At 36.5% G+C, this 55,351-nt stretch carries 52 protein-coding genes, 1 tRNA gene and 1 pseudogene (1 of these 54 running past the window's edge); 33 read left to right on the top strand and 21 right to left on the bottom strand.

Annotation, left to right across the window (positions count from 1 at the left end; all coding sequences use genetic code 11):
* Nucleotides 1-374 precede the first annotated feature (374 nt).
* Nucleotides 375-1,766 (top strand): dihydrolipoyl dehydrogenase, encoded by a 1,392-nt coding sequence (gene lpdA / locus FKR84_RS10925; RefSeq protein ID WP_141422343.1) that lies wholly within the window; start codon nt 375-377, stop codon nt 1,764-1,766.
* 80 nt (nt 1,767-1,846) lie between these two features.
* On the opposite strand, the gene FKR84_RS10920 is transcribed toward lpdA, so the two are convergent.
* The 6 genes from FKR84_RS10920 to FKR84_RS10895 form a co-directional block, all read right to left on the bottom strand.
* The gene (locus FKR84_RS10920; RefSeq protein WP_141422342.1) at nt 1,847-2,395 is read right to left on the bottom strand and encodes a hypothetical protein; all 549 of its coding nucleotides are present in this window, start codon (nt 2,393-2,395) and stop codon (nt 1,847-1,849) included.
* A gap of 124 nt (nt 2,396-2,519) precedes the next feature.
* Nucleotides 2,520-3,236 carry an adenine nucleotide alpha hydrolase gene (locus FKR84_RS10915; protein ID WP_141422341.1) on the bottom strand — a complete coding sequence of 239 codons (717 nt, stop codon included), beginning with the start codon at nt 3,234-3,236 and terminating at the stop codon, nt 2,520-2,522.
* A gap of 10 nt (nt 3,237-3,246) precedes the next feature.
* Entirely contained in the window at nt 3,247-3,666 is a 420-nt protein-coding gene (gene aroQ, locus FKR84_RS10910) for a type II 3-dehydroquinate dehydratase (RefSeq protein WP_141422340.1), read from the bottom strand.
* Between the two features lie 10 nt (nt 3,667-3,676).
* Nucleotides 3,677-4,174, bottom strand: coding sequence for an outer membrane beta-barrel protein (locus FKR84_RS10905; RefSeq protein WP_141422339.1), 498 nt, complete (start codon nt 4,172-4,174; stop codon nt 3,677-3,679).
* A 120-nt stretch (nt 4,175-4,294) separates the two neighbouring features.
* Nucleotides 4,295-4,942 carry a porin family protein gene (locus FKR84_RS10900; RefSeq protein ID WP_141422338.1) on the bottom strand — a complete coding sequence of 216 codons (648 nt, stop codon included), beginning with the start codon at nt 4,940-4,942 and terminating at the stop codon, nt 4,295-4,297.
* Nucleotides 4,943-5,077: 135 nt separating this feature from the next.
* A complete protein-coding gene (locus FKR84_RS10895; RefSeq protein ID WP_141422337.1) occupies nt 5,078-5,575 on the bottom strand; it encodes an outer membrane beta-barrel protein in 498 nt (165 codons plus the stop codon).
* A gap of 135 nt (nt 5,576-5,710) precedes the next feature.
* Here FKR84_RS10895 and FKR84_RS10890 point away from each other — a divergent pair, with 135 nt between their 5' ends.
* Entirely contained in the window at nt 5,711-6,319 is a 609-nt protein-coding gene (locus FKR84_RS10890) for a porin family protein (RefSeq protein WP_141422336.1), read from the top strand.
* Nucleotides 6,320-6,393: 74 nt separating this feature from the next.
* Here FKR84_RS10890 and FKR84_RS10885 read toward each other — a convergent pair whose 3' ends face one another.
* On the bottom strand, nt 6,394-7,011 hold the full coding sequence (locus FKR84_RS10885; protein ID WP_141422335.1) for a porin family protein: 618 nt from the start codon (nt 7,009-7,011) through the stop codon (nt 6,394-6,396).
* A gap of 116 nt (nt 7,012-7,127) precedes the next feature.
* Here FKR84_RS10885 and xerD point away from each other — a divergent pair, with 116 nt between their 5' ends.
* Both xerD and FKR84_RS10875 read left to right on the top strand, forming a co-directional pair.
* Nucleotides 7,128-8,024: a site-specific tyrosine recombinase XerD gene (gene xerD, locus FKR84_RS10880; RefSeq protein ID WP_141422334.1), complete on the top strand. Its 897-nt coding sequence runs from the start codon at nt 7,128-7,130 to the stop codon at nt 8,022-8,024.
* Between the two features lie 209 nt (nt 8,025-8,233).
* Nucleotides 8,234-9,184, top strand: coding sequence for an aldo/keto reductase (locus FKR84_RS10875; protein ID WP_141422333.1), 951 nt, complete (start codon nt 8,234-8,236; stop codon nt 9,182-9,184).
* Between the two features lie 79 nt (nt 9,185-9,263).
* Here FKR84_RS10875 and FKR84_RS10870 read toward each other — a convergent pair whose 3' ends face one another.
* Nucleotides 9,264-10,724, bottom strand: a complete 1,461-nt coding sequence (locus tag FKR84_RS10870; RefSeq protein WP_141422351.1) for an aminoacyl-histidine dipeptidase — start codon at nt 10,722-10,724, stop codon at nt 9,264-9,266.
* Nucleotides 10,725-10,815: 91 nt separating this feature from the next.
* On the opposite strand from FKR84_RS10870, the gene FKR84_RS10865 reads away from it, so the two are divergent.
* The 16 genes from FKR84_RS10865 to FKR84_RS10790 all read left to right on the top strand — a co-directional run bounded on the left by FKR84_RS10865 (nt 10,816) and on the right by FKR84_RS10790 (nt 30,531).
* Nucleotides 10,816-11,883: a DUF3810 domain-containing protein gene (locus tag FKR84_RS10865; RefSeq protein WP_141422332.1), complete on the top strand. Its 1,068-nt coding sequence runs from the start codon at nt 10,816-10,818 to the stop codon at nt 11,881-11,883.
* A 54-nt stretch (nt 11,884-11,937) separates the two neighbouring features.
* Nucleotides 11,938-12,732: a TrmH family RNA methyltransferase gene (locus tag FKR84_RS10860; protein WP_141422331.1), complete on the top strand. Its 795-nt coding sequence runs from the start codon at nt 11,938-11,940 to the stop codon at nt 12,730-12,732.
* A gap of 34 nt (nt 12,733-12,766) precedes the next feature.
* Nucleotides 12,767-14,020, top strand: a complete 1,254-nt coding sequence (locus FKR84_RS10855; protein WP_141422330.1) for a M48 family metallopeptidase — start codon at nt 12,767-12,769, stop codon at nt 14,018-14,020.
* Between the two features lie 18 nt (nt 14,021-14,038).
* Entirely contained in the window at nt 14,039-16,246 is a 2,208-nt protein-coding gene (locus FKR84_RS10850) for a RelA/SpoT family protein (RefSeq protein ID WP_141422350.1), read from the top strand.
* A 23-nt stretch (nt 16,247-16,269) separates the two neighbouring features.
* Nucleotides 16,270-16,725, top strand: a complete 456-nt coding sequence (locus FKR84_RS10845; RefSeq protein WP_141422329.1) for a Fur family transcriptional regulator — start codon at nt 16,270-16,272, stop codon at nt 16,723-16,725.
* Nucleotides 16,726-16,732: 7 nt separating this feature from the next.
* Nucleotides 16,733-18,004 carry an adenylosuccinate synthase gene (locus tag FKR84_RS10840; protein WP_141422328.1) on the top strand — a complete coding sequence of 424 codons (1,272 nt, stop codon included), beginning with the start codon at nt 16,733-16,735 and terminating at the stop codon, nt 18,002-18,004.
* A gap of 124 nt (nt 18,005-18,128) precedes the next feature.
* Nucleotides 18,129-19,880: an OstA-like protein gene (locus FKR84_RS10835; protein ID WP_141422327.1), complete on the top strand. Its 1,752-nt coding sequence runs from the start codon at nt 18,129-18,131 to the stop codon at nt 19,878-19,880.
* Nucleotides 19,877-21,073, top strand: coding sequence for an aspartate aminotransferase family protein (locus FKR84_RS10830; RefSeq protein WP_141422326.1), 1,197 nt, complete (start codon nt 19,877-19,879; stop codon nt 21,071-21,073). Before FKR84_RS10835 ends, FKR84_RS10830 begins: the two co-directional genes overlap by 4 nt.
* 91 nt (nt 21,074-21,164) lie before the next feature.
* The gene (locus FKR84_RS10825; protein ID WP_141422325.1) at nt 21,165-22,556 is read left to right on the top strand and encodes a tetratricopeptide repeat protein; all 1,392 of its coding nucleotides are present in this window, start codon (nt 21,165-21,167) and stop codon (nt 22,554-22,556) included.
* Between the two features lie 75 nt (nt 22,557-22,631).
* Nucleotides 22,632-23,573: a DUF368 domain-containing protein gene (locus FKR84_RS10820; RefSeq protein WP_233357751.1), complete on the top strand. Its 942-nt coding sequence runs from the start codon at nt 22,632-22,634 to the stop codon at nt 23,571-23,573.
* Nucleotides 23,551-24,561: a DUF368 domain-containing protein gene (locus FKR84_RS10815; RefSeq protein ID WP_141422324.1), complete on the top strand. Its 1,011-nt coding sequence runs from the start codon at nt 23,551-23,553 to the stop codon at nt 24,559-24,561. The genes FKR84_RS10820 and FKR84_RS10815 overlap by 23 nt, the downstream gene beginning before the upstream one ends.
* A 3-nt stretch (nt 24,562-24,564) precedes the next feature.
* Nucleotides 24,565-25,293 carry a shikimate dehydrogenase family protein gene (locus tag FKR84_RS10810; protein ID WP_141422323.1) on the top strand — a complete coding sequence of 243 codons (729 nt, stop codon included), beginning with the start codon at nt 24,565-24,567 and terminating at the stop codon, nt 25,291-25,293.
* Nucleotides 25,294-25,521: 228 nt separating this feature from the next.
* Nucleotides 25,522-27,666 carry a DUF349 domain-containing protein gene (locus FKR84_RS10805; protein WP_141422322.1) on the top strand — a complete coding sequence of 715 codons (2,145 nt, stop codon included), beginning with the start codon at nt 25,522-25,524 and terminating at the stop codon, nt 27,664-27,666.
* Complete coding sequence (locus FKR84_RS10800) at nt 27,666-29,168, top strand: S10 family peptidase (protein ID WP_141422321.1); 1,503 nt, start codon at nt 27,666-27,668, stop codon at nt 29,166-29,168. The genes FKR84_RS10805 and FKR84_RS10800 overlap by 1 nt, the downstream gene beginning before the upstream one ends.
* Before the next feature lie 204 nt (nt 29,169-29,372).
* Nucleotides 29,373-29,999: a DUF4403 family protein gene (locus tag FKR84_RS10795; RefSeq protein ID WP_141422320.1), complete on the top strand. Its 627-nt coding sequence runs from the start codon at nt 29,373-29,375 to the stop codon at nt 29,997-29,999.
* A gap of 82 nt (nt 30,000-30,081) precedes the next feature.
* Nucleotides 30,082-30,531, top strand: a complete 450-nt coding sequence (locus FKR84_RS10790) for a DUF7738 domain-containing protein (RefSeq protein WP_141422319.1) — start codon at nt 30,082-30,084, stop codon at nt 30,529-30,531.
* Between the two features lie 137 nt (nt 30,532-30,668).
* On the opposite strand, the gene moaA is transcribed toward FKR84_RS10790, so the two are convergent.
* The 6 genes and pseudogenes from moaA to FKR84_RS10760 all read right to left on the bottom strand — a co-directional run bounded on the left by moaA (nt 30,669) and on the right by FKR84_RS10760 (nt 34,783).
* Nucleotides 30,669-31,673, bottom strand: coding sequence for a GTP 3',8-cyclase MoaA (gene moaA / locus FKR84_RS10785; RefSeq protein ID WP_141422318.1), 1,005 nt, complete (start codon nt 31,671-31,673; stop codon nt 30,669-30,671).
* Nucleotides 31,674-31,686: 13 nt separating this feature from the next.
* Nucleotides 31,687-32,596: pseudogene (moaCB, locus tag FKR84_RS10780) on the bottom strand (bifunctional molybdenum cofactor biosynthesis protein MoaC/MoaB).
* A gap of 75 nt (nt 32,597-32,671) precedes the next feature.
* Nucleotides 32,672-33,019, bottom strand: coding sequence for a four helix bundle protein (locus tag FKR84_RS10775; RefSeq protein ID WP_141422317.1), 348 nt, complete (start codon nt 33,017-33,019; stop codon nt 32,672-32,674).
* A 51-nt stretch (nt 33,020-33,070) separates the two neighbouring features.
* A complete protein-coding gene (locus FKR84_RS10770; RefSeq protein WP_141422316.1) occupies nt 33,071-33,511 on the bottom strand; it encodes a molybdenum cofactor biosynthesis protein MoaE in 441 nt (146 codons plus the stop codon).
* Between the two features lie 13 nt (nt 33,512-33,524).
* On the bottom strand, nt 33,525-34,628 hold the full coding sequence (gene moeB / locus FKR84_RS10765; RefSeq protein ID WP_233357750.1) for a HesA/MoeB/ThiF family protein: 1,104 nt from the start codon (nt 34,626-34,628) through the stop codon (nt 33,525-33,527).
* Nucleotides 34,629-34,642: 14 nt separating this feature from the next.
* A complete protein-coding gene (locus FKR84_RS10760) occupies nt 34,643-34,783 on the bottom strand; it encodes a MoaD/ThiS family protein (RefSeq protein ID WP_233357749.1) in 141 nt (46 codons plus the stop codon).
* A gap of 63 nt (nt 34,784-34,846) precedes the next feature.
* On the opposite strand from FKR84_RS10760, the gene FKR84_RS10755 reads away from it, so the two are divergent.
* From FKR84_RS10755 to FKR84_RS10725, 7 genes are all read left to right on the top strand, one after another.
* Entirely contained in the window at nt 34,847-35,566 is a 720-nt protein-coding gene (locus FKR84_RS10755; protein ID WP_141422313.1) for a cytochrome c3 family protein, read from the top strand.
* The gene (locus tag FKR84_RS10750; RefSeq protein WP_141422312.1) at nt 35,556-36,191 is read left to right on the top strand and encodes a cytochrome c3 family protein; all 636 of its coding nucleotides are present in this window, start codon (nt 35,556-35,558) and stop codon (nt 36,189-36,191) included. The genes FKR84_RS10755 and FKR84_RS10750 overlap by 11 nt, the downstream gene beginning before the upstream one ends.
* Nucleotides 36,192-36,201: 10 nt before the next feature.
* On the top strand, nt 36,202-37,323 hold the full coding sequence (locus FKR84_RS10745; protein ID WP_141422311.1) for a 4Fe-4S dicluster domain-containing protein: 1,122 nt from the start codon (nt 36,202-36,204) through the stop codon (nt 37,321-37,323).
* A gap of 71 nt (nt 37,324-37,394) precedes the next feature.
* The gene (gene dsrP, locus FKR84_RS10740) at nt 37,395-38,642 is read left to right on the top strand and encodes a sulfate reduction electron transfer complex DsrMKJOP subunit DsrP (RefSeq protein WP_141422310.1); all 1,248 of its coding nucleotides are present in this window, start codon (nt 37,395-37,397) and stop codon (nt 38,640-38,642) included.
* Nucleotides 38,643-38,842: 200 nt separating this feature from the next.
* Nucleotides 38,843-39,436: a Crp/Fnr family transcriptional regulator gene (locus tag FKR84_RS10735; protein WP_141422309.1), complete on the top strand. Its 594-nt coding sequence runs from the start codon at nt 38,843-38,845 to the stop codon at nt 39,434-39,436.
* 135 nt (nt 39,437-39,571) lie between these two features.
* Nucleotides 39,572-40,096, top strand: coding sequence for a YceI family protein (locus tag FKR84_RS10730; RefSeq protein ID WP_141422308.1), 525 nt, complete (start codon nt 39,572-39,574; stop codon nt 40,094-40,096).
* Between the two features lie 187 nt (nt 40,097-40,283).
* A complete protein-coding gene (locus tag FKR84_RS10725) occupies nt 40,284-41,162 on the top strand; it encodes a pirin family protein (RefSeq protein ID WP_141422307.1) in 879 nt (292 codons plus the stop codon).
* Nucleotides 41,163-41,309: 147 nt separating this feature from the next.
* Here FKR84_RS10725 and FKR84_RS10720 read toward each other — a convergent pair.
* Nucleotides 41,310-41,391 (bottom strand) — tRNA-Leu (locus FKR84_RS10720).
* Between the two features lie 224 nt (nt 41,392-41,615).
* Between FKR84_RS10720 and FKR84_RS10715 the strand changes: the two genes are divergently transcribed.
* The 3 genes from FKR84_RS10715 (at nt 41,616) to FKR84_RS10705 (ending at nt 44,430) form a co-directional block, all read left to right on the top strand.
* Nucleotides 41,616-43,010: a dipeptidase gene (locus tag FKR84_RS10715; protein ID WP_141422306.1), complete on the top strand. Its 1,395-nt coding sequence runs from the start codon at nt 41,616-41,618 to the stop codon at nt 43,008-43,010.
* A gap of 447 nt (nt 43,011-43,457) precedes the next feature.
* A complete protein-coding gene (locus tag FKR84_RS10710) occupies nt 43,458-43,988 on the top strand; it encodes a sigma-70 family RNA polymerase sigma factor (protein WP_141422305.1) in 531 nt (176 codons plus the stop codon).
* Nucleotides 43,989-44,058: 70 nt separating this feature from the next.
* Complete coding sequence (locus FKR84_RS10705; RefSeq protein WP_141422304.1) at nt 44,059-44,430, top strand: methylglyoxal synthase; 372 nt, start codon at nt 44,059-44,061, stop codon at nt 44,428-44,430.
* Nucleotides 44,431-44,448: 18 nt separating this feature from the next.
* On the opposite strand, the gene FKR84_RS10700 is transcribed toward FKR84_RS10705, so the two are convergent.
* The 5 genes from FKR84_RS10700 to FKR84_RS10680 form a co-directional block, all read right to left on the bottom strand.
* Complete coding sequence (locus FKR84_RS10700) at nt 44,449-44,898, bottom strand: VOC family protein (protein ID WP_141422303.1); 450 nt, start codon at nt 44,896-44,898, stop codon at nt 44,449-44,451.
* 121 nt (nt 44,899-45,019) lie between these two features.
* A complete protein-coding gene (locus tag FKR84_RS10695) occupies nt 45,020-46,462 on the bottom strand; it encodes an SLC13 family permease (RefSeq protein WP_141422302.1) in 1,443 nt (480 codons plus the stop codon).
* Nucleotides 46,463-46,662: 200 nt separating this feature from the next.
* Nucleotides 46,663-46,986 (bottom strand): hypothetical protein, encoded by a 324-nt coding sequence (locus FKR84_RS10690; protein ID WP_141422301.1) that lies wholly within the window; start codon nt 46,984-46,986, stop codon nt 46,663-46,665.
* 211 nt (nt 46,987-47,197) lie between these two features.
* Nucleotides 47,198-48,097 (bottom strand): endonuclease/exonuclease/phosphatase family protein, encoded by a 900-nt coding sequence (locus FKR84_RS10685; RefSeq protein ID WP_141422300.1) that lies wholly within the window; start codon nt 48,095-48,097, stop codon nt 47,198-47,200.
* A gap of 5 nt (nt 48,098-48,102) precedes the next feature.
* Nucleotides 48,103-48,756, bottom strand: coding sequence for a transposase (locus tag FKR84_RS10680; protein WP_141422299.1), 654 nt, complete (start codon nt 48,754-48,756; stop codon nt 48,103-48,105).
* Nucleotides 48,757-49,087: 331 nt separating this feature from the next.
* On the opposite strand from FKR84_RS10680, the gene FKR84_RS10675 reads away from it, so the two are divergent.
* Nucleotides 49,088-49,618 (top strand): DUF4494 domain-containing protein, encoded by a 531-nt coding sequence (locus FKR84_RS10675; RefSeq protein ID WP_141422298.1) that lies wholly within the window; start codon nt 49,088-49,090, stop codon nt 49,616-49,618.
* Between the two features lie 149 nt (nt 49,619-49,767).
* Here the strand turns inward: FKR84_RS10675 and FKR84_RS10670 are convergent, their stop codons facing one another.
* A complete protein-coding gene (locus tag FKR84_RS10670; RefSeq protein ID WP_141422297.1) occupies nt 49,768-50,922 on the bottom strand; it encodes a porin in 1,155 nt (384 codons plus the stop codon).
* Nucleotides 50,923-51,542: 620 nt separating this feature from the next.
* On the opposite strand from FKR84_RS10670, the gene FKR84_RS10665 reads away from it, so the two are divergent.
* A complete protein-coding gene (locus FKR84_RS10665) occupies nt 51,543-51,959 on the top strand; it encodes an HYC_CC_PP family protein (RefSeq protein WP_141422296.1) in 417 nt (138 codons plus the stop codon).
* Nucleotides 51,960-52,107: 148 nt separating this feature from the next.
* Nucleotides 52,108-55,351, top strand: the 5' portion of a protein-coding gene (locus FKR84_RS10660; RefSeq protein ID WP_141422295.1) for an efflux RND transporter permease subunit. It continues 557 nt past the right edge of the window; only the first 3,244 of its 3,801 coding nucleotides appear in the window; the start codon lies at nt 52,108-52,110; the stop codon falls past the right edge of the window.

The following is a 55,351-nucleotide window of genomic DNA, read 5'->3' as shown; positions in this document are numbered from 1 at the left end:
TTTTGTTTATCAACAAATTTAGACTTATCAACAAAGAAAAAAAGAAGCAAAAAAAGAAATTTTCATCATCATTATCATCCTTTTTAAAATAAGTAAATTTATGTATTGCAAACCTAAAGGACGCTTCGGGATTTGTCAATAAAAAAATGAACAAACAAATTTTATTGAACATAACTATTGTTAATTTTAAGAGCAAGTTTTTTAATCAAACAGTAATTATTCTATAGTTTTTTTACTGAAAAGATTTTAGGAAGAATTCAGGTTTTGTAAATACGATAAAATTTTTCAGTAAAATTTAAAAAACTCGATAGCTTTTCGTTATGCGGATTATTACTTAAATTCGCAAATCTAATTTCAGCATAAACATAACAACTATGAGTAAATACGATATTATTGTTTTAGGTAGCGGACCGGGAGGTTATGTAACCGCCATACGCGCATCGCAACTAGGTTTTAAAACCGCCGTTGTAGAAAAAGAAAATCTAGGTGGGGTTTGTCTTAACTGGGGTTGTATCCCAACAAAAGCACTTTTAAAAAGTGCTGAAGTTTTTGAATACTTAAACCACGCCGATGATTATGGGTTGAAGGTAGAGAAAGCAGATAAAGATTTTGGTGCCGTTATAAAGCGAAGCAGAAATGTAGCTGAAGGAATGAGCAAAGGCGTACAGTTCTTAATGAAAAAAAATAAAATTGACGTTATAGACGGTTTCGGAAAACTAAAAAAAGGTAAAAAAGTAAGCGTAAAAGATAAAGACGGTAATACCAAAGATTACGAAGCAGAACATATTATTGTTGCTACCGGCGCAAGATCTAGAGAATTGCCTAATCTTAAACAAGATGGCGAGAAAATAATTGGCTACCGCGAAGCAATGAATTTAAAAAAGCAACCTAAAAAAATGATAGTGGTTGGTTCTGGTGCTATTGGAGTAGAATTTGCGCATTTTTATAATGCAATGGGCACAGAAGTTACCGTTGTAGAGTATTTACCAAACTTGGTACCTTTAGAAGATAAAGACGTTTCTAAGCAATTTGAACGTTCGTTCAAAAAAGCCGGAATTAAAGTAATGACCAATTCTTCTGTAGAAAGCGTAGACACTTCCGGAAAACAAGTTAAAGCCAAGGTTAAAACCAAAAAAGGCGAAGAAACTTTAGAAGCAGACGTAGTACTTTCTGCCGTTGGTATTAAAACCAATATAGAAAATATAGGTTTAGAAGACTTAGGCATTAAAACCGCAAAAGACAAGATAGAAGTAAACGAATGGTACCAAACCAACGTGCCCGGCATTTATGCAATTGGCGATGTTGTTGCGGGACCAGCCTTGGCGCATGTCGCTTCCGCGGAAGGAATTCTATGCGTAGAAAAAATTAAAGGGATAAAGGTAGAAGCCTTAGACTATGGTAACATTCCTGGTTGTACTTACGCCACGCCAGAAATTGCGAGTGTTGGTATGACAGAAGAGCAAGCCAAAGAAGCCGGTTATGAACTTAAAATAGGAAAATTCCCATTCTCTGCTTCCGGAAAAGCAAGCGCTGCCGGTAAAAAAGATGGTTTTGTAAAAGTTATTTACGATGCCAAATACGGCGAATGGTTAGGTTGCCATATGATTGGCGCCGGCGTTACAGATATGATTGCCGAAGCAGTTTTGGGTAGAAAATTAGAAACTACCGGCCATGAAGTTTTAAAAGCCGTACACCCGCATCCAACAATGAGCGAAGCTGTTATGGAAGCTACCGCAGATGCTTACGGTGAGGTAATACATATCTAAACCTGTAGTGAGAATATAAATTCATAAAAAAATCCCGAGCGTTTTGCTCGGGATTTTTTTATGCTATCTGCAATATTTTCTTACAAAGAAGGGTCTAATTTTGCATCAAACTCCATATCCAATTGTAATTCTAAATTATTGGCATCTTCTGTGCTTTCAAATTCAATTACCAATTTTAAATCGTCAGATTTTACATATTCGTCTACATAAGCGTCTGTAGTTTCAAGATTTAAAACGGTTTCGCCAGAAGGTATAGTTTCTAATTGTCCTACTTGTAAATACTCTAAATCTGCAGTACGTACGCCTAATTTTACAGAATTTACAAAATCAAAATTAGTTTGATCGTCTGCATTTACCAAGGTAATTTTTAGATCGTCTAATTCAATTTCTTCTACTTGGTCAAGCGCTTCGTCCGTATTTAATTCGGCTTCGATAGCTTGTTTTACATTAAGATCCGTTTCTACCGGAATTTCAAACAAATTGATAGGTAAATAATCAATGTTTACGTTTTCGGTAACCGGAATATCGCTAATGGTTCTTATACGATCTATAACATCGTCATCATCGCTACAAGATGTAAAAATAAGACTTAAGATAATTGCCGGTAAAATTAAAAGTTTTTTGTTCATTTTGCTTTGTTTTTTAGTTCAGAGCAAAACTCTAAATTTTAGTTTACCTAATTTATCAAACCTTTGTTAAGACTGGTTTACGGCTTGCTAAAATTCCTTTAACGTTTACTAAAATTCCTTAAAATTAAACCGGTAACAAATCGACAAACCAAAATTTGTAATCCCAATTTTCGGTTTCTTTAAAGCAATCTGTTTTTTTTGACGGACTATAATCTTTCAATACTACTTCTCCTTTTTTAAACTTTACGGAATTTGAAAATAGCGGACCATCATAAACAAAGGTATGAAACTCGCCATTCTCGCCGCACCAATCTACATTTGGTGGCAAATCTTGAAGAAACTGTTTATCTATTGTTCTTCCGCAAAAAGATTTATCTAAATATTTGGCGTTTACCGTTACCACCACCGCTTTATAACCGGCATCTATAAAATCTAAAATTAATTTTTTGGTGTCTTTTTTCCATAAAGGGAAAACGGGTTTTATATTGAAATCAGATAATTCTGCTTCTCGATATTCGCGTAAATCTTCCAAAAGAATATCGCCATAAACCGAATGGGTAAAGCCATTTTCTTGAAAAACCAACAAATGCTTTCGCATAATTTTATTATAAGCTTCCATAGAAATTTCACCATTTAAATCTATAATATAAAGTGGTAAATGGAGTGCCTTTACTTGTTGCTCTAGCAAATTTCGGCGAAGACCATGCATAGAAACCCTATTGGTTTGCGTGTTTATGGTAGTAACCAATTTTTTTATTGGTAAATTTTCTTCTTGTAATTGGTGCAAACTCCACATAGCATCTTTACCACTACTCCAATTTAGAAAAGCTTTAAAAGACATTTATGTTGTATTATTTGGTTATAAAACTACGTATGGCCAATTCGTAACTTTGCAGGCCAAAACCTATAATTACACCTTTAGTATGCGGCGCAAAAAAAGATTTCTGTCGGAAATCTTCGCGTGCATAGGTATTAGAAATATGTACTTCTACCACCGGGGTTTTTATAGCTTTTACCGCATCTGCAATAGCAATAGAGGTATGCGTATAGGCGGCGGCATTTAAGACAATGCCATCAAAATCTTTATCTGCCTCTTGCAATCTATCTATTATCTCGCCTTCGCTGTTAGTTTGGCAATGCGAGAGTTCTACATCTTTTAAGCTAAACTGCAATTGCCCAAAATAATCGTCAAAATTCTTATAGCCATAAACATCTGGCTCGCGATTACCTAGCAAATTAAGATTTGGACCGTTAAGGATAAGAATTTTCATAAGAAAAATTTTAAAGGCCTATACCCAGACCAACTATAAAGGTATTAAAATTAGCCGACCTAAACGTATCGCTGTTTTCGGCAATTTTAAAACCGTACCGCGCTTCTATAAAGATATTATGAAAAATATCGTAACCAACGCCCACAGCCAAATCTAAGCCTAACTTATCTTTAAACTCTGCGTTACCATCGCTTTCAAAAATATAGGTTGCTTGTGGTCCGGCTTGTAAATGCAAATCTGTATTGGCTACATAATATTGCAACATTACCGGCAAATACATTAGGTTGGTGTCGCCGGCTTTTCCGTAAACTAAACCGGGTTGAAATTTAAAGGTATTGGAAAGATGAAACTCGCTATAAAAACCGGCATAAAACCCCGACTCGCCGTCAGAATCGCCATCGGGACTTACATTTAGATAGCCGCCGGTAATACCAACTTCCGTGGTTTGCGCTTGCGCGAATTGAAAAGCGGCCAAAATAATACTAAAGCTTAGAAGTAATTTTTTCATGGATAATTAGTTTTCGACGAAAATACTAAAAAGCCGGCATATTGCAGTAAGGGGTTAAAATAAAAAAAAGCGAAAATCTTCTGGGATTTTCGCTTTTACTATTGACAAGTATTTTATCAATTAAAATTTGTAGCCAACAGATACTTGGATTACCCCATTTTTAACATCTGAATCATTAAATTCATCGTCATTTATATTCGACAAACCTAAATTATATCTCGCGTCAAAAAATAAGCCCATATCTAATTGATAGCCTAGACCTAAAGCTAATCCAAAATCTAAGCTTGACAATTGATCTTTAACATCTGCTGTTGCACTCATAGTTTCTGTTACCCCGTTTTCGGTATAAGTTTGTTCATACTCCCCTTCCGCAGACACTAAAAGACCAATTTGGGGACCAGCGTGCACTGTGAATGCATCAGAAATATAAAACTTAGCCATAATAGGTAAAGAAATATAATTTAATTTTAAAGTTTCTTTTTCTTCTGCGGTGTAAGTCTGCCCCATAACAGTTACTGTTTCAGAATATTCGCTTTTAGCACCTTTCATTGAATATAACAATTCCGGCTGTAAGCTAAATCTTTCGGAAAGCATAATTTCTGCAAAACCGCCAATGTGAAGACCCGTTTTCATATCGGCTTCTTCTACATCATCTCCAACAATTGTTGCAAAGTTAGCACCTGCTTTAACACCAAATTTCACTTCTTGTGCCTGTGTGGAGGCAAAACCAACTACCGTAAAAACGGCTAATAATAATAGTTTTTTCATTATAGATATATAAATTAGTTAACGGGGGCAAATATAAACAAAATTACAAATTGGCATAAAAACCAAACTTATTTTTAAATAAAAAAGACGAAAATCTTACCAGATTTTCGTCTTTAAATGATTATAATAAAGTTTCTAGAATTTATAAGCTGCTCCAATTCCTAAAGCACCGGCACTCGCGCCATCTAAACTGATTCCTTTGTAAAAAGCAAAAATATCAAAATTCATTGTCATATAACCAACTTTTGGTTGGTAATAAAATCCAGAATCGCTCACCTCATCATCTGTGCTTAAGGCATAACCTAAATCCACACCTCCAAACCAGTTTTCAGAAAAGGCATAACGCGCAGAAGCTGCAATTGGAATATAACTTAGATCTTCAGCTTCAACAGTTCCAAGAGGGGTATCAAAATCCTCTCCTAAAAATACGGTGTATCCGGTTGCTATACCCACGTCAAAACTTTCTGCAACATTCCAATGATAGGCAGCATCTAAACCAAGATTTACTGTGGTAAAATCATCAATATCTCCCATAGGTAAACCTGCGTGAATGCCTAATTTAAAACCTTCCTGTGCTTGCATTGTTGCAAAGCTAAACGTTGCAAATACTGCAATAAGTAATAATTTTTTCATTATATATTAATTTTATAGTTTACTCAAATGTAAAAAAAATATTTAAATTATGTTAAATTTTACTAATTTATTTTTCACTCTTTAAAAGTCAATCCAACCCAAGAAGAAGAAAAACGCTACTTTTGCATAAAAAAAATGAGAGTACACAAGATTATTTTAGCTTTATTAACTGTTTTTGTATTTTCTTTTTCGCAAGCACAAGAAAGAGAAAAACAAGTTAAACGAATAGGTTTTCAAAAAACAGATAAGTTTATTTCGGGAGCAATTGGTTATAGCACCACTTCGTATCCAGACGATTCTAAGGCAAACAATTTTAATATAGCACCCAGATTTGGTTATTTTATTAATGATTTTGTGGCTTTAGGAGCAAAAATTGGTTTTTCTTCCGAAAAGCGAGAAGCTACTAATGGACAAGAGCTTTACAATAACCAATCACTTACGCTTGGCGTTTTTGGCCGCTATTATTTATTGCCGGGCAATAGGTTTTCTGTTTTTGGCGAGATAGGCGTTGGTTTTGGCACTATTAAAAATACCACGACAGATAGTCGTTTTAATGGCGTTAACGCAAGTTTTAATCCGGGGTTGAGTTATTTTATTTCAGAAAGTTTTGCTATTGAGGCAAATTTAGGTGTAATAAGCTACGATAGCGTTAAGCAAGATATAAACGGAGCAGATGCTCAGGAAGCTTTTGAAATTGGTTTAGATCTTAACAATATAAATTTGGCCTTGATTTATAAATTTTAGTAGCTGCCAAATTCCGTAAAAATTAAAAAGAGGAGCAAAACGCTCCTCTTTTTTTATTCTTTATTTTTTATGTCTTAAAACATAAAACCAACTCCGGCTTGAATTACAGAGTTATGTGCATCTACGTCTTCAAACATTTGAGTAAAGCCGTAGTTGTAGCGGCCTTGTACAAAGAAACCGTTATCAAATTTGTACTCTAAACCGGCAGCCAAAGAAATATCTATATCTTTTGGTTCTAATGCAGAAGCAATATCTATGTCTCCTCCATCGCTATTTGGTTGATAGTCGATTTCATCGTTTATCAAAAACCCAATTTGTGGTCCGGCGTGTACGTTAAGACCTTCTACCAAGTAAATTTTTGCTAAAATAGGTACTTGAATATAATCAAATTGCACCTCTATGTTATCGTCATTATCCAAGAAGTTATCCTGTCCGGAAGATTTCCAGTCATAACCCTGTCCAGAATATAAAACCTCTGCTTGTAGCGAGAAACGCTCACTGTAAGGAACTTCGGCTACAAAACCGGCGTTAAAACTGGTTCTTGCGTCCGGACTATCAAAATCATCTCCGGCAATAGTAGCAAAGTTAACACCACCTTTAACACCTAGTTGAACTAAGTCGGAATCAGCTTGTGCATTTGCTGTAAAAATTGACATTGCTGCTACGGCAGCTCCTAAAACTAACTTTTTCATCACATTTGTTTTTTGAATTCGGTACAAACATATTGGTCAATTTCAAAATAAAATACTAAGCATACATTAAATAAAGCTTAAATTTGTTCTTAACATAATTAGCCAAAAACCTGCTTATGCTGTGGAGCCAAGCCCTTGAAGATTACCAACATTACCTCCGTTTAGAACGTGGATTATCTGCAAATACGATAGACAATTATTCTTACGACATTGTTAAATTAATCGGGTTTCTAGAAGAAAATAAAAGTAATTTTAGTCCAATTTCTATAAAAGAAGAGCCTTTGCAAACTTTTATTTATCAAATTTCAAAAAGCATGCAAGCTCGTTCCCAAGCTCGGATTATTTCCGCTTTACGCGGATTTTTTAACTTCTTGGTATTTGAAGATTATCGGGAAGACAACCCTATGGAACTTATTGAAGCGCCAAAAACCGGGGCAAAATTACCAGATACACTTTCGCTCACAGAAATTGATAAACTTATAAAACATATAGATTTAAGCCATCCGCAAGGAGAACGTAACCGCGCAATTATAGAAACCTTGTACGGTTGCGGTTTGCGCGTCTCCGAATTGATTAACCTGCAATTATCAGATTTGTTTTTTAAAGAAGGTTTTATAAAAGTTACCGGAAAAGGTAACAAGCAGCGTTTTGTACCCATAAGCGCGCATACCATAAAATACATCAATTTATATAAAAATGAAATTAGGGCGCATCAAAACATTAAAAAGGAATTTGAAGATACTTTATTTTTAAACCGTCGCGGCGGAAGTTTAACCCGCGCTATGATTTTTACGATTGTAAAGCAAACTGCCAAAAAAGCAAACATTAGCAAAAAAATAAGTCCGCATACTTTTCGGCACTCTTTTGCTACCCATTTATTGGAAAACGGCGCCAATTTACGCGCCATTCAGCAAATGTTAGGACACGAAAGCATTACCACTACAGAAATTTATATGCACCTAGACAGAAGCTACCTCAAGAAAGTAGTAGATAAATTTCACCCCAGAAAATAATTGTTCGGATTTAGGTTTTAGTTTTTGAGTTCTTGAGTCTTTGCGTTTCAACTTCAGCATACATTTTATTTATTATATAATGTAAATTCAAAAAACTGTTTACTGTCAACTGATTAATGAAAACCAAACATTATTAAATTTGTGCTAAATAAAAGTAGAAGTTTTTTTGCTCGACGTCAAGTTTTTATCTTGTTACCAAAACAAAAACTATGAAAACATTAAATTTTAAAAATGGCGATAAAATGCCGGCAATTGGCTTAGGAACTTGGAAATCTGAACCGGAAAAAGTTACATACGCCGTAAAACATGCTTTAAAAAATGGTTACCACCATATAGATTGTGCTGCCGTTTACCAAAACGAAAAAGATGTAGGTAAAGCGCTTAAAGAAGTCTTTACGGAAGGTAAAGTAAAGCGCGAGGAAGTTTGGATAACTTCTAAGTTATGGAACAATGCACACAAAAAAGAAGACGTAATTCCGGCGCTAAAACAAACCTTAAGCGATTTGCAATTAGATTATTTAGATTTATATTTAATTCACTGGCCAGTAGCGTTTAAACCAGAAGTAAAAGGCGCTCCAGAAAACGATGACGAGTTTTTATCTTTAGAAGAAGTGCCAATTATAGAAACTTGGGAAGCCATGTTAGAAGCCAAAAAGCAAGGTTTGGTAAAACATGTTGGGGTTTCTAATTTTAGTATTAAGAAATTAAAAGACTTAATGCAAAAAACAGACGATAATCCAGAAATGAATCAGATTGAGTTGCATCCTTATTTGCAGCAAAAAGAAATGTTAGAGTTTTGCAAAGACAATAATATTCATTTAACGGCTTATTCTCCTTTGGGAAGTGGAGACCGCAGCGATGATATGAAAGCAGACAACGAACCTTCTTTGTTAGAAAATGACACAATAAAAAACATTGCTGAAAAACACAATGCTTCTCCTGGTCAAATTTTAATAAAATGGGCAGAAAATCGTGGCACAGCAGTTATTCCTAAATCTACAAACGAAGGTAGAATTGAAGAAAACCTGAAAAGTGCAGAAATTCAGCTGGACGAAGATGATTTAAAGCAAATAGCCAGCTTAGACAGACATTTTAGATATGTTACCGGCGAGTTTTTTGTTACCGAAGGAAATTCGTACGAAAATATCTACGACGAGTAATTTCCGTAAAGAAAGATAAAATAAAAAAGCTGCTGCAAATTAAATTTCGAGCAGCTTTTTTTAATTATTGCGTTCTCTTTTATTTCTTCGGAATGTTTTTTAAAACTTCCATAAAGAAATCCCAGAATTTTTGTGAGGAAGAAATACTCGCTCGCTCATCTGGAGAGTGCGCTCCACGAATGGTGGGTCCAAAAGAAATCATATCCATCTTTGGATAATGGCTACCAATAATACCACATTCCAAACCGGCGTGGCAAGCTGCAATATTAGCTTTTTCGTTGGTTTGTTTTTCGTAAAGCTTGTCTAAAACTTTTAAGATTTCAGAATCCGGATTAGGCGTCCATCCCGGATATTCTCCCGAAAGTTCTACATCAAAACCGCCCATTTCAAAGCCGGCGCTTAAGCTATTGGTTAAATCCCATTTATTACTTTCTACAGAAGATCGCGTTAAACAAGCTACCTCAACCTTACCGTTTTCAATTTCTACACGGGCAATATTGTTAGAGGTTTCTACTAAACCTTCAATATCCGGACTCATACGGTAAACACCATTGTGCGCGGCATAAATAGCTTTTAAAACAGCCGTTTGGTCTTCTGTTTGCATAACTTTTTCCGGCTTTTCTATTTTTTCTAAGCTAATTTCTAAGTTTTTTTCCAAACTTTTATATTCGCTTAAAATTGCCTCTTTTATATAGTTAAATTCTGTCTTTAAGGCTTCTGTCTTATAGTTGTTTACCACAATTTCTGCAACGCTTTCGCGTGGAATGGCATTGCGTAAACCGCCGCCGTTTAATTTTGCTATTTGCATTCCGCTTTCGCGCGAAAGATGAAACAGCACACGATTCATTAATTTATTGGCATTGCCCAAGCCTTTAATAATATCCATTCCGGAGTGACCGCCGTTTAAACCGGTAACACTCACTTTATAAGCGGTAGCGTCACTATCTACTTCTTTTTCTTTATAACTTCTTTTGGCAGAAAGATCTACCCCGCCAGCACAACCTATACCAATTTCATCATCTTCTTCGGTATCTAAGTTTAAAAGGATTTCTCCTTCCAAAATAGACTCGTCCAAATCTTTAGCGCCGGTCATTCCCGCTTCTTCGTCTACGGTAAACAAAGCTTCTATAGCCGGATGCTCTATATCGTTACTTTCTAAAACGGCCATCATTGCGGCAACGCCCAAACCATTATCGGCGCCCAAAGTGGTTCCTTTTGCGCGCACCCAATCGCCGTCTACGTACATATCTATTCCTTGGGTTTCAAAATCAAAATCTGTTGCATTGTTTTTTTGGTGCACCATATCTACGTGGGCTTGCAACACAATTTTCTTTTTATCTGTATGCTTGGCAGTGGCCGGTTTTTTAATAACCACGTTTCCTTTTTTATCTTGTAAAACTTCCAAACCTAGGTCTTTTCCGAATTTTTTAATAAACTCGGTAACGCGTTCTTCTTTTTTAGAAGGTCGCGGCACGGCATTTAAATCGGCAAATTTATTCCATAAAAGCTTAGGCTCTAAATTTCTAATTTCTTCGTTCATAGTTTTCATTTTTTTGCTGAATTACAAAGATAACTTTAATAGGAAAACTATAAAATTTGCGCCACACGAATTACTTTGTATTTTTAGCCTCGTGAAAAGGTATACACATTTTATTCTTGCAATTTTGCTGCCCATTCAAATTGGGTTAATTTCTTACTTGGCAGAATTTCCCGAGCTGGTAGAAACCTATTACAGTAACGGAATTTATCCTTATCTCTCTAAATTTTTGCGCTATGGTTTGGGTTGGATACCATTTTCTGTTGGCGATTTTTTATATGCTTTTTTGGTAATCTCTATTTTGCGTTGGTTGATAAAGCGTTTTAAAACCCGCTTTAAAAAACCAAAGCAATGGATTTTAGAAGCGCTTGCCACTTTATCTGTTTTGTATTTCTGTTTTCATTTATTTTGGGGATTTAATTATTACCGCTTGCCTTTACACCGCTCGTTGCAAATCCGTAAAGAATATACTAACGAGCAACTCTTTAATCTTGCAGAACGCTTGGTAGAAAAAACCAATGCTATGCACGAAGCTTTAAGCAAAAACGACAGCTTAGCGGTAAATTATACGTTTAAAAATCACGAAATTAGAAAAATGGCCGAAAATGGCTACGACACGATTGCTCTGCGTTTTCCAAAATTGGCCTATAATCCAAAAAGCGTAAAACCTTCTTTGTTTAGCATTCCGTTAAGCTATATGGGTTTCAACGGTTATTTGAATCCGCTTACCAACGAGGCGCAGGTAAACAACCAAATGCCAAAATTTAAATTACCTAGCACTACCAGTCACGAGATTGGCCACCAAATAGGTTTTGCCAAAGAAAACGAAGCCAATTTTATGGCTTGTCTTACCACGATGCATCACCCAAATCCGTATTTTAGGTATGCCGGTTACACCTTTGCTTTAAAATATTGCTTATCGGAAACCTATGTGGCAGACAAATGTAAAACAGAAAACCTCATTGCTGCTTTACATCCCGGCGTACTGGAGAATTATAAAGAAGTACAAAAATTTTGGCAAGAACACCAGAATCCGCTCGAGCCATTTTTTAAATTGTTTTATAGTGGTTATTTAAAAGCGAATAACCAGCCCGAGGGCATGCAAAGTTATAATTATGTGGTGGCTTTGTTGGTAAATTATTACGAAGGAAAATCGCTGTAAAACTTCTGCTGTTTTAGGTTAAGATTTAGTAAATTTCGGGCTTTTACAAAATCTATGTACAAACACATAAGCAGCACGCAAAACAAAGCGATTAAAAAGCTTTTGCAACTTACAGAGAAGTCTAGAAATAGACGTAAAGAAGCCTTATTTGTGGTAGAAGGCTTTCGCGAAATAAATTTGGCTTTATCTGCCGGGTACCAATTGCAGCAACTTTATTTTTCTGAGGAATTGCTTTCGGAAAATAACCTAAACGCGCTTTCTATTGAAAAGGGTAAAATAACAGAACTGAGCCTTGAAGTTTATAAAAAAATAAGCTATCGCAGCAGTACCGAAGGCGTTGTAGCAGTAATGCATACCAAAGAGCACGCTTTACGCGGAATAAAATTTGAGCGAGAGAATCCGTTGGTTTTAGTGGCAGAAGCTCCCGAAAAGCCCGGCAATATCGGCGCGCTTTTACGAACCGCAGATGCGGCCAATTTAGACGCGGTTTTTATTGCCAATCCTAAAACAGATTTATACAACCCAAATATAATCCGCTCTAGCGTAGGATGCATTTTTACCAATCAAATTGCTACAGGCAGCACCAAAGAAATTATTGATTTTTTAAAGCAGAAAAGTATAGCTATTTATTGTGCGGCTTTGCAAAATTCTAGCTTGTATACGCAGCAAAATTACACCAATGCCAGCGCAATTGTGGTTGGTACAGAAGCAGATGGCTTAGAAGAAGAATGGCTGCAAAATTCTACCAAAAATATTATCATTCCTATGCAGGGAAAAATAGACTCTATGAATGTTTCTGTTGCGGCAGGAATTTTGATTTTTGAAGCAAAACGACAACGAAAATTTTAATTTTGCGGTTTACCCGCATCCTTAACTTTAAATTATGGCTCCCGAAACTTTGTTTTATATTTTAATAGGCATTATTCTACTGGATTTTATTGTAGATTATATTTTAGGCGCTTTAAATGCCGAGCATTTTAAAGACAAGTTGCCCGAAGAACTGTCAGATGTTTACGAAGACGAAAAAGAATATTTTAAAGCCCAAGAATATAAAAAAGCCAATTACGAATTTGGCAATATTACCGGCTTGTTTAACCTTTTGGTGGTTTTATCGTTCTTTTTAGTAGGCGGTTTTGAAATTGTAGACCAGTGGGCACGAACCTTATCAGAGAATCCAATCATCATCGGATTAATTTTCTTTGGCATTATTATGTTTGGAAGCGATATTTTAAATCTGCCATTCTCATACTACCAGACTTTTATAATTGAAGAAGAATTTGGGTTTAACAAAACCACGCATAAAACTTTTTTGTTAGACAAGTTAAAATCTTGGCTGTTATTAATAGTTTTGGGTGGCGGCATTTTGGCAGTAGTAATTTGGTTCTATACCCTTACCGGCTCTTCTTTTTGGTTGTATGCCTGGGCTTTGATCACTGTTTTTTCTGTTATTATGAATATGTTTTACAGCAAATGGATTGTACCCTTATTCAATAAACAAACACCGTTAGAAGAAGGTTCTTTACGGAGAAAAATAGAGCGTTATGCTACAAAAGCCGGCTTTCAGCTGGACAATATTTTTATAATAGATGGCTCTAAACGTAGTACTAAAGCCAATGCTTATTTTTCGGGTTTCGGAAAAGAGAAACGCATTACGCTTTACGATACTTTGGTAAACGATTTAGACGAAGACGAAATTGTTGCCGTTTTAGCGCACGAAGTTGGGCATTATAAAAAGAAACACATTTTATACAACCTAGGCGCATCTATACTTACCACCGGATTAACTTTATGGCTTTTGTCTGTTTTTATTGACAATCCGTTATTATCGCAAGCGCTTGGCGTAGAACAACCCAGTTTTCACGTGGGGCTAATTGCTTTTGGGATTTTATATTCTCCTATTTCTGCCATTACCGGTTTATTAATGAATTACCTGAGCAGGAAATTTGAATACCAAGCAGACAGTTTTGCACAAAAAACCTATGGTGCGGCGCCATTAATTAGCGGCTTAAAAACTTTATCGGCTAAAAGCCTAAGCAATTTAACCCCGCATAAAGCCTATGTTTTTGTACATTACTCCCACCCCACTCTTTTGCAACGCATAAGAAATTTGGGGGTTTATAATATGACAGACTTTTAGTATATTAGTAATATGATTTTGACCGAAGAGCAAATAGAAAAAGAAAATAAGCGCATTACCAAGCAATACAAAGAATTGCTGCGCATAAGTTACCGCACGCTTACAGACGAAGATAAAGCTTTAATACGTCAAGCTTTTGAAATTGCTGTAGATGCGCATAAAGATCAGCGTAGAAAATCTGGCGAGGCGTATATTTTTCATCCTATTGCGGTGGCAAAAATTGTTGCTTCAGAAATTGGTTTAGATGCCACTTCTATCGCGGCCGCTCTTTTGCATGATGTGGTAGAAGATACCGAATATACCTTAGACGACATTGAACAAATGTTTGGTAAAGTGGTTGCCAAAATTGTAGACGGGCTTACAAAAATAAGTCACCTTAAACCGGAACGCGATGTTTCTCTGCAAGCAGAAAATTTCCGTAAAATGCTACTTACTTTAAATGATGACATTAGGGTTATCATTATAAAAATAGCAGACCGTTTGCACAATATGCAAACTATGGAAGCTATGCGGGCAGATAAGCAAGTAAAAATTGCTTCGGAAACCTTATACATTTATGCGCCGCTTGCACATCGTATTGGTTTGTACAACATTAAAACAGAATTAGAAGATTTAAGTTTAAAATACACAGAGCCGGAGGTTTATCAAGACATTCTTATTAAAATGAAGGAAAGTAAGGAAGAGCAAGATGAATACATCAATGCTTTTTCTAAAATAATTTCCAATTCTTTAGACAAAGAAAATTTAACGTATGAAATAAAAGGTAGACCAAAATCTATTTTTAGCATTCGTAAGAAGATTCTAAAACAAAATATTTCTTTTGATGAAATTTACGACAAATTCGCTATTAGAATAATTTACGACAGTACTCCGGAAGACGAAAAGTTTTTGGCATGGAAAATTTACTCTATTGTAACAGACCATTTTAGACCCAACCCAACTCGTCTACGCGATTGGATTAGCTCCCCAAAATCTACCGGTTACGAAGCTTTGCACATTACAGTTATGGGACCGCAAGGCAGATGGGTAGAAGTGCAAATAAGAAGTAAGCGCATGAACGAAATTGCCGAAAAAGGCTATGCAGCGCATTACAAATACAAACATGGCGAAAAACAACAAGACGAAAATTTAGACCAGTGGCTTAATAAATTGCAAGATGCCTTAGAAAATAATGAGGTTAATGCAGTAGATTTTGTAAAACAGTTTAAACTGAATTTATACGCCAAAGAAATTTTTGTTTTTACTCCAGAAGGTGATCTAAAATCTTTGCCAAAAGGTGCCAAGCCTTTAGATTTTGCTTTTAGCATTCATACAGATGTGGGTTTAACTACAAGAGGTGCTCGGGTAAACAACAAATTGGTGCCGCTTAGTCACCAACTAAAAAGTGGCGACCAAGTAGAAATAATTACTTCTAAAAATGCCAAACCCACGCAAAACTGGTTAGAACATGCAACTACTGCCAGAGCAAGATCTAAAATAAAATCTTCTTTAAAAGATGAGAAGAAAGCAATTGCATTAGACGGAAAAGAACTCTTAAAAAGAAAATTACGCGCCCAAAAAATTCCGTTTAATGATAAAACTACGCGAGAATTGGTTAAGTTTTTTAAGCTTAAAACCAGTTTAGATTTATTTTATCGCGTTGGTATTGGCACTATAGATAACGCTGGGTTAAAAGAATATGCTGCTTCTAGAAGCAATGCTTTAGTATCGTTTTTTAAGAATAAAATTAAGAAAGCACCGGCAAAAGAAGAAATTGAAAGAGACGAAATAACCAGCAATTACGATCAGTTGGTGTTTGGTAAAGACAACCAAAAATTAGAATACCAATTGGCCAATTGCTGTAACCCAATTCCCGGCGATGATGTTTTTGGGTTTGTCACGGTAAACGACGGTATAAAAGTGCATAAAAAAGACTGCCCCAACGCTATACAATTACAAAGTAATTACGCCTATCGTATAATGATTGCTAAATGGATAGATTCTTCTCAACAAGAATTTAGAGCTGTTATACGCTTAATTGGCTTGGACGATTTAGGCTTGGTAAGTCAAATAACCAAAGAAATTTCTAACAACCTCAACGTAGATATGCGCAATATCTCTTTTGAGAGTAATGAGAGTGTTTTTGAAGGAAAAATTACCGTTATTGTAAAAAACAAAACCATTCTTAAAAAATTAATGGAAAGACTTAAAAAAATACCGGGAATAGATAAAATAACCCGCGAATAAAGCCTAAATTTGCAAACAGAATTATGGAAGATACAGAAAAGCACAAGAATGACCAGGCTGTAGTTAAAAATGTGTTTACCAAGTTTTTAGAAGAAAAAAAACACCGTAAAACACCAGAACGTTACGCCATTTTACAAGAGATTTACGATAGTAATGAACACTTCGATATTGAATCGTTGTACATTACTATGAAAAACAAAAATTATCGCGTAAGCCGGGCTACTTTATACAACACCATAGAATTGCTTTTAGATTGTGGTTTGGTACGCAAACACCAATTTGGCAAAAATCAAGCACAATACGAGAAGTCTTATTTTGACAGACAGCACGACCACGTAATTCTAACCGATACCGGCGAAGTAATAGAATTTTGCGACCCGCGTATTCAATCTATCAAAAAAACTATAGAAGAAGTTTTCGATATAGAAATCACTAACCATTCTCTGTATTTCTACGGAAACAAAAAAACCTCCAAATAACTTTTTTATGGCTGTAGATTTACTGCTAGGCTTACAATGGGGAGACGAAGGCAAAGGTAAAATTGTAGACGTCCTAACCTCCAAATACGATATTATTGCCCGTTTTCAAGGCGGTCCAAATGCTGGACACACTTTAGAATTTGACGGCATAAAACACGTCTTACACACAATCCCGTCCGGAATTTTTCATAAAAATGCCCTTAACTTGGTAGGAAATGGCGTCGTGATAGATCCGGTAATTTTTCAAAAAGAATTAAAAAACTTAGATAAATTTAAGTTAGATTATGTTTCTAAACTTCTTTTATCTAAAAAAGCACATATAATATTACCCACCCATCGGTTATTAGATGCGGCTTCAGAAACCTCTAAAGGAAAAGCTAAAATAGGCTCTACTTTAAAAGGAATTGGACCAACTTATATGGATAAAACCGGAAGAAACGGCTTACGCTTAGGCGAATTAGAAATGCCAGACTGGAAAGAAAAATACCGCAATCTTGCCAACAAACACGAATCTATGATTGCGTTTTACGACGTAGACATCCAGTACAATTTAAAAGAGTTGGAAGCAGAGTTTTTTGAAGCTATAGAAAGCCTTAAAAAATTACCTTTTATAGACTCAGAAGCTTACTTGCAACAAGCCCAAGCAGAGCAAAAAACAATTTTGGCAGAAGGCGCTCAAGGCTCTTTGTTAGATATAGATTTTGGCACCTATCCTTTTGTAACTTCCAGCAATACTACCGCAGCCGGTGCTTGTACCGGTTTAGGCGTTGCTCCCAACCAGATAAATGAAGTTTACGGAATTTTTAAAGCCTATACCACGCGGGTTGGCAGCGGACCTTTCCCTACAGAATTATTTGATGAAACCGGCGAAAAAATGGCTAAAATAGGAAACGAATTTGGCGCTACAACCGGCAGAGGCAGACGCTGCGGCTGGTTAGATTTGGTAGCTTTAAAATATGCTGTACAAGTAAACGGCGTTACCCAACTTATGATGATGAAAGCCGACGTACTAAGCGGATTTAAAACCTTAAAAATATGTACGGCTTATAAATATAAAGGCGAAGAAATAACGCATTTCCCGTATAATGTAGATAAAAAATATGTAGAACCAATTTATACAGAAATGCAAGGTTGGGACGAAGATTTAATGCAAATGACCAGCAAAGAAGAGTTTCCGGAAAATCTAAACAAGTATATAGATTTTATCGAAAAAGAGCTGGCAACGCCTATAAAAATTGTTTCGGTGGGGCCAGATAGAACACAAACCATCGAGCGTTAGTAAAAGTAAGACCAAAAGTTGTTAGCTTGTTTGGTTAAAAATAAAAACGCTTCAGTTTAAATTGGAGCGTTTTTTGATTATCATTCAATATTTTAATTTCATTACAAATTACAACATATCCAGCTTGAAGAAATTATTATTTTACATAGGTTCTGTAATTTTTAGCCTTTCGGCGGAAGCCTATGCGCAAAAAACAACACCTATAGATTACCAAAGTGAGCGCATTATTACCGATGAAGAAAAATTTCCCGGAGCGCTTATCTTTTTAAAAACAGGTAATGAGCAAGTTTACTTTGTACACGAAGGTATAGAAACTTGGTGCGATCAAGCAATTGCTTACCAAGATGATAATTTTGTAAAAGCATTTGGTAATGTAAAAATGGTGCAAGGAGATACCATAAATTTGCAATGTAAATATGCAGAATATAACGGCAATACGCAATTTGCTTTTGCTAGCAACAATGTAAAATTAAAAACCCCATCTAACACTTTAACTTCTGATACACTTTTTTTTGATCGTATAAAGCAAGAAGCTTTTTACAGAAGCGGTGGTACCGTAAAAGATTCTGCCAGTACTATTACCAGTAGAATTGGGCGTTATTTTATGGAAAAAGAAAAGTTCTCTTTTGTAAAAAACGTAGTAGTAAACAATCCGGAATACATTATAAATTCTAATCAGTTAGATTTTTATTCAGAAAACAGTCACGCTTATTTATACGGCCCTTCTACCATTACCGGTAAAGAAACAGAGATTTATTGCGAACGCGGCTTTTATGACACCCGTAACGATAAAGGTTATTTTGTTAAAAACTCAACCGTTTATTACGATAACCGTAAACTAGAAGGCGATAGTATTTATTTTGATCAGACCAAGAATTTTGCTTCGGCCACCAATAATATCCGGGTAACCGACACCGCAAACCAATCTGTTATAAAAGGTCATTATGCCGAAGTTTTTAGGGCAAAAGATTCGGTTTTTATTACTAAAAGAGCTTTGGCTAGTATGCGACAAGAACAAGATTCTATACACATACATAGCGATACGCTTATGATAACCGGCAAACCCCAAAACAGAATAATAAGAGGTTTTAGAGATACGCGCATTTTTAAAAGTACGATGAGCGGAAAATGTGATTCTATACGTATTAATGAAAAAACCGGACTAACCAAAATGATTGGCAGACCGGTAGTTTGGTCTGGTAACAGCCAAATGAGTGGCGATACTATTCACTTACTCAATAATCCGAAAACAGATAAATTAGATTCGTTAAAAGTATTTTATAATGCTTTTATGATTCAAAAAGATAGTATAAAAGGTTACAATCAAGTAAAAGGTCAAGAAATGTACGGCCTTTTTGAAGATAATGAACTTTACGAAGCCAATTTCATAAAAAACACCGAAACCATTTTCTATTCCAGAGAAGAAGACCAAACTTTAATGGGTATAGATAAAATGTTTGCATCTTCCATAAAGATATTATTTGAAAACCGAGAAGTAACCGATATTTTTTATTACCAAAAACCCGAAGGCACGATGTATTTGCCGGAAAACTTCCCGGAAAACGCCAGAAAATTAAGAGGTTTTAATTGGCGCGGCGATGAAAGGTTATTACAAAAAAGCGACTTATTTGCAGGAGAGCCGGAAATAAAGCTTCCTAAAATACAAGGAATTCCGTTACCGGAGGAAGAAAAAGGATTTTTTGATAAGCGCAAAGAAAAAGAGGAAGAAAACAGCTTACATAAAACTTCGCGATTAACGCCAAAAATATTATCAGACCATAAAGGTGATACTTTGGCGCCAATTAATTTAAAAAACATACACAGTCCGCTAAAAATGCCGGTTTTAAAGAAAGAAGAAAAAAAAGAAGATAATTGAAGGAGAATTTTTTAAAATACCAAGCCCAAACCACGCCGCATCCCTTGGGTTTAGAAATTAAAAACGCAAAGGGCAGCTATATTTATTCGGTACAAGAAAAAGCCTATTTAGATTTTATAGCCGGGGTTTCTGCTTGCAGTTTAGGGCATTGCCATCCTGCAGTGGTAAAAGCCATTCAAGAGCAAGCTGCGCAATATTTGCACGTGATGGTATACGGAGAATTTGCGCAAGAACCCGCCGTTGCCTACTCGCAGTTACTAGCAGAAAAATTGCCCGAAATACCCAACGCAAAAACCTATTTGGTAAATAGCGGTACAGAAGCTATAGAAGGTGCTTTAAAACTGGCAAGACGCGCAACCGGTCGTCAAGAAATTATTGCAGCAAAAAGCGCATATCACGGCAACACGATGGGCTCGTTAAGCTTGATGGATTATGAAGAACGCCAAGCGCCGTTTAGACCGTTAATTCCTAATATTAATCATATTAGCTTTAATCAATTTACCGATTTAGAAAAAATCACTAGCAAAACTGCGGCGGTGGTTTTGGAGACTATTCAAGGCGGAGCCGGCTTTATTTTACCAAAAGATAATTATTTAGAAACGGTAAAAAAACGCTGTCAAGAAGTTGGCGCTTTATTGATTTTAGATGAAATTCAGCCCGGCTTTGGCCGTACGGGAAGTCTATTTGCCTTCCAGCAGTACAATTGCGTGCCAGATATTTTAGTTATAGGAAAAGGAATGGCAGGTGGTATGCCGGCTGGAGCTTTTGTAGCTTCCGCGGAATTGATGAATCTGCTCAGCAACAATCCGGCTATGGGACATATTACCACTTTTGGCGGCAACCCCGTAATTGCTGCGGCAGCTTTAGCTACTTTAAAAGAAGTGAATCAAGGCGATTGGATGCAAAAAACCCTAGAAAAAGAAAAACATTTTAGAGACCAATTACAACATCCGTTAATAAAGGAAATAAGGGGAAAAGGTTTAATGTTAGCCTTAATTTTACCTTCCGAAGAAATTACCAACCAACTTATTTTAAAAGCAAAAGAAAAAGGTTTACTGCTTTTCTGGCTACTTTTTGAAAAAAAAGCCGTTCGCATCACGCCGCCATTAACCATTTCTGAAGAAGAAATTACGGAAGGTTGTGCGATTATCTGCCAGATTTTAACCGAAATACAAAATAATTTCGACTGTTAATTAAATTGTTAACAATATTAAGCGCTAACTTTGGTTTATACCAAGAATAGAGCTTAACTTTAATACTAAAGGAATCCGTAAAAATTCGTCTATGCATTTAAGTCAAAACGAAGAACACCATTTTCCGCTTACCAAATTCGAGTCGATGTTAAAAACCAACGATGTGTTGTTTTTTGATTCGAATGAATTTGAACTTATTATTTACCATTATCTCGAAAACGGAAAATTTCCCTTGGCAAAAAAAGCCGTAAGATTAGGCTTAGAGCAACATCCGAATGCTACTAGTTTACAGCTATTTCAAGTAGAAATTTTAATTTTTGAAGACAAGCTGGAAGAGGCAGAAAATCTTCTAGATAATTTATACAGCTTAGAACCTTCTAACGAAGAGATTTTTGTGCAAAAAGCCAATATATTTTCGAAACGCAATATGCACCGCAAAGCCATAGAAACACTACAAATGGCTTTAGAAATTGCTGCGGAAGAAAACGATATCTATTCGCTTATAGCAATGGAATATATGTTTTTGGAAGACTACGAAAACGCTAAAGAATATTTTATAAAATGCTTGGCAATAGACGATAACGATTATGCAGCACTTTATAATATAATTTATTGTTTCGATTTTTTAAATCAAACCGATGAAGCCATTGCTTTTTTAGACGATTTACTCGAAAAAAACCCATATTCTGAAGTAGCTTGGCATGAAGTAGGCAAACAGTATTTTGCAAAAAAAGACTATAAACGCGCTCTTAGTGCTTTGGATTTTGCCATTATCTCTGACGATACTTTTATTGGCGCGTATATGGAAAAAGGAAAAGTTTTAGAACGCCTAAAACGCTTTTCTGAAGCTATAGAAGCCTACCAAATTACTTTGCAATTAGACGATCCTACTGCTTTTGCGTATCTACGGATTGGTAAATGTTACGAAAAGATAAACCGACCGGATCTTGCGATAGAAAACTTTAAAAAAGCGGTAGACGAAGATCCTTTGTTAGACAAAGCTTGGGTAGCTATAACCGATTTTCATTTTAAACGCTCTGAATTTAAAAAAGCTTTGTTTTACATTAATAAAGCAATAGACATTGACAATAATAATGTTTTGTATTGGAAACGTTTTGCCAAAATAAACCACCAATTGAGTCACCTTAAAGCAGCAGAAAAAGGTTTTCAAAGAAGTTTAGATTTAGGCAATTTTGAGTTAGAAACTTGGGTAACCCTTTGCGATGTACTTATAAACCTAGACAAGGTAGAAACCGGCATTAGCGTATTGTTGCAAGCGCTTTCCTTTTATCCAAACACTGCAGAAATAGAATATCGTTTGGCAGGTTTGTATTTTAAAAATAACCAAGGTACCAAAGGTTATCAACATCTTAGCAATGCGTTAAATTTAGATGCGGAATATGTTATTATTATAGAAGAGCTATTTCCTGAAATTTTTAAACGCCCCAGCATACAAAAAATCATCGCAGCATATTCTGATTAATTTTATGCTTATGTTTGCAAACTATCGGCGCATAAAAACTAAAATGCTTACTTTTATGCGCTTTTAAATTCTGCGATGCGACGTTTTAAAAACCACATAGTTTTAGTATTAAAAGGAATGGCAATGGGTGCTGCCGATACCGTACCAGGAGTTTCGGGAGGTACAATTGCATTTATTTCGGGAATTTACGAAGAGCTAATTACCACTATTGGCAATATAAATCTTTCTTTATTTACCGAATGGAAAAAGAATGGTTTTGCAAGCTTTTGGAAAAAACTAAACGGCGGTTTTATTCTATCCATCCTTATTGGTATTCTTATAAGTATTTTTAGTTTTATGCGCTTGGCCAACTATTTGTTAGAAAATCATCCCGTTTTAATTTGGTCTTTCTTTTTTGGTTTGGTTTTAGCCAGTATTTTATTTGTTGCTAAACAAATAACCAGGTGGCGTTTAGCAACTATTCTTGCAATAATATTAGGCGCAACCGTAGCATTTTATGTTACTACTTTGCCGGTTGCAGCTTCAAACGATAGTTATCTCTATTTATTTATTGCGGGAGCAATTGCCGTTTGTGCTATGATTTTACCCGGTATTAGCGGCGCATTTATTTTGGTACTTCTAGGCGCTTACGAAACAATTACCAAAGCTGTACACGATTTCGATTTTAAGAAAATTATTGCGGTTGGGCTTGGCGCCATTGTAGGTTTACTTAGCTTCTCTAAAGTATTAAAATGGTTGTTTGCGCATTATAAAAACATCACTTTAGCTGTTCTTACCGGTTTTATTGCAGGTTCTTTAAATAAAATATGGCCGTGGAAACACGTGCTGGAAACCAAAACTTTTGGCGACAAAGTAAAAATAATTGACGAAGAGTCTGTTTTACCTTGGAATTTTAACCAAGATTCACATTTATTGTTTGCCATAATATTGGCAATTGCAGGATTTTTACTCATAATAGCTTTAGAGAAAATAGCTGAAAAAAAACCAGATGGCAATGCAGCAGACCCGAACGTTTAAAGATAAATTGCTATTGGTGCTAAAAGGTCTTGCAATGGGTGCCGCCAATAAAGTTCCCGGTGTTTCGGGTGGTGTTGTGGCGTTTGTGGTTGGTTTTTATGAAGAGTTTATTTATTCGCTACAAAAAATAAATTCCAAAGCATTGTTATTATTGCTCAATGGGCGTTTTAGAAGTCTTTTCACCTATATAAATGGTAGATTTTTAGGCTTGCTAATGTTAGGAATGGTAATAAGCTATTTTAGCGTCTCTAAGATGTTAGATTATCTTATCATGCATTTTGAACTGTATGTTTGGGCCACTTTTTTTGGGATGATTATTGGCTCCATTTACTATATAGGAAAAGATTTTAGATTAAAATCTGCCGTTAACCTACTTTTTATTGCTATAGGAATTACAGCCGGGGTAGCAATAAGTATGTTAGAACCCGCTACAGAAAATGACAATTTATGGTTTGTATTTTTCTGCGGAATAGTTGGCGTTTCGGGAATGACTTTACCGGGGCTCTCCGGTTCTTTTATTCTTATTCTTATTGGTAATTATGTTCTATTAATGGTAGACTCGGTTAACGCTCTATACAATGCTATAACAGCAATTTTACGCTTAGATTTTAGCTTTATGGAAAATCCTGAGCAAATTAGACTGTTAAAAGTTTTGACTTCTTTTACCTTGGGTTCTGTAGTAGGTTTAGTAACTTTATCACACATTTTAGGATATGTATTAAAACATTACAAAAACATTACCTATGCCACTATTATAGGTTTTATAACCGGCTCTTTAGGAGTGGTTTGGCCTTGGAAAGAGAAAATTTTTAAGAAAAACAGCGCAGGTAATTTGTTGCAAGACGCTAACGGCAATCGTATTTTAGACAATTACGATCGTTATATACCAGAGTGGACAGAACCCAGCACTTGGTTGGCTATTCTTTTTATTTTGGTTGGAATTGCCGTAGTAGTTGGTTTGGGAAGTTATGAAGATAAAAACACTTAAAGTATGGAGCCAAAGTTTGGATTGGTAGGAAAAAACATTGCTTACTCTTTTTCTAAAAATTATTTTTTAAAAAAGTTTGCTGCGGAAGGTATTTCGGCTAGCTATCAAAATTTTGACATCCAAGATATAAGCGAATTACCGCAAGTACTTCAAACCAAAAATCTAAAGGGGCTAAACGTTACCATTCCGTATAAAGAAAGCATTATACCTTATTTAAACCGTTTAGAAGCTGACGCAGAAAAGATAGGAGCCGTCAATACCATAAAGATAGAGAATGGCAAATTAACAGGGTACAATACAGACTGTTTTGGGTTTATGAAATCTTTATTTCCATTATTAGAAAAACAACACCAATATGCACTTGTTTTAGGTACCGGTGGCGCTTCAAAAGCAGTTGCATACGCTTTAAAAAGTTTAGGAATAGAATATAAACTCGTATCTAGAAATCCTTCTAAAAATCAATTAGCCTACGGCGATCTTACCGAAGAAATAATTGCCCAACACCCACTTATAATTAACACAACTCCTCTGGGAACCTCGCCACAAATAAATAAAGCACCAGATATTCCTTACCGTTTTATAAGCAAACAACACCTATTGTACGATTTGGTATACAACCCGCCACTCACCAACTTTTTAGCCAATGGGCAAGCACAAGGTGCCAAACTTTATAACGGACAAAAAATGCTGGAGTTTCAAGCAGAACGTGCTTGGGAAATCTGGAACCAATAGCAGAACTGCAAACTTTTTAAATCTATTTTTAGAAAGTATACATTTAAAAAGATCTATAAGCAAGCACGCTTAATTCTAAATTTCTCTAAAATACTTTACGGAAGTTTATTTTGGAATGATTTTTAATAGCTGGTTTACCTCACATATTTTTTACTTTTTTTTGCAGAGTAGTTGCGTAGTTACTATCTTTCAGAAATTATTTTAGGACGAACTTAAACATTGAAAGATATGTCTGATCAGGAGAGAAAAAAACCATTAGAAGAAGCTATCACAGAAGAGAGCAAAGCGCAGGAAGAAACCGGTAAAAAATTGGAAGAGAGCGAAGAAACTACTACAGAAAAAGATTCGCAAAGTACAGAAAGGGCTATTGTAGAAGAGTCAGAAAAACAAAAAGTTTCTGAAAATGAAAAAGATAATTCTTCTTTAGAAGAGATAGAAAAGTCTACTTCCGTAAAGGAAAAAGAAGAATCTTCTGCAGATAACTCTGAAGAAAACACTCCGGAAAAAGAAAAAGAGCGTCCTACCAAAGAAAACGTTGAAGAACCCGCTTCAGAAAAAGAGCAGGAAAACAAGCAGGAAAAAGATGCGCAAAACGAAATGGACGATGCCATTGCAGAAGACAGCGAAGACGATGCCTCAAACCAACGTCATGAAATAGAGATGAAAGATTACCACTCGTTAACCATGAACGAGTTGATAAAGGAATTGGAAAGCCTGGTAAAAAACGAAAAAATACCGGCTATTCGAGATCACGTTAGAGAGATTAAAATAGAATTTGATGCGAAGTTTGAAGAAGAAATGGAGCAGAAAAAAGAAGAGTTTTTAGAAGAAGGCGGTAATATTATAGATTTCCACTACTCTACTCCTATCAAAAAGAAATTTGATAACATTTATTTTGACTTTAAGGAAAAACGCGACAATTATTATAAAGCTTTAAAACAAAATCTAAATGAAAATTTAAAGCAACGCCTGGCTATAATTGAAGAATTAAAAGGAATGATTGGTCTTGGAGCGGACATGAATGCCAATTTTCAGCAGTTTAAAGAGTTACAAGAACGCTGGAAAAAAGCCGGCCCGGTACCGCGCGACCAGTACCACGATTTGTGGCGCACTTACCACCATCACGTAGAACATTTTTATGACTTCTTGCATTTGGATAGAGAGTTTAGGGATATGGATTTTAAACATAACCTGGAGCAAAAACTCAAAATGATTGCCCGCGCAGAAGAACTTGCCAAAGAAACCAATATAAACCGTGCGTTTAGGGAGTTGCAAATGCTGCACAAAATGTGGAAAGAAGAAGTTGGGCCCGTTGCCAAAGAATACCGCGAAGATATTTGGGAAAAATTTAGCGCGGCTACCAAACAAATTCACGATAACAGGCAAGCACATTTTGCAGAGTTAGACAAAGAAAGAGAGAAAAATTTAGAGGTTAAAAACGATATTATTGCAAAAATAATAGCTATTGCAGAAGAAGATATCAAGAGTCATAACCAGGCGCAAAAAAATATTAAAAAAGTAGAAGCTTTACGCGAACAATTTTTTAAAGCGGGCAAAGTGCCTAGAAAAGACAACGAGGCAACTTGGTCTGCTTTTAAGCAAGGCGTTAGAAAATTTAATCGTAATAAAAATGCTTTTTATAAAAATCTTAAAAAAGAACAGTACACGAATTTAGAAAAGAAAATGGAGTTGGTAGAAATTGCCGAAAAAAATCAAGATAGCGAAGATTTTAAGGCTACTACTTCCCTGATGAAAAAAATTCAGAACGACTGGAAAAAAATAGGACACGTACCAAGAAAAGACAGCGATAAAATCTGGAAACGCTTTAAAAAAGCTTGTAACCATTACTTTAACAGGTTGCACGCCGTGCAAGACGAAGCCAACAAAGAAGAAATGGAAGCTTTTAAAGCTAAAAAAGATTTATTAGATAAAACCCGTGAATTAAAATTAGATGGCGACCACGAAACCAATTTAAAGAAAATAAAGACCCATATAGAAGAATGGAAAAATCTTGGTCGCGTACCCTATAATAAACGCTATATAGAAGGAAAGTTTAATAAAGCTTTAGACCATCTTTTTAGTCAGTTAGATATGGACAAAAAAGAGGCAGAGATGATAAAATACGAAAACCGTATTCAGTCTTTAGATGAAGCAGAAGACACCCGCAAGATAGAAAAAGAAGTTATTTTCTTGCGCAAGAAAATAAGTGAAACTAAAGCAGAAATCAATCAGTTGGAAAACAATTTGCAATTCTTCTCACAAGACGTAGACGAAAGCAATCCGTTGGTAAAAGAAGTTTTAAACAACATTGAAAAGCACAAAAACCAGTTAGAAACCTGGAAAGCTAAACTTAAAAAAGTACGCTCTTTATAATGCAGAAAAAAACTTATACTTATCTTTTTTTCTTGTTTTTGACAATAGGCCTTTACGGACAAGAAAGAGAGATTTTTAAAGACACGACCGTAAGCACACAACATAGTCTAAAGCTCAACAATAAGCAATTAGATTATACCGCAATTAGCGGCATGCAACCCTTATGGAACGATAAAGACGAAGTAATTGCAAGCCTGCATTACACCTATTATCGCAAAAAAACCAAAAACCAAAAAGCTGGTCAAGAACGTCCTTTGGTTATTTCTTTTAATGGTGGCCCCGGTTCTGCTTCCGCTTGGATGCATATTGCATATACCGGTCCAAAATTGTTAAAAATTAGCGATGAGGGTTATCCCGTGCAACCTTATGGTATAAAAGACAATCCGCATTCTATCTTAGACGTTGCAGATATTTTATATGTAAACCCAGTAAATACCGGTTACAGCCGAATGGTTAAAACCGACGATAAAAAACCAAAACGCGAACAATTTTTTGGCATAAATGCAGATATACGTTATTTGGCAAATTGGCTAAATACGTTTGTTAACAGACATAACAAATGGTTGGCTCCAAAATATTTGATTGGCGAAAGTTATGGCGGCACCAGAGTTTCTGGCTTGGCTTTAGAATTACAAAAACAACAATGGATGTATCTTAACGGCGTGATTTTAGTCTCTCCGGCAGATTATCTCACCTTCGAGTCAGATACTCCTTTAGCCGCTTCTTTGTTTCTGCCTTATTATACAGCTACCGCGTGGTATCATAAACAATTACCAAGCGACTTACAAAACCAAGACCTTGAAGATATTTTACCCCAAGCAGAAAAATATGCTTACGAAACTTTACTACCAGCTTTGGCAAAAGGAAGCAGTTTAAAAACATCAAAAAAAGAAAAAATTGCTACAGAATTGGAAAGAATGACCGGGATTGATACACAGTTGTTTGTAGATCATCATTTAGCATTGCCAAGCAATGTGTTTTGGAAAGAATTATTAAACCAACCCGGCAACGATAAAACCATTGGCAGATTAGATTCGCGCTATTTGGGTATAGACAAAAAACGCAGTGGTAACAGGCCAGATTATAATGCAGAATTAACTTCTTGGCTACACGCTTTTACCCCGGCAATTAATTACTATTTACGAGAAGGGCTAAATTTTAAAACAGATCTTAAGTACAATATGTTTGGGCCGGTGCATCCTTGGGACAGGACCAACAATAATACGCGCGAGCAATTGCGTCAAGCAATGGCGCAAAATCCTTATCTTAATGTGTTGTTTCAAACCGGTTATTACGATGGTGCGACCACCTATTTTCATAGTAAATATACCAGTAATCAACTAGATCCCGGAGGAAAAATGAAAGACCGGATTGATTTTAAAACCTATCGCAGCGGGCATATGATGTATTTACGCAAAGAAGATTTAAAAACCGCTACAGAAGATATTAGGGCGTTTATAAAAAAAAGCATTCCTAAAAATGGGAAACCGGCTAAATACTAAAATGCGGTAAACCTTATTATTTTTCTCTTTACGGAAATGAAGGCTATAAGCAATTCGTTTTTTTCCGCGTAAGCGAAATTAAAAGACCTACAACATTCTTCTAAGAACACCTAAAAAGTTATGCAATAACCTTTATATAATGTTAAAGGCGTATGCAGAATTCGGAAATTTAATTACTTTTTCCATTCAATCTATAAAAAGTTTATGGAAAAGCTCGACACAAAAAACGTTTTAAAAAATGGCGTTAATATCTTATTGCCGGTTCAAATAAAACTAAAAGTTTTAGAAAAAAAACTGCAAAAAGAACTTATCGGGTTCGAAATAAGAAAAGACGGCGAGGATGATGGCACTTTATATGGTGAAGTGCTTGCGGCAAATTTGCATCCCGGCACGCAAGGTTACGACTTAAATTTAGAATTGGAAATACTTACCAAAACCAAACTTTTTAAAAACAGAAAACTAAAAATAGATTTACAGTTAAAATTGAATTTTAACCAACAAAAACAAGCTATAGATTTAGAAGATTATAAAGCTATAGGAGAAAACAACAGCTGGTTTACCAATAAATTAATCGGTTTTCTATTAAATTCACTTATAAGGAAAAAAGTTTTAGAAAAGTCTAATTTTCATCTAGAACCCAAATTAAAAAAAGCCAAAACGGCATTAAACAAAAAATTAGAAAACCTGTTCGAAGTAAAAAAAGGGGTTTTACTTTACGGAAATATGCAAGAATTGATTTTACAAGAGGTTTACGTCAAAGAGAAACATCTGGTAATTTTGCTGACAGCTCAAGGCAATTTGGCCGCAGAGATTTTCGAGTTAGACTTATAATAAATTATTTTTTGTAGCACTTTCGGTAATATTATAAATTTTCAGTTCTTTACAAATAAATATTTTAAGCTAATTATAACCAATGGGAATATTCGATTTTAGAGATCCGAACAAACGAAAAAAGAAAAAATCAACGATTAAAATTCATTGTGATCCGCAAAGCGTTTTAGTGAACAATACCGAAGTTCAATTTCCAACAACCTATAAGCATCTAAAAGATATTCTTGGCGACCCAGACCGAATAGAAGCGATTAGAAACTCCAAAAACAAGGTCTATCTTTGGGATGAGTTGGGTATTTATTGCTCTGCGCCAGACCCCGAAAAAATGTTGATGCTTTTGCTGGTTGAAGATAACCGCTACGGACTTGGCCAGCAACCCAAAAAAAATTTCATGGGGAAAGTGTTTATAGACGAAAAACCTATTGAAGACAACTTACAAAATGTGGGCGAAGACCGACCATATATGATTCGAGCCATTATTAAAGATGATAAACGAGTGGCAATTGCCCTTGGCTGGAATCCCGGCGTTTAAGAATTTTTATTGGACACAAGACAATTAAAACTTATCTAGTTTTAGCTTTTGGAAAATAATTGATTCAAATTTTGCGAGTTTTTTAGTTTGCTGCTCACTGCGACTGCCGACTAACCTATTTATTTATAGCTGTTAAACTATCCCCCAATAGCAATCATACTCCTATTGTTATGCGATTTTGGGTCTTTGAATTTTTCCAGACTTTCCATCCCGTTACGGATTTTTTTCTTTACGCCAACAACTTTTTCAATAACCGGGGCTATGGGTTTGCCGGCGCGCAAAGGCGTGAGCAAATCAGATTCTGAAGTAGAAAACAAACAGTTTTTGAGCTGCCCGTTGGCCGTAAGCCGAATGCGGTTGCAACTATCGCAAAACGGATTGGTAACCGAACTAATCACCGCAAAACTTCCCGCATAACCTTTTATCCGGTAGTTTTTGGCGGTATCGTTGGGCTCGTCCTGTAATCGTAAAAAACTTTCTGCTGAATAATTCTCGTTTACTTTCTTTAAAATTTCTTCCAAAGAAACCAATTTTTCCATATTCCATTTATTACCGTCAAAAGGCATAAACTCGATAAAACGGATTTGCAACTTTTGGTGTTTTGTCAATTCGATAAAATTGATGATTTCGTCTTCATTTAGACCTTTCATAAAAACGCAGTTCAGTTTTACTTCATAACCTTCTTTCAGCAATAATTGAATGTTGTTATACACTTTCGTGAAATAACCTCTGCGTGTAATCAATTTATTCTTCTCAGCGTCCAAAGAATCTAGACTTACATTTATTTTATTGATGCCCAATTGCTTAAATTGCTCTATAAACCGATCTATAATCACCCCATTGGTGGTAATGCCAAGTTCCACCGGAAGGGAGGCTAATTTTTCCATAATCAAACCCGCGTCTTTCCTAACCAAAGGTTCGCCACCCGTTAAACGGATTTTGGTCACACCATTTTCCACAAACTTTTTTGCAATGGTATAAATTTCTTCATACGTCATAATATGCGACTTGGGCGAAAGCTGAATGCCACCTGCCGGCATACAATACGTGCAGCGCAAATTGCACAATTCGGTTAACGAAATGCGCAAATACGTATGTTTTCGCCCAAAATTATCGGTAAGTATGTTTTTTTGCTTCGTCATATTTTTTTTCATATTAATCGTGTCGTGCACCTTTTAAAATCTTAAAAACGTGCAAAATTGCGGGGAAAATTGCGTCCATCGATTCCCGCGCGCCGTTTGTCGAGCCCGGTAAGGCCAAAACCAGGGTGTTTTTTATAGTGCCGGCAATGCTTCGGGAAAGCATGGCGTAAGGCGTACGGTCCTGGCCGTATTTTCTTATGGCTTCCTCTATTCCGGGGATATTTCGGTCTAAAAGTGGTTTTAAGGCTTCAGGAGTTACATCACGTTGCGAAAGACCTGTTCCGCCGGTATAAATAATCATATCGGCGCCATTTTTTTGGTAAAATTTAGCTTTTTCCTGAATCAACTCTTTTTCATCGGGAATTACGATATAATCCTGAATTGCCACTTCACACTCCTCCAATTTCGCAATAATCGCTTTTCCGGCTTTATCCTCTTTTTTTCCTTCGGAAATAGTATCGGAACAAACAATGACCACGGCTTTTAAATCGCGTTGAAACTTATCCTTAAAACTCGATTTCCCGCCTTTTTTCTTTAATAATTTGATGTTTTGAATTTCGATTTCTTTGTCTATGGGTTTCAGCATATCATACATATTCAGCGCTACAATGCTGGCGCCGTGCATGGCTTCTACTTCCACGCCGGTTTTGTAAATGGTTTTTACGCTTACCAATACTTTGATTTCCAATCCATCGATTTCATATTCAATTCCGGTAAATTCTATGGGCAACGGATGGCAATCGGGCAGTAAATCAGGGGTTTTCTTTACGCCCAAAAGTCCGGCGGCCTTGCTCATCGCAAACACATCGCCTTTTGGGACGGTTTTATTTTTAATCGCCGATCGTCTTTGCATTGCCAACTTTCACAATGGCCTGCGCAGTTGCAGTTCTCAAAGTATTGTTCTTATGTGTAATATCTACCATTCTTTTGATTTTCTATTTATTAATGATTATTTTCTATTTTAAATTGCCAAATCACGTTTGATTCTGATATCTTAACTATCTGTTTTTAAGTGTTTTTCTGGACGCTATAAAAATGGATGTTAGTTCTCTTGATTCATTTAGTAATGATTTAATTTTTTCTTTTGAAATTAAACGCTCATCTACTGCAAATTCCAACCAAAAATTTGCCTCGTCCACTTCTTCTATTACAATACTTAGTTTTGCAATAAAACTCGGTTTAGATTGAGCAAGACAAACTGCCCTATAGTTTGCGGCCACAGAGGTTGCGCAACGGATTAACTGTTTTTTAATATGATTGGCAACATAGGTATTCGGTAAAAATGCCGTTAATTTTACACACTCATGTGCAAAGCTTTTCGTTCTTTTTTTAAGTTGCTCCTTCATAAAATATTCCTAATAATAACTAATCAATAGTCAATAATCATTATAAAATAATCAACTGTTTACTTTCCATTGATGCGTTTCATCTTCAAAAACCTCTTTTCCGAAAACGGGGACTTCTGCTTTTATTTTTTCCACTACAAATTCCAGGGCTTTAAAAACCTCTTTCCTTCTTGGCGAGGAAACGAATACGAACAAGCAGATTTCGCCGGTTTTTACCGTTCCCAAACTGTGATAAATGTGCATACAAGTTAGGTTGAAAGCTTCAAAAGTTGCTTCGCGTATTTCGTGGAATTTTTTATTGACCATTTCTTCGTACGCCGAATATTCAATGGCTGCAACGCTTTTGCCGTCAATTTCATCGGCACGCACCTGTCCCAGAAAAATATTGTGGGCGCCAATACCGGTTTTCGATTGGTGTTTCGCAATTGAATTCGCTATAAATTCCGAAGCAATCGCGCCTTCCTTAAATACATTTTTATAGGTTTTTTTCATCTCTTATTTTGTTCTAATTAGTTTTTTCAATCTGGTTTTCAGTAGTGTTTTCTTTCTGTTTTTGCTGAAAAGCGGCAACGCCATTTTTTAAGCTATGGCAATCGGTAAACTGCTGTGCTTGTAACAGGGAAACCGCCGTTTTACTACGGATTCCCGTTTGGCAGAAAATCACTTTTTTCTTTTCTTTGGAAATAAGCCACAAATTTTCGGTCAAGCCGGAAAGTGGAATTTCCAATAAATTTTCGTTTTCGATTCGCGGCATTTCGGTTAACTCTCGAACATCTATAAATTGTAAGTTCTCTTTAGAAGAAAGCTGTTGCAAATCGATTTCTGAAATAGGTTGACCGCAAAATGAAGCTTCTTCATAACTTTCAAAATTCAAACCACGAGCTTTAATTTCCGCTACGACGGAAGCATTTTTTTTAATTCCGATTGAAGCAGATTGGTTCGTCAGGGTATTGAAACAAAACAGTTTTCCTGAAAGTGGTTTTCCAATTCCGAGAATGATTTTAAGTACTTCGGTTGCTTGCATCGTCCCGATAATGCCCGGTAACACCCCTAAAACGCCAATCTCTGCACAATTGGGAACGGCATCCTTTTTTGGCGGCTCCGAAAATAAGCAGCGATACGTGGGCCCATTTTGGAAATTGAAAACCGTAACCTGACCTTCAAACTTGTAAATGGCACCATACACCAGCGGTTTGTTGAAAACCACACAAGCGTCGTTGATGAGGTAGCGCACGGGGAAATTATCGGTGGCATCGACAACTATTTCATAATCTTGAAAAATGCGCTCAACATTCTTTGGCGTCAATTTTTCCGGATAAGCCTGGATGTCGATATTTGGATTGAGGGCCAAAAGTATTTCCCTGGCCGTTTCCGCTTTATTTTTCCCAATAGAAGCCGTATCAAAAAGCACCTGCCGCTGCAAATTGGATTCTTCAACTAGATCAAAATCCACAATCCCGAGTTTGCCAATTCCGGCGGCAGCCAGATATTGCAGCACCGGACAGCCCAAACCGCCGGCACCGATTACCAGCACTTTTGCAGCACTGATTTTCGCCTGTCCGGCTTCGCCAATTTCTTTAAAAAGAACATGTCTTTTATATCTTTCCACTTTTTCTATTTTAATCATCCGCCCGCAAAAGGAGGCAAGACTGCGATTTCCTGCCCTGTAAGCAAAGTTTCATCGCTTACCAACTCTTGATTTTGGGCTATCTTAAAATCTTTTTGTTGCAATTCAGGATATTTTTCGAATAAATTTTGTTTCAATTCCGCTACGGAAATCTTTGAAACTTCCAGTTTTTCTGAAGTGCAAGTAGAAAAAGTATAGCTATGAAAAAGCGACTTGGAATCATATCATTTTTTGTGCTCATTTTTATAGCCTTCATTATTGTATGGAACTATAGCTACTGGGAAGGAACCGAAGATGCATACACCCCGCTTATAGAAGCACCTTCAGACTATCATATTCCTAAAGAACGTGGTGTTTTTGATAGGTTTGAAAATGCAGATGCAATGGATTACTTAAAGATGCCAATAGACGAAGAGCATCAACGTTCTTTAGATGAATATTACACCAACAGAGCCTATTTGGGAGCTCCGCCAAGCATTCCGCACCCAGTGAAAAATGAGCGAAGCTTGGGCGGCAACACCTGCATACAATGTCATAAAAAAGGTGGTTTTGTTCCAAAATTTGATGCCTATGCTCCCATCACGCCACATCCGGAAATGATAAACTGCCGGCAATGTCACGTAGCCGAAAAGACCACTAGCACTTTTACATCTTTTGCTTATAGTAAGCCAGAGCCTCCTAAAGTAGGCGAAGGCGCCAATAATGCTTTTCCGGGCGGTCCGCCTATGATTCCACACCAATTGCAAATGCGCGAAAGTTGTATTTCCTGCCACGCAGGTCCTAGTGCTCCCAAAGAGATAAGGACAACCCACCCCAATAGGGTAAACTGCAGACAGTGTCATTTACCAGTAACACCGCAGCAACCCGAAATAAATACAAGCAATTTTCAAAGACAATTCGATAAGCTTTATGAAAAATAAAATCCCATTATATTATTTGATGATTTTTTTGACAGTGGTCTTAAGCTCGTGTAAAAAAGAGGGAGAGTACCATTCAGTTATCGAAAGAATTGAAGCTGAAGAAGTAGAAAAAGATTACCACGGCGATTTGTCTTCGGAAGAATTGTTAAGAGGAACAGAACTTATCAAAATTACCGAAGGAGAATACACCTTTTTAATTCCGGAAAGAAAAAGTCAAATTACATCTTTTGCTTGCATTGAGTGCCATAGCAAACCTTTATCACGAATGAAAAGTGATGTTGGACAGAAAGCACACTGGGATATAAAAATTAATCATGCGCAAACAGAAACTATGGACTGTACTACTTGCCACAGTCCAGATAATATGAACGAGCTAAGAACCTTAACCGATAAAAAAGTAGATTTTAACCTAAGTCATAAGTTATGCGCCCAATGCCATTCCAGTCAGTTTAAAGATTGGAAAGGCGGAGCACATGGAAAAAAAGTAGCGGGTTGGGCGCCTCCAAGGGCTTCCATCACGTGTGTTAATTGTCACAATCCGCACGATCCCGGATTTGACAAAAGATGGCCGGTGCAATACAACACACAAAAGGCCAAAGAACGAAACGAAGGTATAGATCATTAAAGACAAGAAGATGAGCAAAGACAAAAAATGGTATTCTTTAGATATAGGTCTAAATAGAAAAAAAGAAAAATCCGGTTCCTGTGGTTGTGGGAAAACAGAAAACTCTTGCAATAGTAAAAAGGAAGAACTCAGTGCAGACGAGTTTTATGAAGCCGCTATTAACGCATCTATTGGAGAAGAACGACACAGAGACGGTTTTGAACAGGTTTTTGATGTTAAGATGGACCGACGAACAGCATTTAAAAAATTAACGGCTAGCCTACTTATAGGGGCTGGAGCAGTTTCTACCTCTTGTAGTATAACCGCTGGCGAAGAGACAGCAGAAAAAGCCCAAATAGATTGGGAAGAACAGTTTAAAGGAAATTATAAGCTGATGACCGATGAAGAAAAACAAGCTACCATAAATCGGTTAATGCGCTCGTATGAGTTGCGAAATGGCAGGAGTATTAATATGACTGCAGAAAATGCCAAAGAAGATGTACTGTATGGCTATGCGTTTAACATTTCGAAATGTCAAGGGTATATGAATTGCGTAACGGCCTGTGTAGAAGAAAACAATCAGGATCGCGATTCGGAGATGCAATATATCCGCATTCATGAGATGAAAGACGGCAAAGGCTTTAAATTTGATGAAGCCGATGATAATTACTACCACGAAGTTCCTGCAGAAGGCCATTTTTATATGGGTACTCAATGTTTTCATTGCGATGATCCGCCTTGTGTTGATGTTTGCCCAGTGCAAGCCACATGGAAAGAAGAAGATGGATTGGTAGTGGTTGATTACGATTGGTGTGTTGGTTGTCGTTACTGTATGGCCGCTTGCCCTTATGACGGCAGACGTTTTAATTGGAGCAAACCAACGGTGCCGGAAAATGAGGTTAATAAAAACCAACATTATTTGGGAAATAGGATGCGCAAAAAAGGCGTCGTGGAAAAATGTACTTTTTGTGTACAACGTTCCCGAAAAGGCAAAAACCCGGCTTGTGTAGAAGCCTGCCCTACCGGTGCGAGAATTTTTGGAAACCTTTTAGACCCCAACAGTCCCATTAGATGGGTGTTGGAAAACAAAAAAGTATTTAGACTGAAAGAAGACTTGGGAACCGAACCAAAGTTCTGGTACTTTATGGATTAGCATGTTACCAATCTCTATTATTTCAGTAAAGAAAATAGCAATACCAATCATTTGATTTAAAACGAAAAAAAATGAGTCAGTTTAAAGTTTTTAAAAGTATGGTATCTGATAGTTTGGATACCATTACCAAAGGTTCTTTAAAGTACCACATTTGGATGGGTGCCTTAACCTTAATTATGTTGATTGGGATGTATTGCTATACCATTCAATTAGATGAAGGCTTAAGCGCAACCGGCTTGACAGACCGGGTAAGCTGGGGGCTTTATATTTCAAATTTCACTTTCTTGGTTGGCGTTGCCGCCGCCGCGGTTATGTTGGTTATGCCCACGTATGTATTGAAAGATATCGACTTTAAACAAGCCGTCTTAATTGGCGAAGGTCTTGCCGTGGCCGCATTGGTAATGTGTTTGGCTTTTGTAGTGGCAGATATGGGCGGCCCATCGGTACTTTGGCATATGATCCCGGGGATTGGTGTTTTTAATTTTCCAAATTCTATGCTTACTTGGGACGTAATTGTGTTAAATGGCTATCTCTTTATCAACATTACCATTCCGCTTTATATTCTTTTTAGACATTATCAAGGCAAAGAAGCAAAAAGCAAGATTTACGTTCCGGGCGCTATTTTATCAGTATTTTGGGCGGTTGCCATTCACTTGGTTACAGCTTTCCTTTACCAAGGTTTACAAGCGCGACCTTTCTGGAACAATGCTTTGTTGGGGCCACGATTCCTCGCTTCGGCTTTCGCAGCGGGACCGGCACTAATTATATTGGTTCTGGCAGTAATTAAGAATTTTACGGCATTTGAAGTAAAAGACAAAACCATCAAAAAAATAGCAATGATCGTAACCGTTGCAGCCCAAATCAATTTGATTATGTTGGTTTCGGAATTATTTAAAGAATTTTACGCCCCAACTCACCATAGCGAAAGTGCCTACTATCTATTCTTTGGTTTACACGGAAAAGATGCATTATTACCCTGGATATGGACTGCCATTCCGTTGAATGTGATTGCTACGGTTATCTTGACTTTTGGAAAATTCAGAAATAACTTTAAAATACTTTATGCTTGCTGCTTGATGCTTTTTGTGGCGATTTGGATTGAAAAAGGCTTCGGACTCATCGTTCCCGGTTTTATTCCGGGCCCTTATGGAGTAATAGCAGAATATCTGCCAACAGGAGTTGAAATTGGCGTTACCATAGGCATTTGGGCAATGGGAGCTTTTATCTTTACCATCTTGGCAAAAACCGCGATTGGAATTGAAACAGGAGAATTGCGGTATAAAAAGAAAAAAACTTATAATAAAAAACATCTTCATTAACCTATATTTCGACAAAAGATGTTGATATAAAAAAATACTTATAAACCAATGCAAAGTACTTTTATTGATACAATTAAACGACAGTAAAACCACCTTGCTTGAAAAAATTTTGGTTTTCTTAAAACTGATTCTGTTCTCAATTTATTTCTAAAAATGTAAATTTGAAAATATACAATCTAATGTAAGATTATCAAATATAAATGAACAGCCCAAAACTAAAATTATTTTTAACCTCAAATCTCGACATTGAAGAGGGTGATATCCTTTCCATACTTAAAAGCTGCCAGGTAAAAAATGTGAAAAAAGACGAGTTTTTATTACGAGAGAACGAGCATTGCAAGCATTCATTTTTTGTGGAAAGCGGACTTATAAGACAATATTCCATAGACGAAAAAGGAAAAGAGCACACCATATCATTTGCCCCTGAAAATTGGTTTGTGAGTGATAGGGAAAGCGTATATTTTGATGAGGCTTCCGCTTATTACATTCAGGCACTGGAAGATAGCGAGGTTGTTTTGATTGATGAAGATTTTTTTCAGAGCCTTTCCGAAGAAATTCCTTCGTTTACAGATTTCAATAACAAACTGCTCCACAATCATATTCGGCACCTACAGAAGCGGATCAATATGTTATTAAGTGCCAATGCAGAACAGCGTTATCTCGAGTTTGTGGCGATGTACCCCGATATATCACTACGCGTACCACAGACTATGATCGCTTCTTATCTTGGCATTACACCAGAGAGTTTAAGCCGTGTTCGCAAGAAATTGGCACACAAAAACTTTAAAAAATAGTTTTTGAATTTTAGATGAATTCTTCTAAATCCTAACTTCCAACTTCCGGTTTCTTATCCTACATCAATGCACAGTAACATACTGTCGCGTAGCTTTGTATCAAATTAAATGTATATCCCATAAAAACATAAAGAAATGGAAACAGCAGTAAAAACAAACTGGAAATTAGACCCAACGCATTCTGAAATCGAATTCAAAGTAAAACATATGATGATTTCTACAGTGTCAGGAAGTTTCGCTGAATTTGACGGAGAAATTGAAGCAGCAGACGATTCTTTTAAAGATGCTAAATTTAAGTTTAACGCAAAAATTGATTCCATCAGCACAAAAAATGAAGAAAGAGACACGCACTTAAAATCTGAAGACTTTTTTAGTGCCGAAAAATACCCTCATCTTACTTTTGAATCAAAATCTTTCGACGGAGAAAAAATGGTTGGCAATATGACCATTAAAGATGTAACCAAAGAAGTTATCCTTGATGTAGATTTCAACGGAATTGCCGATGATCAATACGGTCAAACCAAAGCAGGTTTCGAAGCTACTGGTAAAATCAATAGAAAAGATTTCGGCTTAAACTGGAGCGCTGTAACCGAAGCAGGTAATGTGGTGGTTAGCGATAAAGTAAAATTGGTAGCCAATCTTCAGTTTACAAAGCAATAAAAACAGGCTAAGATTCTTGTAATCAATCCATAAAATCCTGAAATGTGCTTGTTTTACCCTACCCGCTGTGGCGGGAATCTAGTTCATTTCAGGTCTTTTTACCCTTTAATTCTCAAATTTTAAGATAGCAATGAAGCTTAACCTCTTTATTATTTTCTGAGGAATATTATATAAAAACATGCAGAAAATGAAAACAAAAACAGTAGAATTAGTAGCAAGTCCGCGGGAACCGCATTTTGTTGGTGATGGTTTTCGGGTGCATAATTTTATACCAACCGGCTATCGAATGGACATGCAACGCATGAGTCCATTTTTAATGTTGGACTATAATTCCACCTATAATTTCCCACCCTCAGATAAACCTAGGGGAGTTGGTGTTCATCCGCACAAGGGTTTTGAGACCGTAACCATAGCCTACAAAGGCAAAGTTGCGCATCACGACAATAGCGGTGGTGGTGGCGTAATTGGTGAAGGCGATGTGCAATGGATGACCGCAGCCAAAGGAATTTTGCACAAAGAATACCACGAAACCGAATGGAGTAAAAAAGGCGGCGACTTCCAAATGGTGCAGCTTTGGATTAACCTGCCCGCTAAAGACAAAAAGAAGGATCCTAAATATCAGGCGATAAAAAACAAAGATATCAATCGGTATGAACTGCCGGATAATGCCGGGCATATTGAAGTGATTGCCGGAGAATATAGAAGCACCAATGGTTCTGCCTCCACATTTACACCCATTAATTTATTCAATGCCAAATTGAAAAAAGGCGGAAAAGCAGATTTTCAATTTCCGGCAGACTACAACACCACACTTCTGGTTTTAGAAGGAAATATTATGGTTAATGGGAAAGAAGAAGCCCCCACAGACCACTTAGCCTTAATGGCGAATGACGGCGAAACTTTTGAAATAGAAGCCATCGATGATGCTTTAGTATTGGTTTTAAGTGGCGAACCAATTAACGAGCCAATTGCTGCACAAGGTCCATTCGTTATGAACACGCGGGAAGAATTGCTGCAAGCTTTTAACGATTTTAATATTGGAAAATTCGGGTATTTAGAGGATTAATATAATTATATGAAAGCAGCCGTTATAAATAAATTAGGAGATACCCCAAAATACAAAGATTTTCCCGAGCCAAAAATTTAGAATAATGACCAATTATGTTGTACCAAAACAAAAAAGCCGACTCTTTCAAGTCGGCTTATCCTTTTGTGCGGGCGGAGAGACTCGAACTCTCACGCCGTGAAGCACTAGATCCTAAGTCTAGCGTGTCTACCAATTCCACCACGCCCGCATTGTTTGGGTTGTTTTTTTAGCGTGTCTGCCTTTCGGCGGAAGCAAACTAAAAAGTATAATATTTTAAGAACTTATAATTCCGTAAAGTCAAACAAATAATTTATTTGCCTAAGCGGGTGCAAATATAAATAAAGAATCTAATTTTCAAGCAAAGTTTTTTAAAAATATTTCAGTTTCTGCAATCTTGTCTGTATCTTGAGCATCCAAATTAAATTAGCTTATATGAACGCAAGTAAATCCTATATCAATCAACATAAAGATCGTTTTCTTAACGAATTGATTGAACTTCTTAAAATCCCTTCGGTAAGTGCAGATCCTGCTTATAAAGAAGATATGTTTAAAGCTGCCGAAGCGGTAAAAAACAGCTTAAGCCACGCCGGTTGCACTCACGCAGAAGTTTGTGAGACTCCCGGTTATCCTGTGGTTTACGGAGAACGCATTATTGACGAAAAACTGCCAACTGTTTTGGTGTACGGACATTATGATGTGCAACCGCCAGACCCAATTAATTTGTGGGATTCTCCCCCATTTGAACCGGTTATTAAAAAAACAGATATTCATCCCGAAGGCGCAATTTTTGCCCGCGGAGCTTGCGATGATAAGGGGCAAATGTATATGCACGTGAAAGCTTTAGAATATATGGTGAAAAATGACGATTTGCCGTGTAATGTAAAGTTTATGATTGAAGGCGAAGAAGAAGTAGGGAGCGAGAACTTAGGTTGGTTTATTAAACGTAATCAGGAAAAATTAAAAAACGATGTTATTTTAATTTCCGATACCGGGATGATTGCAAAAGACGTGCCTTCTATAACAACCGGTTTACGGGGTTTAAGCTATGTAGAAGTAGAAGTTACCAGTCCTAATCGGGATTTACATTCCGGTCTTTATGGCGGCGCGGTTGCCAATCCGATTAATGTTTTGACGAAGATGATTGCATCGCTTCACGATGAAAATAAGCACATTACTATTCCGGGATTTTATGATAAAGTAGAAGAACTCTCTCAAAAAGAACGCAAAAAAATGGGCGAAGCTCCTTTTGATGTTGAAGCGTATAAAAAAGCTTTAGACCTTAAAGACGTGTACGGAGAAGAAGGTTATACTACCAATGAGCGTAACTCGATACGCCCAACCTTAGATGTAAATGGTATTTGGGGCGGTTATATTGGCGAAGGAGCCAAAACGGTTATCCCAAGCAAGGCTTTTGCCAAAATATCTATGCGTTTGGTACCCAACCAAAATTGGGAAGAAATTACAGACTTGTTTCAAAAACATTTTGAAAGTATTGCTCCAGACGCTGTAAGCGTTAAGGTAACTCCGCATCACGGCGGTCAAGCCTATGTAACGCCAATAGACGGTCTAGAGTACCAAGCTGCCAACGATGCTTATAAAGAAGTTTTTGGCAAAGAGCCAATTCCGCAACGTAGCGGCGGCAGTATTCCTATTGTAGCAATGTTTGAAAAAGAATTACAAAGCAAAACCATTTTAATGGGTTTTGGTTTAGACAGCGATGCCATCCACTCCCCCAACGAGAATTTTGGCGTATGGAATTATTTAAAAGGTATTGAAACCATTCCGTTTTTTTATAAGCATTTTACTAAGTTAAAACAAGAAGAATAGTAGTAAAGGTATTTTTACTGATTTTTGGCAGCGGGACGACTAACATTGGTATAAAAAATAGGTCTCTAACCTCATCCCCGACCCTTCGCTAAGGGCAAGGAAAGCGGTGGGAATAGTTCTTTTGACAAATGTCCTTTGATTACTTTCCTGCTGACATTTGGCAGACTTGTTGAAATTTTTTAAAAAAACTCAAAATTCGTGTATCTTTTTAGGGAATTTTGCATCTACCTAATGAACCTAAAAAATAAATGATTATGAATAGTTGTCAATGTACCAATTGCGAATGTAATAAATGTGACTGCGTAAATTGTAAAGCAAACGCTTGTCCTTGCGATAGTTGCAACTGCAGCAAATGCGATTGTTGCTAAAAAATAAAGCTGTTTTTAAAGCGTAATTTCCTTGTAGAAAGTGCGTTTTAGAAACAGCTTTTTTAACTATAAGTAAATTATGCAAACCAGCACTTTATGGAATAATTATGCAGAAGTTTATTATTTCTTTATTCTGAAAAGAGTAGGAAATCAAGATACGGCTAAGGAAGTATTACAAAACGCTTTTTTAAAAATTCATCAAAAACTCTCGCAGTTAAACGATTCCGAAAAGGCAAAAGAATGGGGATTTCAAATTGTGCGAAATGAATTAAACCAACACTTTCGGGAGAATGCTAAAATGCATCCTACAGAAGAATTTCAGCAGCTAAGCAACGCCCCAAACTTGGAAAATGTTTGCTGTTTTGATCGTTTTATTCAAGAATTACCAGAAAAATACCGAGAGGTTATTCAGTTAGTATATTTACAAGGTAAAAAACAAAAGGAAGTCGCTGAAAAGCTAAATATAAGTCTGGTAAACGTAAAAGCGCGCATCAGGCGTGCAAAAACCATTTTACACGAAGATTTTAAGCGGTGCTGCCAATTTGAAACCGATAAAAACGGTAAATTAGTGGGTAGCCCAAATTGCGCTTATTGCGAAAAAAACACTTAGTTTTTTACAAATACTATTCTAAAAGTATTAAAAAAGAATTGTAGTTTTGGAGCAAGAAAGCAGGATAACTATGGAAATTGCAATAATTGCACACGACGGTAAAAAAGCAGAAATGGTTCAATTTTTAAACGAACATGCCAATTTTTTTCATCAAAAACATATAGAATTAGTTGCCACAGGAACTACCGGCAGCAAGGTAGAACGTGCGGGTTTTAAGGTAACTTCTTTTCTCTCGGGCCCTATTGGTGGCGATGCTCAAATTGCCGGCCGCGTGGCAGAAGGCAAATGCAAGATGGTATTATTTTTTAGAGATCCTTTAGAAAAACACCCACACGAGCCCGACGTTTTAATGCTTTTACGTATTTGCGATGTGCACGATGTACCTTTAGCTTCTAACCCTGCATCGGCGGTTTTATTGATAAAAGGACTTTCGGGCTCTTAGTGGTTCAAAATTCAGTATTTATTTAGTTGTTTTTCCGCCCATTTCCGTAAATACTTTATCTACCGGCTCCCAAAGTTCTATTTTATTACCTTCAGCATCCATAATATGTACAAACTTTCCGTAATCAAAACTTTCAATATCGTCTAAAATTGTTACGCCATTTTCTTTTAGCTTTTCGATTAAGCCCTCGATATTTTGAACTCTATAATTAATCATAAATTCCTTTTCGGAAGGAGAGAAATACTCGCTGCCTTTTTCAAACGGACTCCATTGCGCATAGTTAATTTCATCCGGTCGATTGGCATTTCTGAATTCGAAAGTAGAACCGTAAGGATTCACTTCCAAGCCTAAGTTTTGACTATACCATTCTTTTATTTTTTCAGGGTTTTCCGAAAAAAAGAAAATGCCGCCTAAGCCGGTTACTTTTGGGGGTAGTTTTGATTCGCCTTTATTTTTATTTTCTGCCATTGCGTGATTTTTAAGAAAAGCAATTTATTAAAATACCTGCACAAGCCATTTAAAATTTATAGTTTTTTTTGTCTACCACACCTTTCCTTTTTTTTTATTTCTGAAACTTTTTAAACATCTTTTATAAAGTAAATAACTGAAGTACAAGAAGCCAGAAAATTACAATTATTGGCCCCAATAAACCTATTAAAATACCACCAAACCTAAAATCTGATTGTTCTAATTTCCCGGTACTAAAAGCAATAGCATTAGGTGGCGTTGATACAGGCAGCAACAAGGCGCACGAAGCCGTTAAGGCAATAATTAAAGGTAAAATTTTATCGGAAATATTTGGTAAAGTTGCAGTCACAGAAAGTGCCAAAGGAACCATAATAGTTGTGGTAGCCGTGTTGCTCATAAAGTTGGAGAAAACAACACTAATAATCGCAAAAACAAAGAGCAATACGTAATAGTTTAGAGACGCTAAATTAATAAAGCTGATAAAATAATCTGTAAGACCTTGTTGTTGTACAGCAATACCAAGAGCCAGCCCCCCGGCAACAAGCATTAAAGTATCCCAGGGAAGTTTTCGCATATCATCGGCATCTAGAATTCTAAACATGGTTAGACCAACAATGGGTATACCGGAAACAGCAGCAACAGGAATGCCAGACCACTGCGAGGTTAACCAGAAAAGCAAACTGGTTAAGATGATTATGATGGTGATTCTGGTTTGTAATTTTGTAATCTCATTATCTTTATTCTCAATTTTTAATTGCTCGTTTGTTAAAAAATCGAGCGACAAACGGTTGGTTTTAATTTTATATTTTTGAAGTAAAGCTTGCCAGAAAAACAGTATTAATACTATTGCAACCGGGATACCAAACATCATCCACTCCAAAAAGCTAATCCGGATACCAATACCATCTAAGGCACCCACGGCAATTGCATTGGGTGCCGAGCCAATAACTGTACCCATCCCACCAATAGCAGCAGCGGTAGGAATTCCAATTATCAAGGCTTTCGTAAGCGGGGCTTTATCGCCGAGTTTATAAATAATAGGTGAAATGCTAGCAATCATCATTGCCGTTGTAGCTGTGTTACTCATTAGCATAGAAAGAAATGCAGTAATTAACATTAAACCCAGTAAAATATTTTTTGACTTGCTCCCAAAAAACGGCAATGAAAATTTCAGTAAAGCAACATCAAGCACTGTCTTCTTCATGGCTTCAGCAATAAAAAAACCTCCTAAAAAAAGCCAAATTACAGAGTCGGACCAGGTTTGTATGTATTGTTTAACATTTTCCGGCTCTAAACTACTCATTGTAAAAACCAGATACCCAATAATGAGAATACCTACCGCAAATGGCGGTATAGCTTCTGTAACCCATAGACCGATTGCAAAAATCAATATAAATAAAACGGTACTTTGTGCTTCGGTTAAAGCATCTCTAAAAATAAAATGGTTTAGCGCTAAAGCAACGATAAACGAAACAATAAATTGAATTGTCCTGCTTTTCCAATTAATGCTTTCATTAATTTTATTAAAAAATTTTCTTGAGTAGGATCTAGAATCTTGTTGCATCTTTAATTTAATTATTGTCGAAGTTAGTTTAATAATCGCTTAGAAAAAATGACGAATGCTAGTATTTCAAAATAAAACACTGTAAGAACTTTCAATAAAAAAACTATTATTGATTTGGCGTTCTAAACTGCTATTTCTCTAGTTTTCTACTTCCCACATTTTAAAAGTTTAAGCCCGTCGGCTTTATAAATACTAAATTTTCACTGACGGGCATTCCCGAATGGTTTTGTTTTAATACGCTTGTTGTTAAAGTCGAAGGCATCTATTCGTAAATAACCCCAGTCTTTTATGTGCACAAATTCTTCCCGTTGGGCGGAATAAAGGAAATAGGTTTTGTAGCAAGGTTTCCCACAATCTACCGGAATTCTAAAATTCAAATGTCCGTCCATATTATAGTCGAAAAACTCAAAATTGATCTCCCTAAAATCAATTTTATCTTCTATATTTTTTAATTTCTGAAGAAATTTATTCTTTCCATAAATTTTTAAAACTACTATACCCCTATATCTCCAAGGTTCTCGCAATAAGTTAATTTTTCATCCCACAGTACTTCCAGTTTAATTTCGTTTACCCAGGTGCAGGATTCTATAATTGTAATATTTCTAAAATCAAAATTTTTCGCCCTCTGCCAAGTACCTGAATTTTGCGCAGAAATTGGTAATAAGTTGTCTATAATGGCGAGAAAGAAGAAAAGTAAGGTTTGCGATTTCATACTATTGTAGGATGCGTAGAACGTTAATTTAACTGAAATTCTAAAAATACCGGTAAGTGGTCGGATAAGGCGCGAATGTTTTGCAAGTTGCCGCAATTTTCTACTAAATCTATACTAGCTGCTTTGATTTTTTTAATGCCGGAGGTGTAAAAAATATTATCTATAGAGTGGTTGCGGTAATTTCCGTTTTTGCACTTCCATTTAAGGGTAGTCGGGTTTTTACTAATTGCTGCCTGAAAATCTTTTTTATAAAACGAATTCCATACCGTATGCCGTTCGGTGAGGTTAAAATCGCCTACCAGCACAACGGCCTTTGATGCTAAGCGTTCTTGGTAATTGCTCATGCGTTTGATTTCGCGCTCTGGTTGGTCGTTGTACTTGCGGGCGTGAAAATTAATTACATAAAACGCTTTCGCGGATTTTTTCGTTTCAAAATACCCGATAAAAGGTTCGCGATAGACTTTATCTTTTAATTCTTGATCTAATTTTGCTTTTCCTAATATCTTTAGTTTAGCAGTTTTCCATAAAAAAGCATAGCGCTCACTAATGTAAGCCGACGGACTTTTGGTTGGGTTGCTCACTTGATAATCCCATTTGGTTCCGGTTCTATTCAATTCGTCTGCTAATCGTGCAACGGCTTGTGCCCCAGCCGGATCTTTCGCCACCACCTCTTGCACCGCTACTAAATCGGCATTACGTAATACTTGCGTCATTTGCTTAATCTCTGCATCAGATTTTGAGCGACCCAGGTTTTGAATATTCCAAGTGATAAGTCGTAGTCCGTTTGTGTTTTTAAGCCTTTTAACCTCAGCTAAGCTTAGCGTCCCCTCGCCCGGCTGCGTGCGTGTGGGTTGTTGGCTATAGGCAGAAAAGCTCAGGCTTATGCTTAGTAAAAAAAGAAGAAATTTATTAATCACAGGCATATATTTTAAGTTTTGAATTTATCGGCTTCCCATTTTGCCGGATTATTAATAATATAATTCGCTATGTTATAATGAGCCTTTTCATTTCTAATAATATGATCCCAATAATTGCGCTGCCAGATAGATTTTGATAGATCGATCGCCGGAAGGGCGGATTTATCCGTCGGGGCGAATTCTTCGGTTGGGGCGAATTGCAATTCGCCCGTTCTGGAATTGAATCTCCCCATTCTGGAATCGGATTTTCCGGTTGGGGCGAATTGCAATTCGCCCGTTCTGTATAGGGATTTGATCTTTTTTGTGGTTGCGCCCTTGTAGCCTCTTATAATTGCGCCTAAGCTCTGCGATGGCGATTTAAATTCCCCTATCGTTTCAGATGGTTTTATGGTATAATCTATAGATATAATCGCGTGAAAATGATTTGGCATGATTATAAAAGGTCCTAAGCTGCAGTTTTTTCTTATTTCTGCTGTATTGCGCCATTCTTGCTCTGCAATTCTTCCCAATAAATTCAAATGCATTTTTCCTTCGTGTATGCCGCCAAATATAGCTTTTCTGTTTTGCACACATAAAGTCACAAAATACAATCCCGCTTGTGCGTAATCATATCCTTTTAAACGGATTGATTTACGGTTGTGTTTTTTCGGATTGTATGCATTCATTTATTTAATTTAAAAAATAGCAATATGTTCAAAGATTTTAACCATCTTTCCTTTTAACTAAGTTAATAAATTTTTAAAGTTGCCTACCTACTATTTTTTTTGAAGTATTACCAAAAAACAATACTTCGTAAGATTAGGAAAAAATAATTATTTTTACTTTACGGAAAGGATAATGAATAAATTTACCAAGTATTATTCAGATTAACGTTAGCATTATTTTGTAGCACGCTTGCTAATTCTACTAAAAATTCAAATTTGTGAATATTTATTTTTAATTTGGAGTTCTAGATATGCTATAAATTCTATTTTTGGCCTCCTAAAAAAATTAGATATGAGCGCAACTTGGTATGAATGTAAGGTGAAATACAAAAAAACACACGACACAGGCGAACAGAAAATGACTACCGACACCTATCTTTTGGATGCGGTATCCTATACCGAAGCAGAAGCCAGAATTAGCGAAGAGATAAAGGCTTACACCAGTGAGGAATTTAGAATTATGAACATAAAATTGGCCAACTTTGCAGAAGTACATCCTTTTGAAAATTCCGATAGGTGGTTTAAAGCAAAAGTTTCTTTAGTAGCAGTTGATGAAGAAAGCGGCAAAGAGAAAAAAACCAATATTTATCTCTTGGTGCAAGCCAATGATGTAAAAGAAGCCTATGAAAATACTACCACAGCTATGGCAGGCACAATGGGAGATTATACAATTCCTTCTATTACCGAATCGCCAATCTTAGACGTTTTTCCTTATTTTACGGGAGAAGAAGAGCAATTGGAGAAATTTAATGTTTTAGAAACAGAAAAAGAGGTGAATCAAATGGAAGAGAAGGAAGTGAAAGAGGTAAAAGAGGTAAATTAAAATGCGGTAATTATTTTTTCTTCCCGCTATTGGTAGAAGCTTGTGGAAATTAAATGTCTTAGATTTTACTTACAACTACAGGGTTATAGCGAGAAAACATTCCGTAAAGAAAACACTATAAGGGTAGATTTTAAAAGTCTGCCCTTTTTTTACAATAACCTAAGTGGCGTGATAAAACCAATTCTCACTTCGTTTTTGTTATAATTAGAAGCGTTAAAATTTTCTATAGCATAGGTGGAATAGTCATAATACCTACCAATATAAGCTAGAAAAAAGCGCAGATCTAAATCTTTAAACGGACTATAATACAGCGTAGGAATCGCGCCATAACTGGTTCTTAAATGGTCGTCGCTGGTTTTCACATTGCCGTAAGCACTACTAGTCATTAGGGTTAACAGAGCTGTGAATTTTGAATTACACCTATATTCTGCTCTCAACCAATTTTCTATATACCTAACATTTTCTGCCACCCTATCTACCGCAAAAATATTGGTTGCAATTCCCTTTGTATCTATTTCCTCATAGCTGTAGTCAAAATCGTACATTAGCGTCAGGTTTTTGTTTTGGTATTTATGGCCTAGTGTAAAAAAATAGGTTCCTCTCTTTTTTACTTGATTAGAATAACTAACACTATAATTTGTTCCGAACGTATCGTTAAAAAAGTTTCCCCGCCAATTTACAACAACTGCCACCGGCCAATCCGGCTCTTGAATATTTTGGGCAGCAACATTTCCGTAAAGATCATCGTAATGCATTGTACGGGAGTTTAATACTTGCAGGCCAAATTGCTGTTTTTCAAAAGCTTGAAACTTTATTCCGGCACCGGTAACATACGCCAAAGCATTGCTATGAATATCGTTATATTCTAAAACATCCATCGCACTAAATTCGTATTCGTAACCGCCGTAAAACGCATGCATTTTCCCCAATAAAACATTCAGATCCGGACTGGCTTCAACATTAATGTAAGCCAACTCGATATTACTGCCCAATTGATCTAGCGTTTGTACATCACTACCTTTATTAAACCTGTTTCTAAATTTAAAATCTACTTTTTCGTGCACTTGCGCTGAAATACCAAGCGCCGTATGACCGTTCTGAAACTGTACCCCATTATAATATTGGTCGCCTCCCCTAAAAGTATAGGCGCGCAAGCCCATTCGCATATCAAAAGTGATGTTTATATTTTTTAATAGTCCGGTCTTTTCTATGGGAATAATTGGTTGCGGCACACTGTCTCTTTGTTGCGAGAACGCGACTAGAGAAATTATTAAAAGTAAACCGGTCAAAAATAATTTTATCATAAAGTGATAGTCTTTTAACAGTGGCTGCAATGATTGGCAGATGGGATTGTTACTTCTATTAATTCCTAAAACAACAAGCTTCTCTACAACTGCATTATAAAGATAATAAACTTTTGGTTGTGTTAACCCAACTAAAGATTCTTATTGACTTAGTTGTACATTAAAGAATAAAATACACTCAATAGTTATTATTGCATACTTAAAACTTCAAGACTAATTATTTTGGCATCTTTTCTGAAGTTGATTTGGCTTTCCCTCTGTTTACAATTAAAATTGTGACAGAATTTTAATTATTATGATAAAAAAAATTGCTTATTTTTAATTGTATAATCTATAAATCGAATAATTATGTTAGGAATTTGGCTTTCAAAAAAGGGTAAATCAAAGACATTGCAATATGTTCTAATTGCTTCTTTATTATTGCTGGGAATTGGAATCGCCCTACTCTAATTATCTTATGCAAATTGAAAAAAGGAAATATCTTTAAAGTAGTTTAGCTTAGTTAAAGTTTCTTTCCAGTCGTCACCAGAGAATTTATTTAATACAAAACTACCAGAAAAACTAACTATTCGATAAGGCTTTTTATGCGATAATAATTTTTTCTTTATCTTTGCAAGTATATGAAATCTCTATTTCACAAAATAGTATCTATATTTTTAGCAAGTTTGGTTTTTATTGCCACTACTTCGTTTACCGTAAATGTACACTTTTGCGGCGATACTTTAGTTGATTTTTCGATATTTCACGATGTTGAAACCTGTGGAATGGAGCAACAGCAACCTGACGAAAGTTGTGCTGTTCATCCAGATAAAGACAATTGTTGTTCTGACAAACAATTGGTGGTAGATGGGCAAGACGATATCAAATCTTCCGTTAACAAATTAACTTTTGAGCAACAAAGCTTTGTTGCTGCTTTTTTCTACACCTACCATAATCTTTTTGACGGTTTAGATAATAATATCGTTCCGTTTAAAGATTATAATCCTCCCTATCTCATACGGGATTTCCAAAAAATACACGAGACTTACTTAATTTGATTTTAAACAGTTCCCAGTCCCAATAATTACCGGGAAAGGGATAAATAACCCTATGGTTAATTCCATTTCAGGGTATATTTTATTGTGTTTAATTTTCTGATACGCTCAGGCAATTATTCCTTGTATAACTGTTTAATTATCACTAAAGATGCTAAATAAAGGCATAAAATTTCTTATAGAAAACAAATTGGTAGCGGTACTTTTACTCGTGCTTTTTGTTGGCTGGGGTGTTGTTAACGCTCCATTTAACTGGGATACCGGTTTCTTACCTACCAACCCCGTAGCCGTAGATGCTATTCCCAATATTGGCGAAAATCAGCAAATCGTATTCACCAAATGGGAAGGTCGCTCCCCACAAGATATCGAAGATCAAATCACCTATCCGCTAACTACTGCGTTATTAGGAATTCCCGGCGTAAAAACCATTCGGAGTTCGTCTATGTTTGGTTTTTCCAGTATCTATATCATTTTTGAAGAAGATGTAGAATTCTATTGGAGTCGGAGTCGTATTCTGGAAAAATTAAATTCTTTACCAAGCGGATTGTTACCCGAAGATGTAAATCCCGCTTTAGGACCCGATGCTACGGGCTTGGGACAAATTTTCTGGTATACTTTAGAAGGACGCGATAAAGACGGTAATGTAACCGGCGGCTGGGATTTACACGAACTCCGCAGTATACAAGATTACTATGTAAAATACGCTCTTGCTTCTGCAAGCGGCGTTTCTGAAGTAGCCTCTATTGGTGGTTATGTGCAAGAATACCAAATAGATGTTAACCCCGAAAAAATGCGTCAATACGGTATTAGCTTAGGTGATATTGTCACAGCAGTAAAAGAAACCAATAAAGATATTGGCGCCCAAACTTTAGAAATTAATCAAGCAGAATATTTAGTGCGTGGTCTGGGCTATGTAAAATCTATTGCAGATATAGAAACCGCAGTAGTTAGCTCAGAAAATTATACCGCTATCCAAATTAAAGATGTTGCAAAAGTAGGCTTAGGACCGGCACCTAGACGCGGCATTTTAGATAAAGAAGGAGCAGAAGTAGTTGGCGGGGTTGTGGTTGCCCGCCACGGCGCAAACCCAATGGAGGTTATTAATAATGTAAAAGATCAAATAGAAGCGCTCAAAGCAGGTTTACCTTCTAAAAAACTATCAGATGGCCGTACTTCGCAACTTACCATCGTACCGTTTTATGATCGTACAGAACTTATTCAAGAAACCTTAGGAACACTGGACGAAGCGCTAAGCTTAGAAATTCTTATTACCATTTTTGTTATTATCGTAATGGTATTCAATTTAAGAGCTTCGGTTTTAATCTCTGGTCTGTTGCCCGTTGCGGTATTAATGGTCTTTATTGCAATGAAGTTTTTTAATGTAGATGCCAATATTGTGGCTTTATCCGGGATTGCCATTGCTATTGGTACAATGGTAGATGTCGGGGTCATTCTTTGCGAAAATATTATTAGGCATCTGGACGAAGAAGATGCGCGTTTTATAAAAACCGGTAAAAGACAAACCATGAATACCGTGGTTTACAATGCCACTGCCGAAGTTTCGGGAGCTATACTTACGGCGGTACTTACTACCATTATCAGTTTTATTCCTGTGTTTACTATGGTCGGGGCCGAAGGGAAATTGTTTAGACCTTTAGCTTTTACCAAAACCATGGCTTTAGTTGCAGCGTTAATAATAGCTTTATTTTTAATTCCTCCTTTCGCCTCTTATCTATTCCGTAAAAAAAATATTAGAAGAACAAGTAAACTTCTTATCAATGCTTTACTGTTTTTAATAGGAATAACAGCAATAATATTTGGTTACTGGTTGGGCTTATTACTACTTGCTTTTGGAATTACAGCACTTTTAAGAGACGATAAAATTGCTGCTAAAATTTCCGATAAATATCAACTAACCAAAAAACGCGCTAATAGCATAAACATTTTTATTTCCGCTTTAGCAATCATCTTTTTACTTGCAGAATATTGGCGACCGCTAGGAGTAGATAAAAGTATCTTCTGGAATCTGCTTTTTGTCGGGTTAATTTGTTTTGGTTTAACAGGAATATTCTGGTTGTTTCAAAATTACTATACCAGAATTTTAGGTTGGGCGCTTAGAAACAAACTGTTATTTCTTTCCTTACCTACCGCTATTGTAGTTTGTGGAGTTTTAATTATGCAAAATACGGGCAAAGAATTTATGCCTTCTTTAAACGAAGGTTCCTTTTTGCTTATGCCAACTTCTTTACCACACGCAGGCATTGAAGAAAATAAAAGAGTCTTGCAGCAACTGGATATGGCTGTTGCCAATATTCCGGAAATTAAGACCGTGGTAGGTAAAGCCGGCCGTACAGAATCTGCTTTAGATCCAGCACCTTTATCTATGTATGAAAATATTATTCAGTATAAATCAGAATATATGCTGAATGACAATGGCAATCGGCAACGCTATAAAGTAAACGAAGATGGCTTGTTTATTCTGAAAAACGGAAACCTGGTTGTTAATCCTAATAGCGATGTGACGGAAGAGGATAGTTATAAGGATGCAGAAATTGAAGATCCTTTTCGTGTGGAAAACCAAGATCTAATAGCAGACGAAGATGGCGAATTTTACCGAAATTGGCGACCAAAAATACAATCGCCAGATGATATTTGGAACGAAATTGTAAACGCAACCAAGCTCCCCGGAATAACCTCAGCGCCAAAACTACAACCTATAGAAACTCGTTTGGTTATGCTGCAAACCGGTATGCGCGCGCCTATGGGAATTAAAGTAAAAGGACAAAATTTACGAGAAATTGAAGCTTTTGGAATGCAGCTGGAAGATATTCTAAAACAAGCAGAAGGCGTAAAAAAAGAAGCTGTTTTTGCAGATAGAATTGTAGGCAAACCCTATCTTTTAATAGATATTAAACGAGAACGTCTTGCCAGATACGGTATTTCTATAGAAGATGTGCAACAAGTACTTCAGGTTGCTGTGGGCGGTATGCCATTAACACAAACCGTAGAAGGCAGAGAGCGTTATGGCGTAAGAGTGCGTTATCCGCGAGAATTACGTGCCAATCCAGACGACATTAAAGATATATACGTGCCGGTTGAAAAAGGCAGTCCGGTGCCATTAGGAGAATTGGTAGAAATCAGGTATGAGCAAGGACCGCAAGTTATCAAGAGTGAAGATACCTTTTTAGTAGGTTATGTTTTGTTTGATAAACTGGATACTTATGCAGAGGTAGATGTGGTAGAAAACGCCCAAGCTCTAATTAAAGATAAAATAGAAAGTGGTGAATTAACGGTGCCAAAGGGAATAAATTACCAGTTTACCGGAACCTACGAAAATCAATTACGTGCCGAAAAAACACTATCTGTTATTATTCCTTTGGCACTGGCCATTATCT

Source organism: Haloflavibacter putidus (genome assembly GCF_006546625.1).
GTDB lineage: Bacteria > Bacteroidota > Bacteroidia > Flavobacteriales > Flavobacteriaceae > Mesonia > Mesonia putida.
The sequence above is the reverse complement of the archived record's forward strand: the minus strand, read 5'-3'. Positions and strand labels throughout refer to the sequence as shown.

Excerpts from the sequence above, each read along its gene's own strand:
- lpdA (WP_141422343.1), top strand. The coding sequence starts at position 375 with ATGAGTAAATACGATATTATTGTTTTAGGTAGCGGACCGGGAGGTTAT.
- FKR84_RS10810 (WP_141422323.1), top strand. The coding sequence starts at position 24,565 with ATGGAGCCAAAGTTTGGATTGGTAGGAAAAAACATTGCTTACTCTTTT.
- FKR84_RS10675 (WP_141422298.1), top strand. The coding sequence starts at position 49,088 with ATGAGCGCAACTTGGTATGAATGTAAGGTGAAATACAAAAAAACACAC.
- aroQ (WP_141422340.1), bottom strand. The coding sequence starts at position 3,666 with ATGAAAATTCTTATCCTTAACGGTCCAAATCTTAATTTGCTAGGTAAT.
- FKR84_RS10860 (WP_141422331.1), top strand. The coding sequence starts at position 11,938 with ATGTACAAACACATAAGCAGCACGCAAAACAAAGCGATTAAAAAGCTT.
- FKR84_RS10750 (WP_141422312.1), top strand. The coding sequence starts at position 35,556 with ATGAAAAATAAAATCCCATTATATTATTTGATGATTTTTTTGACAGTG.
- xerD (WP_141422334.1), top strand. The coding sequence starts at position 7,128 with ATGCTGTGGAGCCAAGCCCTTGAAGATTACCAACATTACCTCCGTTTA.
- FKR84_RS10815 (WP_141422324.1), top strand. The coding sequence starts at position 23,551 with ATGCAGCAGACCCGAACGTTTAAAGATAAATTGCTATTGGTGCTAAAA.
- FKR84_RS10775 (WP_141422317.1), bottom strand. The coding sequence starts at position 33,019 with ATGAAGGAGCAACTTAAAAAAAGAACGAAAAGCTTTGCACATGAGTGT.
- FKR84_RS10795 (WP_141422320.1), top strand. The coding sequence starts at position 29,373 with ATGGAAAAGCTCGACACAAAAAACGTTTTAAAAAATGGCGTTAATATC.
- FKR84_RS10730 (WP_141422308.1), top strand. The coding sequence starts at position 39,572 with ATGGAAACAGCAGTAAAAACAAACTGGAAATTAGACCCAACGCATTCT.
- dsrP (WP_141422310.1), top strand. The coding sequence starts at position 37,395 with ATGAGTCAGTTTAAAGTTTTTAAAAGTATGGTATCTGATAGTTTGGAT.
- FKR84_RS10745 (WP_141422311.1), top strand. The coding sequence starts at position 36,202 with ATGAGCAAAGACAAAAAATGGTATTCTTTAGATATAGGTCTAAATAGA.
- FKR84_RS10755 (WP_141422313.1), top strand. The coding sequence starts at position 34,847 with ATGAAAAAGCGACTTGGAATCATATCATTTTTTGTGCTCATTTTTATA.
- FKR84_RS10885 (WP_141422335.1), bottom strand. The coding sequence starts at position 7,011 with ATGAAAAAGTTAGTTTTAGGAGCTGCCGTAGCAGCAATGTCAATTTTT.
- FKR84_RS10905 (WP_141422339.1), bottom strand. The coding sequence starts at position 4,174 with ATGAAAAAATTACTTCTAAGCTTTAGTATTATTTTGGCCGCTTTTCAA.
- FKR84_RS10695 (WP_141422302.1), bottom strand. The coding sequence starts at position 46,462 with ATGCAACAAGATTCTAGATCCTACTCAAGAAAATTTTTTAATAAAATT.
- FKR84_RS10715 (WP_141422306.1), top strand. The coding sequence starts at position 41,616 with ATGAACGCAAGTAAATCCTATATCAATCAACATAAAGATCGTTTTCTT.
- FKR84_RS10665 (WP_141422296.1), top strand. The coding sequence starts at position 51,543 with ATGAAATCTCTATTTCACAAAATAGTATCTATATTTTTAGCAAGTTTG.
- FKR84_RS10845 (WP_141422329.1), top strand. The coding sequence starts at position 16,270 with ATGGAAGATACAGAAAAGCACAAGAATGACCAGGCTGTAGTTAAAAAT.
- FKR84_RS10825 (WP_141422325.1), top strand. The coding sequence starts at position 21,165 with ATGCATTTAAGTCAAAACGAAGAACACCATTTTCCGCTTACCAAATTC.
- FKR84_RS10710 (WP_141422305.1), top strand. The coding sequence starts at position 43,458 with ATGCAAACCAGCACTTTATGGAATAATTATGCAGAAGTTTATTATTTC.
- FKR84_RS10820 (WP_233357751.1), top strand. The coding sequence starts at position 22,632 with ATGCGACGTTTTAAAAACCACATAGTTTTAGTATTAAAAGGAATGGCA.
- FKR84_RS10685 (WP_141422300.1), bottom strand. The coding sequence starts at position 48,097 with ATGCCTGTGATTAATAAATTTCTTCTTTTTTTACTAAGCATAAGCCTG.
- FKR84_RS10705 (WP_141422304.1), top strand. The coding sequence starts at position 44,059 with ATGGAAATTGCAATAATTGCACACGACGGTAAAAAAGCAGAAATGGTT.
- FKR84_RS10900 (WP_141422338.1), bottom strand. The coding sequence starts at position 4,942 with ATGAAAAAACTATTATTATTAGCCGTTTTTACGGTAGTTGGTTTTGCC.
- FKR84_RS10735 (WP_141422309.1), top strand. The coding sequence starts at position 38,843 with ATGAACAGCCCAAAACTAAAATTATTTTTAACCTCAAATCTCGACATT.
- FKR84_RS10800 (WP_141422321.1), top strand. The coding sequence starts at position 27,666 with ATGCAGAAAAAAACTTATACTTATCTTTTTTTCTTGTTTTTGACAATA.
- FKR84_RS10915 (WP_141422341.1), bottom strand. The coding sequence starts at position 3,236 with ATGTCTTTTAAAGCTTTTCTAAATTGGAGTAGTGGTAAAGATGCTATG.
- FKR84_RS10870 (WP_141422351.1), bottom strand. The coding sequence starts at position 10,724 with ATGAACGAAGAAATTAGAAATTTAGAGCCTAAGCTTTTATGGAATAAA.
- FKR84_RS10770 (WP_141422316.1), bottom strand. The coding sequence starts at position 33,511 with ATGAAAAAAACCTATAAAAATGTATTTAAGGAAGGCGCGATTGCTTCG.
- FKR84_RS10790 (WP_141422319.1), top strand. The coding sequence starts at position 30,082 with ATGGGAATATTCGATTTTAGAGATCCGAACAAACGAAAAAAGAAAAAA.
- FKR84_RS10840 (WP_141422328.1), top strand. The coding sequence starts at position 16,733 with ATGGCTGTAGATTTACTGCTAGGCTTACAATGGGGAGACGAAGGCAAA.
- FKR84_RS10895 (WP_141422337.1), bottom strand. The coding sequence starts at position 5,575 with ATGAAAAAATTATTACTTATTGCAGTATTTGCAACGTTTAGCTTTGCA.
- FKR84_RS10670 (WP_141422297.1), bottom strand. The coding sequence starts at position 50,922 with ATGATAAAATTATTTTTGACCGGTTTACTTTTAATAATTTCTCTAGTC.
- FKR84_RS10890 (WP_141422336.1), top strand. The coding sequence starts at position 5,711 with ATGAGAGTACACAAGATTATTTTAGCTTTATTAACTGTTTTTGTATTT.
- FKR84_RS10875 (WP_141422333.1), top strand. The coding sequence starts at position 8,234 with ATGAAAACATTAAATTTTAAAAATGGCGATAAAATGCCGGCAATTGGC.
- FKR84_RS10805 (WP_141422322.1), top strand. The coding sequence starts at position 25,522 with ATGTCTGATCAGGAGAGAAAAAAACCATTAGAAGAAGCTATCACAGAA.
- moaA (WP_141422318.1), bottom strand. The coding sequence starts at position 31,673 with ATGACGAAGCAAAAAAACATACTTACCGATAATTTTGGGCGAAAACAT.
- FKR84_RS10725 (WP_141422307.1), top strand. The coding sequence starts at position 40,284 with ATGAAAACAAAAACAGTAGAATTAGTAGCAAGTCCGCGGGAACCGCAT.
- FKR84_RS10855 (WP_141422330.1), top strand. The coding sequence starts at position 12,767 with ATGGCTCCCGAAACTTTGTTTTATATTTTAATAGGCATTATTCTACTG.
- FKR84_RS10680 (WP_141422299.1), bottom strand. The coding sequence starts at position 48,756 with ATGAATGCATACAATCCGAAAAAACACAACCGTAAATCAATCCGTTTA.
- FKR84_RS10700 (WP_141422303.1), bottom strand. The coding sequence starts at position 44,898 with ATGGCAGAAAATAAAAATAAAGGCGAATCAAAACTACCCCCAAAAGTA.
- FKR84_RS10920 (WP_141422342.1), bottom strand. The coding sequence starts at position 2,395 with ATGAACAAAAAACTTTTAATTTTACCGGCAATTATCTTAAGTCTTATT.